This is a genomic window from Pseudoalteromonas sp. GB43, assembly GCF_054923805.1.
In genome coordinates this window covers 3,124,116-3,181,786 of the sequence record NZ_JBPCHJ010000001.1, presented here as the reverse complement: position 1 = coordinate 3,181,786, position 57,671 = coordinate 3,124,116, and the positions used below count along the sequence as shown (strand labels likewise).

Genomic DNA, 57,671 nt, shown 5'->3' with positions numbered 1-57,671 from the left:
ATAGGCTCAATATACAAATAACCTAAGGCAGAAAGGCAAAACACCATTACAACCGACACCAATAATGACATACTGGCATCAAAACGAGCTTCATCTAAATTATCACTTCCGAGTGCTTTAGCAATAACTGCGGAGGTACCTATCCCTAAGCCGATTGCTAAACTAATTACAGTAAAGGTAACTGGAAAAGTAAAACTTACTGCGGCTAATGGCTCAGTGCCTAACAAACTGATGAAGAAGGTATCGACTAAATTAAACATCATAAGAGTGATCATTCCGAAAATCATAGGAATGGTCATTTTTTTTAAGGTCGGCAGAATTGGGGAGTTTAAAAGATCAGGTTTAGTTTTGCTCTGCGGTTTCACGCTCATAAGAATTCTTGGCCTCTTTATATGAGCCTATAAGTTTAAAGCATCCTTCACTTGCAAGCTATGCTTTATTCGCAGAATCAAAATCGATGTACAAAACTATAACTTTTGACGCTTTGACATAAAAATAACCACTAACCCTTATAAAAAACAATATAAAAACAAATTTAATAGCTTTATTACAATTAAATGGCACTATTCGCTGTTTTTTTACACAATAAATAGCATCATTTCATCGTCACGAATAAATTTACTTATCAATTCAGCATCGCTTCAGATAAAAACACTAACACATTGATTTAAAATGAATTAAAAAAACTTAATTAAACACTTGAAATTGCTGGAGCGCCCTAAAATCCTAGTACTATAGCTGTTCTTAAAGTTTAATAAACAGAGTTATCCACAGAAACCGTGGATAACTCTCTAGAAGCCGCAAATATAAAGGCTTTGAAGACTAGCTTGAAACTGATAAAACGAATAATAGTGAAGTATCCCGTTTTGACCCTTTTGTAAGCTTCTAGAAAAGAATGTGTAAAAAATGCTCTCCCCTTAATGGAAAGCCAGCATGAAACATAAAACACGACAACACACTATTCAGTAACCAACTGATATGTATACCTAAAAATAAATTTAGTCATCCTCGACAAACAATGATGTCGATGTGCTTCATAAAAAAAGATGGAATATTCGCCATCTGTAGTAAAAAAATACAAGAAAAAAATAACACCTAAGGATGGCCTAATAAAAACTCTTAGGTTTGATTTTCTCAATCACAAGAAATTATTGCATAAGTGATGATTTCCTCACTTTAATAGAGAATATCTGAACAAAGAATGGTTTTTTATATTTTCAATTTGGTACTACTGCTCAAAAAGAATGCAAAAAAGTCATCTTTTCGACATAGCTAGTCTTCTAAAAAATAAAAAACGCTGCGCTTTTCAGCTACATTTTGCTCAGATCGAACATAAAAACATCGAATAAGCTTCTTTTTTGAATTTATGAAGTTTTTATGTTGACACTTTGCAATGCTGTCATTAATATTTCGCCCCGTTGAAAGGCATGACGCTTCCCCCTTAGCTCAGTTGGTTAGAGCGACGGACTGTTAATCCGCAGGTCCCCCGTTCGAGTCGGGGAGGGGGAGCCAAGTTTTTCAATCATAAACGATTCCCCCTTAGCTCAGTTGGTTAGAGCGACGGACTGTTAATCCGCAGGTCCCCCGTTCGAGTCGGGGAGGGGGAGCCAAGTTTATGAATATGATTGTTCCCCCTTAGCTCAGTTGGTTAGAGCGACGGACTGTTAATCCGCAGGTCCCCCGTTCGAGTCGGGGAGGGGGAGCCAAATCATAGCACCGCACTACTCTATTTAGTTCCCCCTTAGCTCAGTTGGTTAGAGCGACGGACTGTTAATCCGCAGGTCCCCCGTTCGAGTCGGGGAGGGGGAGCCAACTCTACGAATATATTAAATTTTATCTCTTTTTTGCCTCACCGATTGTATTAGACTTTCCAGCGCTTATACACTACTCTAGTGTAAGTTATTTATATGCTTTGATACAAAATAGAATTCACTATTATTAAACCGATCAATCAAGGAATTGATTCCTTCCTTTTAGGCTTTTAAAAGATAAGAAACATGGCTGGTTTTAAAAAACTCATATTCGTACAACTTATTTCTTGGCTACTATTCGCATTATTAGGCGGATATTTTATTGCAATTAGTTTTGACAGTGCAGTAAGTGATGCCCAGCAAAAAGCACAGCGTGTAGTTAATGCCTATATAAACTCACAAACTATTGAACAGCTGGCACCTGAGAAACTTAGGCAAGCACTTTCTGATGGCAGTACTTTTTCTAAATTTGTAATCCGCGATCAAACTGGCAAAGTTGTTACAATGATAGAGTCTAGTCAGCCCCTCCCCTTGTTTGCTGAATTAGTTAATAATTCATTTAACTCTATCCGGCCTCAATTTGCAGTGAACCAGACATCTGACATAAAAATTGAATTTACGATCAATGCTCATAACCTAGCAACTCTGCTGCAACAAGCGATGTTTATTGTCATTTTGATATCTGGATTGATTGCATTATTACCAATTATTTATATGAACAGTATGTTCCGTCGCTTAAACAGAAAAATAAGCACAACAGTTGCTGATATTGTCGATATATACATAAATCAGAATCAAGTAAGCGACGATATTGAACAAGCTATGGACACTTCAAGATTAAAGAAGCTAAGCAAAGATTTAATTCCTTCGTTCAATCGTCTGTCACACTTTTTACAAACTAAACACGATGATATTCAAAATAATGCGCTAAGTATTAAAAAAGAAGCCTATAAAGATGTAGTCACTAACCTTGGCAATCGTAATATGTTTGTAGAGTATTACGAAAAAAATATTGAGAATGCAGAAAAAAGCACCTTTGGTTCACTTGCTATGGTGCGTTGTAGTGAGCTACAAACAATAAACCAAACACGTGGTTACCAAAAAGGTGATGAATACGTAAAAGGTGTGGCCGATATTATTAAACATATTAGCGGCACCTATACAGGCAGTCAGGTTTTTCGTTTAAATAGTTCTGATTTTGCTGTGGTACTGCCTAATACCCCACTTAAAGAAGCTGAACGCTTTGGCGATAACTTACAATCGCGTTTTACTCAGTATCAGCAAAACCAAGAATTAAGCTCAGTTGCTAACACAGGTATAGTTGGCTACGAAAAAGGTAAGCCGCTTGGTGAGTTATTATCAATTGTTGATAATGCAATGAGCATGGCGCAATCAAAACAAGCAAATGCATGGCATGTACAGCGTGAAACTGATTTAGTTAATAACGCCAGCGCAGGTTTTGGTAACCAAAACTGGCGTAAAGTCATTACCGAAGTGATCGAATCGAAACGTGTGCACTTGGTTATGCAGAACATTATGCCAATAGGTAAAAGTGTTAAAGCCTATGCTGAGATCCAAGTTCGTTTCAAAACTGCAGAAAACCAAATGCTGCCAACGGCCTCTTTTCTTGCAATGGCAGAAAAGCTAGAAATGGCAATGGAAATTGACCGTTTAATTATCGATACCACTTTAGAGAAGGTTAAAACGCGTAATTTCTCTGAAAAATTCTTTGGTATTAATGTTACTGCATCAAGCGCTCACAATGATCAATTTGTGATCTGGTTAGAGCGCCGATTACTTAAAGACAGCAATATCGCCTCTAAGCTTATATTTGAAGTCAGCGAGTTTGGATTACAACAAAACATTAAAGCAAGTAAACGCTTTATCGATATGGTACACCGCGTGGGTGCACGTATTACCGTAGAGCGTTTTGGTGTGGGTTTAACGTCATTTAAATTCTTTAGAGACTTAAAACCAGACTTTATCAAAATGGACGCAAGCTACACCCGCGGCCTTGAAGAAGATAAAAACAACCAATACTTTATGCGTTTAATGGTTGATTCTTGCTCATCGTATTGGTGTGAGTGTATTTGCTGAAGGCGTCGAAAGCCAAGAAGAAAAACACATCATCGAAACACTGTGTTTAGATGGTGTGCAAGGCTATTACATCGAAAAGCCAAAAGATATCTAACCCCTCTTTAAGGCCCAAAAAACCTTACTATTTTTGGGCCTATTCCAGCTATACCCAAGCCACCTCAAGATGCAGAATTCAGCGTTTCACAGGTGCTTAATATCAAGGCGTTACTTTGCAGGAATGGCAGTCCCTTTTAAGAAGTAACAACGATGAGAGTAAGTGCCTGTGAAACGCCCAAAGGGTTGGTTTAAAAGCGATTTATACTGCGTTATTGATTTTAACAATAGAACCACTATTATTTGCAATCAATGCCTTGCCTAAATCGCTTTTAATTCCAACTGAAACTCGCATCTTGATGTGGTTTGGGTATATTAACTTTGCTTTAACACTTTAATCGTAAACAGCTTTGTTAATTTTAGCTATTCGTCCCTCATGTGTTGTATCGGCCCCCATAAAAAAGGATAATAGAGCCGTTTTTATTCTCGTGAGGCACGCATGACAGAGTATGTCTTGTTATTGATTGGCACTGTGCTAGTCAACAACTTCGTTTTAGTTCAATTCTTAGGTTTATGCCCGTTTATGGGTGTATCGGGTAAGTTAGATACCGCGATTGGTATGTCTTTAGCCACAACCTTTGTACTTACACTTGCCTCCGTGACCAGTTATCTGGTGAATCATTATATTTTGATCCCGCTGGATATCGAATTTTTGCGTACCATGAGCTTTATTTTGGTTATCGCTGTTGTCGTGCAATTTACCGAAATGGTGGTGAGAAAAACCAGCCCGACACTTTATCGCTTATTAGGGATTTTCTTACCGCTTATTACCACTAACTGTGCTGTTTTAGGTGTTGCCCTACTTAATATCAAAGAAGACCACTCATTCTTACAATCGGCCGTGTATGGCTTTGGTGCCGCAGTGGGTTTCTCTATGGTGTTAATACTGTTTGCCGCATTACGTGAGCGTTTAGCTGCGGCTGATGTCCCTGCTCCTTTTAAGGGTGCTTCAATTGCGATGATCACCGCAGGCCTTATGTCGATGGCCTTTATGGGTTTTACAGGATTAGTGAAGTTTTAATATGACCTTGTTTTATGCTTTTATAGCGTTAGGTTCATTAGCGCTAATATTTGGTTTAATTTTAGGTTTTGCCGCCGTGCGTTTTCGCGTTGAGAGTAACCCTATTGTTGACCAAATTGATACCATTTTACCGCAAACACAGTGTGGCCAATGTGGCTACCCTGGCTGTCGTCCCTATGCAGAAGCAATTGCCAATGGTGACGAAATCAATAAGTGCCCGCCAGGCGGCGAAGCCACGGTAAAAAAACTCGCTGATTTAATGGGTGTAGAAGCAAAACCGCTGGCAGGCGGTGAGCAAGCAGATCCTGTTAAAACCGTTGCCTATATTCGTGAAGATGAATGTATTGGCTGTACCAAATGTATTCAAGCCTGCCCTGTTGATGCCATCGTTGGCGCAACTCGCCAAATGCACACTGTATTAATCGATGAATGTACCGGTTGTGACTTATGTGTTGAACCATGCCCTGTAGACTGTATTGATATGCTGCCTGTAAAAGAAACCAAACAAACCTGGAAATGGCAATTAAACGCAATCCCTGTGACTCAGGTAGATTAGGAGCACAGATGGAAAAGTTAATAGATCAAATTAAACAAGGCAAAGTGTGGTCTATACCTGGGGGCATTCACCCACCGGGTCAAAAGCTGCAATCAACAACACAAGCCATTGCAAGACTGCCACTACCAGACAAGCTCGTTGTATCTCTAAAACAACATATTGGTGCTAACGGTAAACTTATTGTTGAAAAAGGCCAGCAGGTTTTAAAAGGCCAAGCATTAACTAAACCAAGCGGCAATTGGTCTGTGCCTGTGCACGCGCCAACATCAGGGTTGATCAGCGATATTTGCCCAATGCCCTCTGCTCACCCGTCGGCGTTGCCTGAACTTAGCGTTATTATTGAACCTGATGGTGAAGATAACTGGTGCGAGCTTAATCCTGTAACTGATGCCAAAACTCTTTCCCATGATGAGCTTGTTGATATTATTCATCAAAGTGGTATCGCAGGTATGGGCGGCGCAGGTTTCCCAACCTATGTAAAAGCAGATACCCGTAAAGCCATCGAGTTTTTAATTGTTAATGCCGTTGAGTGTGAACCTTATATCACCGCTGATGACATGCTAATGCGCGAACATGCCGATGGTATAATTGCCGGTATTGAATTAATGCAGCAGCTGTTAAGTCCACAGCTGACAATTATTGGTATTGAAGATAATAAGCCCGATGCTATTGCTGCCATGAAACAAGCTGCACAACATAACGACAGCATCATAGTGCAAACAGTGCCAACGGTTTATCCTTCTGGCGGTGAAAAGCAGCTAATTAAACTGCTAACAGGCAAAGAAGTCCCAAATGGCAGTATTCCTGCCGATATTGGTATGTTGGTGCAAAATGTCGGTACTTTGTTTGCGGTAAATCAAGCCGTACATGAAGGTAAGCCTCTTATAGAGCGTGTAGTAACGGTAACCGGTAACACCATTCATAAACAAGGTAATGTGTGGGCTTTACTAGGCACTGAAATTAAACATTTATTAGACTGCCAAGGCTTTTCTCCGGTTCCACAGCAACGTGTGGTTATGGGCGGTCCAATGATGGGCTTTACCCTGCCAACCGTGCGTATTGGTGTCGTTAAAACGACAAACTGTATTTTAGCGCCAGATCACCAAGAACTTGCTGAGCCGGGTGATGAAAAAGCCTGTATTCGTTGTAGTGCCTGTGCTGACGCCTGCCCTGCATCATTGTTACCTCAGCAATTGCAATGGTTTGCCAAGTCTAAAGAATACGACAAACTCAACGAGCACAATTTATTTGATTGTATTGAATGTGGCGCCTGTGCTTATGTTTGCCCAAGCGAAATACCCTTGGTGCAGTACTATCGTGTTGCTAAAGCTGAAATCAAAGAGCAGCAAGCAGAGCAAATCAAAGCAGAGCGAGCAAAAGAGCGTTTTGAAGCACGTAAAGAGCGCTTAGAGCGCGAACAAGAAGAGCGTCAAAACCGCCACAAACGCAAGCCGGCTGCTAAGTCAGATGGCGAAAAACAAAAAGTGGCTGATGCACTCGCCCGAGTTAAAGCTAAATCTGATGATAAAGACAGCAAGTCAGCTGTCGCTGCAGCTATTGCCCGTGCGAAAGCGAAAAAGCAAGGTGCAGAGATTGAGCCTGATAACTCTGAAGTGGCTAAAGAGCGTGCAGCACGTAAAGAACAAGCACGTAAATACAAAGAGCAAAAAGCACTAGAGCAAGGTGAAGAAGGCGTCGATAAAGACGATAAAAAGTCTGCTGTTGCTGCCGCTATTGCCCGCGCTAAAGCGAAAAAAGCCGCACAAGCTACAAAAGAAAACGCTTCTGCTGAAACTGACGCTGCGCCAAAAGATGACAAAAAAGCTGCTGTTGCAGCTGCTATCGCTCGTGCTAAAGCGAAAAAAGCAGCGCAAGCTGCTGAAAATCAAGCTGAAGCTGATAGCGCACCTGTTGATGACAAAAAAGCCGCTGTTGCTGCTGCAATCGCTCGTGCTAAAGCGAAAAAAGCCGCGCAAGCTGCTGAAAATCAAGCTGAAGAAGATAGCGCGCCAGTTGATGATAAAAAAGCCGCTGTTGCCGCTGCTATCGCCCGTGCTAAAGCGAAAAAAGCGGCGCAAGCTGCTGAGAATCAAACTGAGGCTGAAGAAGATAGCGCGCCAGTTGATGACAAAAAAGCCGCTGTTGCCGCTGCAATCGCCCGTGCTAAAGCCAAAAAAGCCGCTAAAGAGCAAGCGCAGAGTGACGATTCTTCAGAGCAAATAAATGATTCAAATGATGAGGCAGATGCTAAGCCGCAGTCTGATGCTCCTGAATCTAGCGAAGATAAGAAAAAAGCCGCTGTTGCAGCTGCCATAGCTCGAGCCAAAGCGAAAAAGGCCGCTAAAGAGCAAGCGCAGAGTGACGAATCATCAGAACAACTTGATGATACAAGCGATACGGATGATTCAAAACAGCAGGTTGATGAACCTGAGTCTAGCGAAGATAAGAAAAAAGCAGCGGTCGCTCGAGCCATTGCAAGAGCTAAAGCGAAAAAGTTACAACAAGAAGGAAACGATAAGTCATGAAACTAACCATGGCGAGTTCGCCGCATAATCATAGCCATAAATCATTAAGCCGATTAATGATGACAGTGATTGCTGCGTGTATTCCAGGCTTAATTGCGCAGGTTTTCTTCTTTGGTAGCGCTGTGTTAATTCAGCTAGTTCTCGCGCTGATTACTGTTAGCGCCTGTGAAGCTGCTGTATTGCTGCTTCGTAAACGCAAAGTTTGGCCAACACTCAGTGATGGTAGTGCGTGGTTAACAGGCGTATTACTGGCGTTGAGTATTCCGCCTTTAGCGCCTTGGTGGATCATCGTAATTGGCTGTCTCTTTGCAATTGTTATTGTAAAACAGCTTTATGGTGGCCTTGGCTTTAACTTATTTAACCCTGCTATGGCAGCTTATGTATTACTACTTGTATCGTTTCCGGTGCAAATGACCAGCTGGTTACCTGTGAGTGGTTTACTTGCATCTCCGATAAGCTTCTCACAGCAACTGTCTGTTATTTTCAATGGTTTTACCAGCGCTGGATTTAGTGTCGATCAATTACGTGTAGCAATTGATGGCACAACCATGGCAACACCACTTGATACCGTTAAAACAGATGTCGCCCATCACTTAACGGTGGCTGAGAGTATGAGTAAGCCTCTTTTTAATGACTGGTTTGGTCTTGGCTGGGGCTGGGTTAACCTCGGCTTTTTAGTGGGTGGTCTTTATTTATTAAAAGCTAACATCATTAATTGGCATATCCCTGTTAGCTTTTTAGCCTCATTGGCCGTGTGCAGTGGTATTGGTTACATTGCAGCCCCGGGCACAGAGCCGGGCGTGGTATTTCACTTATTCAGTGGTGCGACCATGTTAGGGGCATTCTTTATTGCTACCGATCCTGTTTCTGCATCAACAACGAATAGAGGCCGTTTAATTTACGGTGCGTTAATTGGTCTACTTGTTTACTTAATTCGTACTTTCGGTGGTTATCCTGATGCAGTGGCATTTAGTGTATTGCTGTTAAATATGGCGGTGCCTTTAATTGATTACTACACGCAACCACGTACTTACGGCCATGGGATGAAATAATGATCCTTTCCTCAATGACTAAAAACGGCGCTATTCTTACAGCATTTGCGCTCATTACCACAGGCACTGTAGCCCTGACTCATAGCCTGACTGCTGAGCGTATTGAAGAGCAAGAAAAGCAACAACTTGCAGAGCAGCTGCAACAAGTACTTGATGCCCATCATTATGACAATCAACTATACAAAGATTGTGTCGTGATCACCGATGAGCGCTTAGGGCCACGCCCAGAGCAAGTTATTTATCGTGCCTACAAAGACAATAAGCCTTACGCTTTAGTAATGCGCCATGTAACACCAAGTGGTTATAGCGGCGACATCAACTTATTAACAGCGGTTTTTGCTAATGGTGAAATAGCGGGTGTTCGTGTCACTAAGCACGAAGAAACACCGGGCCTTGGCGATAAAGTTGAGGTCAAAAAATCAGACTGGATCACCCTTTTCAAAGGCCAAAGTGTACTTTCTGACGATGACAGCCGCTGGGCTGTTAAAAAAGATGGTGGCCAATTTGATCAATTTACAGGTGCAACCATTACACCGCGTGCGGTTGTCGGCTCAGTTAAACAAGCTGTGCTGTTTGCCCAAGCTGAATTTGATAACTTGTTTGCTGCACCAAACATCTGTCAAGGAGCCAAGTAATGAGCCAAGTTAAAACTTTATTTAAAGATGGTATGTGGGCTAATAACCCTGCCCTTGTGCAGTTATTAGGCTTATGCCCGCTACTTGCTGTTACTTCTACGATTACCAATGCATTAGGCCTAGGTTTAGCAACTTTATTAGTACTGGTTGGCTCAAACGTTACTGTTTCAATTGTGCGTAACTGGGTGCCTAAAGATATTCGTATTCCTGTTTTTGTGATGATCATCGCAGGCTTTGTAACCATCGTGCAGCTAATGATGAATGCCTATACATTTGGGCTTTATCAATCATTGGGGATTTTTATTCCACTTATTGTTACCAACTGTGCCATTATCGGTCGTGCAGAAGCATTCGCCTCTAAAAATACGGTGCCACTTTCAGCCTTTGACGGCCTGATGATGGGACTTGGCTTTATGTTAGTTTTAGTGGTGCTAGGGGCAATGCGAGAGCTTATTGGTCAAGGTACGCTATTTGATGGCGCCGATTTATTATTAGGGCCATGGGCTGCTGCACTTCGAATTGAAGTATTCAGTTTTGATAACCAATTTTTATTAGCAATTTTACCACCGGGTGCCTTTTTAGGGCTTGGTTTATTGATTGCTGCAAAAAATGTCATTGATACACAAATAAAATCTAAGCAAGTTGTTACTCCAGAAGCAGAAAAAGGCCCTAGAGCCCGAGTAACAAGTTTAACTTAAAGGAGAGCACGCACCGTCACTGCGTGCTTTACGCCACCATGAATAAAGAAAAACGCTATGAGATCTTATCTCGTCTACGTGAGCAAAACCCGCACCCAGAAACAGAGCTTGAATATTCAAGCCCGTTTGAGTTATTAGTTGCGGTTACCTTATCAGCACAAGCTACAGATGTGGGTGTTAATAAAGCAACCCGTAAGCTATTCCCTGTTGCTAACACGCCTCAAGCGATTCTTGATTTAGGCCTTGAAGGCCTTCGTGATTACATCAAGACCATTGGTTTGTTTAATTCTAAAGCCAATAATGTCTATAAAATGTGTGAGATTCTGGTCAATAAACATAACTCAGAAGTACCAGAGAATCGTGAAGCGCTCGAAGCATTACCGGGGGTTGGCAGAAAGACCGCGAATGTTGTTTTAAACTGTGCCTTTGGCTGGCCGACTATCGCTGTAGACACCCATATCTTTCGCGTTTCAAACCGCACTAAGTTTGCCATGGGTAAAGATGTGGTGGCTGTAGAACAAAAACTAGAAAAAGTGGTACCTAAAGAATTTAAGGTCGATGTACACCACTGGTTAATCCTGCATGACCGCTATGTGTGTACTGCTCGTAAACCTAAATGCGGCAGCTGTATTATCGAAGATTTGTGTGAGTTTAAAGAAAAGACAGAGTAATTAAGTATTATTGCTGACCTGCATTAGCTTGTTAGATGTAGTTGAACCTTCATTTGTTGATGCAGAATTCTCACAATGAAAATATCGTTGGCTCTTTTTTTAAAAAAGATGTAGTGCTTTCTAAATATATACCGAGAATATCCTGGCTTGATATCGCTAACATCTTGAGCAAGGCTCGGCTCAGTAGACAAAGCCATTAGCGTTTCATGAATTCCAATTAAATAGTTTTCTGCTTGAGAAACACCGAATTCAATTTCGGTGTACTGAAAAATACGCTCCAAGTCATACTGAGCTTTATTAGAGAGAATATATTTAGCCATTCGCTTTAAGTTTTGTTTTTGGATTTGGATATAATATCTAAAACCGTTAACTCACTCTCACCACTTAGCTCACCCTCTACTAATGCCATTCTAATAGCATCTTTTTCACTCTGATTATGGCGGATCAAATCGCGGATATAATCACTTGCATTTGAGAATCGACCTGACTCAACTTGGGCATCAATCCATGAGCGCATTTCATCTGGAATAGAGATATTTAAAGTTGCCATAGTTAATTCCTATATATTTACAGTCTTTGATTATGGCAGATATTGGCAAACATTGGCAACAAATATGGTCGATATGCACCAATGGTTAATCCTTGATAGGCACTATATGTGTAACGTTCTTAACCTTTTCTATCACACCCTTTGCGCATTGTGCCTAACACAGGGTTTGGCACAATGTTCCTAGTCATTATCGTGGGTTTTGGCTCACCTGCTTTTTAATAAATTCTCGCGTATCTCTTAACAGCGCCACTCTTGCTGGTTCGTGAACATACATCATGTGACCGCCGTGATAATAGTGATAGTCAATTTTATCAGCGTATATACCGTGTCTATTTAAGGTGTATTCAGCATCAAAAAATGGCGTGACAATATCGTAATAACCAGAGGCGACCATCACTTTCATTTGTGGATTGCTGCGAAGCACATAAGATAAATCTGGCGCTGTATTGACGTACCTTGGCTCCCAGCCTTGTCCATCAGGAGCTGTGCGCCAGCGCCAGTTATCTGATAACTCAGGATCGCCTGGGTTTAGGTATTTTCTTTTCCACTGTACGTTTAAATCTGTGCGCATGTATTTCATCAGTGCCGCTTTATATGCTGGTCCTATCACTTTTGACGCGTCTTGCTTAGGAGCTGCTGTTAAATCGTCTCGTTCATCAAGCTTATAACGTCCATCAAGAAAGCCTACTGCGACGCCCTCATCACGCAATAACTCTTTAGCGAATCTAAAGGCGTTAATGCGTAAATCAACCTGCTCAATATATTGTTTGCTTAGCCCTGTATAACGGTGAAGGCCGTCAACAATTTGCTTTCGGTCAGCTTTACTAAGGGCATTCCCCTTAAATAAGGCTGGTAGTAATTCATCAACTGCAAATTGTCGGCTCGCATCTATAAACGCTTCAAAATTTCCTGATGTGTCTACTTTTTTATGATACCAAGCAGTTGCAGCAAGTGTGGGTATGTAAGTGATGTAAGAAATGATGTTGTCATCAACATAAGGGCTTGAACCTTGATAGTCTAAGGCCTGTGACACAAAAATAATACCATTTACATTAATCAGGTGTTTATCCATCAGTACTTTAGAAACCGCTGCTGCTCGAGTTGTACCATAGCTCTCTCCCAATAAAAATATTGGCGCATTCCAGCGGTTTTCTTTTGTTAGCCACTGGGCAATAAAATCAGCAATAGCAGATGCATCCTGATTCAAGCCCCAAAAGGCTTTGCTGTCAGTGTCACCTAAGGCGCGCGAGTAACCTGTACCAACAGGGTCCACAAACACCATATCAGTCACATCAAGTATCGTCTCAGGCGCATCTTTTAATTCGTAAGGAGCCAATCCAGGAGCCGTTGCATCGCTTGGTACCACGACTCGTTTCGGACCATAAGCGCCCATATGTAACCAATTAGACGATGAGCCCGGGCCACCATTCCAGATAAATGTGACGGGTCTGTTCTTGTTGTCATCTGCAGCTAGGTAATCAAACGAAAAGATAGCAGCTTTAGGCTCTTCGTTTTTGTTTAACAAATAAGTTTCACCGGCTACAGCTTGGTATTTCAGCTTTGTACCATTAAAGGTGCCTTTATGCTGGGTCACAAATTTAGTGGCTTCGGGTATCGACTTTTTATTGTTTGAATCTGAGACTTCATCTGCATTAACTGCGCTCGTACAAAACGCAAACAATGTAGAGATGACTACAGTTTTGAAATTGGCAACATACGCCATGTTTTATTCTCCCTAGCATGTTTATCTTTATTTTTATCTGTATCTGGCTTGAGTGCTTTTATCGCAGAGTGCTCAATTAACCTTTTACTTAAGCATTACTTTTACAGTAAGAACATGTAATTTCAACTATCTGCGATTAACACGAAAAAAGTATAATCAGTATCGGAACAAAAAATATCAGCGTAATCATTTCACAAGCTTCCATCCTTTCGTTATGCTGTTGAGTAATGTGAAATTTTTTATATGAGTTGCTATGTTACCATTACTTCGTATCTTGTTAATTGAACAAGATCCTGCCACCTTAAAAGAGCTTTCAACGAACCTAGCAAAAACAATCCCTAATTTTGAACGAAGTGATGTTGATATCGACATTATCGAGTGCATAGAGCTCAAGCAGGCGTTGAAATATGTAGAGGAAGATGGCGATATTCAAGCTGTAGTACTTAGTTGGGATGTACTGAACAATGGCGAGCGCACCTATAGCCGTTTTATCGAGCAATTAAAAGGCATACGCCTAGAACTGCCTGTTTATGTTATTGGTGACGATACGAAAGGCTTGGAGATAGTTAACGAGTCAGAAGAAATTGAATCTTTCTTTTTTAAAGATGAGGTCATTTCAGACCCCGAAGCAATCTTGGGCTATATGATCAATGACTTTGATGACCGTTCAGAAACGCCATTTTGGACCGCCTACCGTCGTTATGTGGGTGAATCGAACGATTCATGGCACACACCTGGTCACAGTGGCGGTGCTAGCTTTAGAAATTCTCCGTATATTAAAGACTTTTATCAGTTTTATGGCCGTAACGTATTTGTTGGCGACCTGTCGGTTTCTGTCGACTCGCTTGGCTCATTATCAGACAGCACCAACACCATAAATCGCTCTCAAGAATCAGCGGCGGCAACATTTGAAGTAAAACATACCTACTTTGTTACCAATGGGTCATCCACTTCAAATAAGATTATTTTGCAAACTTTACTACGTAAAGGCGATAAGGTGATCATCGACCGAAACTGCCATAAATCAGTACATTACGGCATTTTGCAATCGGCTAGTTTACCAATTTACTTATCGAGTATTTTAAATCCTAAATATGGTATCTTCGCGCCCCCTTCATTGGCTGACATTAAGCAAGCGATTGAGCAAAATAGCGATGCTAAATTACTGGTTTTAACCGGCTGTACTTACGATGGTCTGCTTAGCGATTTAAAACAAGTGGTTGAATTTGCACATCAGCACGGTATTAAAGTGTTTATCGACGAAGCGTGGTTTGCTTACTCGCTTTTCCATCCAAGTTTACGCCACTACTCAGCGATAAATGCTGGCGCAGACTATGTGACCCATTCGGCACATAAAGTGGTTTCAGCGTTCTCTCAGGCGTCTTATATTCATGTTAATGACCCTGATTTCGATGCCGATTTCTTTCGTGAGATCTACAGTATTTACGCCAGTACCTCACCAAAATATCAGCTCATTGCCTCGCTGGATGTATGCCAAAAGCAATTAGAAATGGAAGGTTATAAATTACTAAATGCCCTGCTGAATCACGTTGCTGAGTTTAAGCAGCAAATGGCTTCATTGAAACATATTAAAGTGCTCGATAAGCAAGATTTCATGGACATATTCCCACATTTTAGTGGCGATAACATGGGTCACGACCCATTGAAGATCCTTATCGATATTAGCGAGTTACCTTATTCATTAAAGGATATTCATAAATTCCTATTAGATGAAATTGGCCTTGAAATAGAAAAATACACACACAGCACCATTTTAGTTTTATTGACTCTTGGTGGTACACGCTCAAAGATCATTCGTCTTTACAATGCGCTGAAGAAACTCGATAGCGGTAAAGTAAAACTTGCCACTTCAATGAGACGCACACGCCTACCAGAGAATCTACCCGCTATTGACTTAGCCTGTATTCCTAGTGAGGCATTCTATGGCGAACGTGAATCTATACCAATTAGCAAAAGTAACAACCGAATTTGTGCCGGATTAGTGACACCTTATCCTCCTGGTATCCCACTGTTAGTGCCGGGGCAACATATCACTAATGAGCATATCGAATATCTTAAGGAATTGGCGGGACAAGGTCTGACAATTCAAGGGAGCTTTGATGGCGAAATTTATGTACTTAAAGGTAAAGTGAAAAGCTAAGCTTTCATTTATACCGCAAAAACCTCATTGTTATGCAGCAGTCTCTTTTCATTGCTGCATAACATCACTGTTTTCATATCAAACGCTTTGTCTCAATGCTACTGTGCATGCAATCGAAATAACTTATAATCCATTTTTAATAATTTTAATGCGCAGCGTTGTACCATGCTGCGTTATTGAAATTGTGCGAATTTAAAGACAAGAAAGAGGATGCTTAAAATGCGCTTATTACACACAATGCTTCGCGTTGCTGATTTAGATAAATCAATTGAATTTTATACGCAGGTATTAGGTATGAAAGAGCTGCGCCGTGCAGACAACGAAGAGTACCGCTACACCCTTGCTTTTGTCGGTTATGGTGACGAAAAAAATTCGACTGTGCTTGAGCTTACTTATAACTGGGATACAGACAGCTATGATTTAGGTAATGCATACGGTCATATTGCTATCGAGTTTGATAATATTTATAAAGCCTGCGAAGACATTAAAGCTGCTGGCGGTAATGTGAGTCGTGAGCCGGGTCCTGTAAAAGGCGGCACAACTGAAATTGCATTTGTTAAAGACCCAGATGGTTATGCAATTGAGTTAATTCAGAAAAAAGATAACAACACTTTTTGATTCATACCGGCTATTTCGGCGATTGCTGAGATAGCCATTTTGCGAGTGCTTTTTCAAGTTCAGTAAAATTAATTGGCTTTGCGATATGGTCACTGATACCAATTTTTGCGCTTGTTTCGATGTCGTCTTTCATCGCATTAGCACTGATGGCAATAATCGGCGTATCAAAATCTGGCCTTGCAAGTAAGTTTTCGCTGGCAGTTAATCCATCCATCACCGGCATTTGAATATCCATTAAAATCAATGCGTAGTTTTGTGTTAGGGTTTTCTCACAGGCAATTTTTCCATTTTCTGCCAATTCATAATTTAGACCTAATTGAGTTAAATACTTAGTGATAACAATTTGGTTAATCGGGTTATCTTCAGCAATTAATATTGGCTTGTCGACGGCTTTAAAATCGAACTGAGTGTCTTCATCTGATTGGTGTACTTTTGCACTAGCGTCCTGTGGGTTTAGTGATTTAAAATTAACATTAACCGTAAACTCGGAGCCTTTCCCAAGATCACTGTCGATAGCAATAGTGCCACCCATCAAATCAATCATTCCTTTACTGATGGCAAGCCCAAGACCGGTCCCTCCATATTCACGAGTTGTGCTAGTTTGCGCCTGAACAAAAGGATTAAACAAGGCCGTTATTTTATCTTCAGCGATACCTATGCCTGTATCTTTTACCGATAACACGACGGCTGTCTGGTGTTCATCTCGGCTTTGCAGAATAAGCGAAAGAACGATCTCTCCTTGATGGGTGAACTTAACGGCGTTAGAGAGCAAGTTAATCAGCACTTGTTTAACACGTATTTCATCACATTCAACATTCAGCGATTGTAATGGGGAGACGTCAAGCCGGCAGCCAACGCCTTTGGCATCACAACTCGGTTTGAATAGTAAGATAAGGTCATGGCAAAGCGCGACTAAATCACATTGTCGCGACTCGAGCTCTATTTTATTGGCCTCTATTTTTGAAAAGTCGAGAATATCGTTAATCACGGTTAATAACACATCACTACAGTTATTAATTTGCCTTACAAACTCTGCTTGCTCTCGTGTTAGCGTGCTTTTATTGAGTAGCTGCAAAAAGCCCACAATACCATTCATCGGAGTGCGTATCTCATGGCTCATATTGGCTAAGAATTGGCTTTTAACTTGCTCAGAGCGCTCAGCGCGAAGTTTTTCTAATTGCAATGAAGTAATTTGTATATCAATGGTATCGGCCATGCTGCTGAGCGAATCAGCAATATCTTTAAACTCTTGATAATGAAAATCGTCGGTATCTTGTTTGTAATTACCTAACGCATATTCACGACTAAGAGCAGTAATGCGATTTAGCGGGTTATGGAGCCGTGCCGTCAGCCAGCGCACTAAGGTAAATGAAAAAATAGAGAGTCCTACGATTAGCAGCCCAGCTAATATGGCCGTTTGCTTTACAGCGCTGGTGTAGGTGGTTTTTGCTTCATTAATTTGGAACTGTAAACTGGTTGGCTTACCTGCAAAAAAAACATTACTGATTGAGGCCTGCCCCATTAATTTGCCGTTATCGCCAGCATCGCCCAAGCTATATAAAATGTTATCTTGTGCTGTAATTTGTACCTGCTTACCCGCTTGATAAACCGGTTGCTCATTATGTATTGCAAGCCACTTTAACGCCTCTGATAAAGGCACAAAAGACACTAACACGCCCGTTTTAATTATTGGCTCACTGAGAGAATCTTGCTCATGTAACAACTTAGATGTAATTGCCAGTAAAGCACTTTGTTTTGCCTGCAAAGGTGCGAGTAGCTCAGTGACTTGTGGGTTATCGATAATTTGAATTGTGTTTTGCTCTGTTGATGTTTGAGCACTGTCGAGAATGCTTTTAGTGAGTTTATAGTTCAAATTTAAAGAAGTAATCGGATACCCTTCAACTATAAACCCCTGATTATCAATAACAATTGATGCGTTAATTTGTGGGTTTTGGGCAACAAACTCTTGTAACTGCACAAGCGCGAACTGTGAGTACACCACTTTATTTGGCAGCTCAGTTATCGCTTTAGTGCTACTTAGTAATTGGCTATTTTTCTCAAGCTTAAATAAGAGTTGTTCAAGACTGGCTGCATTATTTCTAGCTTGCCATTGCAAACTCGTATTTGCTTGGTCAATTGAGCTTAAATAGAAGCGCCCAATCATCAAACCTGCAAGGATCAGTAGGGGAATAATGACCAGTAGTAATACACTGATAAATAAGGCGCGGCTAAAGCGTGGACTACTCATTCATCCCCTTCATTGGCAATCGAACGCTCTGCCAACCCTTGCATAAAAAGCCCCGCTTGCTCAGCAGTTAAGGCACCACTGCCATAGCGAATAAATCCTTTATTTAATACTTCCCATACGATGATCATCGATGCGGTTGAAGGCATCGCTTTTGTAAATTGCATCGCTTCAATTAAGGTTGCTAACTCTGTGCCTTGTTGTGATTTTAAACTATTTAACACCTCAGTATTAACGGGGATATCTTGAAGCTTTTGCCAAATCATTGTTTGAAATTTTTCTGCTTGAACCAATTTAGCAAATTTGATCAAATTGTCTTTATTAACGCCATTTAAGCCATCATTTGGAAATGCCAACACAAAGGTAGAGTAATAAGGCTGCATATACTCACCATTAAGTTTCGGCAATTGCTGCACAGCTAAATTATCACCAAGCGCTTGCTCATACGTTTTTAATGCCCAAGCTCCATCGATGGTGAAGGCAGCTTGCTGCGCTTTAAATGCATTATTTGAGCAAGTGTAATCGCACTGTCTATCAACCAAATTTTGTTTATTTAAATCCCAAACAAATTTGAGAGCCGATTGCATTGCTGGTGTATTAAGCTGAACATGGTTATCTACAATTAGGTCGCCATTAAAAGCCGATAAGAACGGGATAAACCAATACATTTCCATAAAACTCCATGTAACGAGTTTCACTTTTTCAGGCAATGATGATTGAATTCGGTATATATCCTGCCAAATTTCTATTGGCTCTTTAACAAACTGCTTATTATAAAAAAGTAACAGGTGATTGCCTTGAATGATGGGTATACCTAAGAGCTTGTTGTTTAGCTTTGCAGTTTCTAAGGTTCGCTTGTCTGTGGTATCAGCTATGAGTGAGTCTGGGATAACGCTGTAGTTGGCATATTTATCAAATTATAAATGATCAGCAGGTACAATAACAACGTCTGTTGAGGTGCTGGTACTGGTATTTTGCACCAGCCTGACTTTTAGCGCCTTTTGGTCAACCAATACAGAATTAACCGTCAAGCCACTTTGCTCAGCAAGTGCACTTAACAGCTCATTAAAGTGCTCATGCTTCATGGTATGGGCTAGGTTTATCGTTGCTGCATAGCAATCAAACGTCACTAGTAGCAACGCCACCCAAAATACTCGCCACACGCTTACATCTACTCAAAAAGAATTGAAATTACTCTTTAGTTAAGCACATATGCCTTAAATTGCCTAGCCTAATCAAGGGTTTTCTTAAACCTAAATGCAGCCACAGCCAAGCCCAAAATTGTAAAGGCTAACAGCCAAAGTAAATCACTGCTCATGCTTATTAGATTGACATCTTTTAGCACGATTCCACGTATTAACCTCAGGTAATGCGTTGCGGGTAGGCACTCAGCAAGCCATTGCGCTGCCTTTGGCATGCCTTCATAAGGAAATACAAAACCTGATAATAATATCGAGGGTAACAGAATGAAAATTGTCATTTGCATTGCTTGAAGCTGATTTTTAGCGATGGTTGAAAGGACTAAGCCAAGCACTAAACTGGCACATATAAACGCAAAGGTTGCGACAACCAATGCGACTAAACCACCTCCAAAAGGAATATGAAACAAGAGCTTACCCATACCTAGTATAATAAATAACTGAATAAAACCAATGAAGATATAAGGCACCACTTTACCAATCATTAATTCAAGTGAGCTTAACGGTAAGGTGATTAAGAGCTCCATATTACCTCGCTCTTGCTCTTTAACAATGGCTGCAGAGGTAAACATAATCATCGTCATGGTTAAAATAACAGCAGCTAAACCTGGCACAATATTCACTGCAGAGCGTTGCTCTGGGTTATAAAATAAGGTCGTCTCAAAGGTCGGATACGTTCTATTCGCAGGCTTATCGAGAAGCTCTGCAAGCGGCATATTGCGCAGCGATTTTATGCTCGACGCGACCATTGTATCTGAGCCGTCAACTAACCAATGCGCAATTGACATGACTAACGACTCATTACTGCCATCAGGCAAACCAAAACCCACTGTTGGGTGCTGGGCAAGTCGGTTTGCCACATCGTGGGGTATAAACAGCACAGCCCGCACTTTCGCGCTCGCGATTGCTGTTTGTGCCTGCTCTATACTGTCGTAATAATCTGTCACTTTAACCACATTTGTCGCCGATACTGTTTGTACTAAAATGCGACTGAGCGCAGTTTGACTATGATCGACCACTGCAACAGGGATATCTTTAACGTTGGTGTTAATAGCGTAACCAAATAGAATCAGTTGGATAAGGGGGATCATCACCACCATCGCAAAGGTCATTCTATCGCGACGTAATTGTAATAATTCTTTGCTTACAATTGCTTTTATACGGCTTAATGAAGTCACAATACTCATTGTCGGCCCTGCCCTGTGCAGGTGACAAACACGTCTTCAAGGCTTGGACGCACACTATTTACTTGCCACGTATCCTGACAAAATGATTGCTGTTTTATGAACTCAACGGGATCTTGAACATCTTTTTTTACTAATACTCGCAGCTGTGCACCTAGCTGAGTGGCTGAAATAACATGTTCGATTGTTGCGAGCTGTTTTTTTAATTCTCTGGTTTGCGCCCCTGCGATTTCTACAACATGAGCGTGCATGTCTGTCATTAATTGCTTTGGAGAGCCATCCGCGCGTTTAATACCAGATTCTAAAATGGCTAAACGATGACAACGCTCGGCTTCATCCATGTAATGAGTGGTAACTAATATCGTGGTACCGGCATTACTTAAATCAAACAGTGTTTCCCAAAAGTCACGGCGATTTTGTGGATCGACTGCCGATGTTGGTTCATCAAGAAATAAAATTTTCGGTTTATTAATCACTGCAGCAGCTAATGCTAAGCGCTGCCGTTGGCCCCCACTCATACTTCCGGCCACTTGATCGACTCTTTGATCAAGGGCATAGGTATGGAGCAATTCGTCAATTCTTTGTTGCTTTTGCTGCTTTTTAAACGGGTAAAGCGCCGCCATGAACTTTAGGTTTTCAAGTACGGTCAAGTCACCATAAAGTGAAAACTTTTGCGTCATATAACCGAGTTGTGTTCTGAGCTTTTCAGCATCTTTTGGCAGACTCAAGCCAAGCACATTGATATCACCAGAGGTTGGCTTCAATAACCCTGTAAGCATACGGATTGCAGTCGTTTTACCACAGCCATTAGGGCCCAAAAAGCCATAAATTTGCCCTTGCTCAACGTCTAGATCAAGGTTATCAATCGCTTTTAAATCGCCAAATTGTTTTACCAAACCTTTGGCATGGATCACCGATTCAGTCATGGCATAATCACTTGAGCAGGTACGCCTGTCGGTAAATTATTTTCACTAGTGGGTAGTGTTACCTCAGCAAGATACATTAATCGCGCACGTTCTTCCTGATTAAGGGCATAAAAAGGCGTGAACGCAGGCTCTGAGGCAATCCAGGTCAGTTCACCCTGTATATCTTTATCTATGCCATCGACACGAACCGTAAGTGTCATGCCCTGATTGAGCTTGGCACGATATGGTTCAGGGATATATACGCGCGCATAAGGTGCGCTGTTTGCTTGAACGATAACGACTGGGCTGCCTTTGGTAACTCGCTCACCTACGTGCCAAGGTAAATTATCGACCCTGCCAGCACGCATCGCTTTAATTGTCAGGTCTGAGAGGTATTTTTGCTGTACTTTTAGTTCTGCTTCTGCCGCCTGAACTTGCGCTTTCGCACTATTAATATCTTCAACGCGAGAACCATTTGTTAATTCATTTAAGTTCTGCTTTGCTGATTCTAAATTAGCGAAAGTCTCATCGCGTGCAGCGGTTGCACTGTCTAAGGTTTCTTGGCTTGCGAGTTTATCTTTAACTAAGGTTTTTGCACGGCGAAAATTAGCTTCGCTTTGCGTATATGCAGCATTGGCTGCTGCTACTTTGGCTGATGCGGCAGCAACTTCTTCGGGGCGAGCACCATTCAAGGTTTTTTCAAGAAATGCAGTGGCTTGAGCTAATTGAGCTTGTGCTTTAGCAACAATCGCTTGTTGTAGTTCGGCATCAAACTTTGCAATCACCTGCCCTTTTTCGACCAACTGGTCTGCTGAAACGGGTAAATCGATCAGTATTTCGTTAGTCGTTGCAGGATGGATCACACGCTCACGCTCAAGCGTTCCTAGCGCTACTCCCTCATTTGAGTCTGAGCAAGCAGTAATGACTAAAGAAATTAGTATGAGTACAACACGTTTAGCTAACATTTTAATTTCCTTATGGTTAGCTGATGAGTTGCTAGATACTATAAAGTATTAAAATGATCTGTAAAAGTGATCTATAGGAATTAAAGTTTTAGAAATATATGGAGTCTATATCGTAAAGATATATGGGGAATAAGGAATCTTAAATTGAAAAATCTTAGTTATATTTGAAATGATATTTAAAAGATAGTCTTTCCAATACATTACTTACTTAAAGTAAGTGGCGTCCCCAAGAGATTCGTACTCTTGATAACGTTGTGCATAGATTGCGCGGTGTTCACCGCCCCACTACACATAACCTACTTGAATAAGTGGCGTCCCCAAGGGGATTCGAACCCCTGTTACCGCCGTGAAAGGGCGGTGTCCTAGGCCTCTAGACGATGGGGACGCAGAAATTGGTTTGCAAATCACTGATTTGCTATTTCTGCGTAAGATGAGACCGAGCCTGCGAGGCGAATGGCCTTAGCTTAAACAGAAAGTTTCTGTGTCACTAGGACAACTGAATAGTTAGACTCGATTCAGACGAGCTTTTAATAACACATCACTTAAAGTAAGTGGCTTCAGCAAGAGATTCGTACTCTTGATAACGTCGTGCATAGATTGCGCGGTGTTCACCGCCCCACTACACATAACCTACTTAGATAAGTGGCGTCCCCAAGGGGATTCGAACCCCTGTTACCGCCGTGAAAGGGCGGTGTCCTAGGCCTCTAGACGATGGGGACACAAAATGTGTCACTAGGACAACTGAATAGTTAGACTCGATTCAGACGAGTTTTTAATAACACAGCACTTTTAGAAAGTGGCGTCCCCAAGAGATTCGTACTCTTGATAACGTCGTGCATAGATTGCGCGGTGTTCACCGCCCCACTACACATAACCTACTTGAATAAGTGGCGTCCCCAAGGGGATTCGAACCCCTGTTACCGCCGTGAAAGGGCGGTGTCCTAGGCCTCTAGACGATGGGGACACAAAATGTGTCACTAGGACAACTGAATAGTTAGACTCGATTCAGACGAGCTTTTAATAACACAACACTTAAAGTAAGTGGCGTCCCCAAGAGATTCGTACTCTTGATAACGTCGTGCATAGATTGCGCGGTGTTCACCGCCCCACTACACATAACCTACTTGAATAAGTGGCGTCCCCAAGGGGATTCGAACCCCTGTTACCGCCGTGAAAGGGCGGTGTCCTAGGCCTCTAGACGATGGGGACACATGATGTGTCACTAGGACAACTGAATAGTTAAACTCGATTCAGACGAGCTATTAATAACACAGCACTTAAAGTAAGTGGCGTCCCCAAGGGGATTCGAACCCCTGTTACCGCCGTGAAAGGGCGGTGTCCTAGGCCTCTAGACGATGGGGACACAAAATGTGTCACTAGGACAACTGAATAGTTAGACTCGATTCAGACGAGCTTTTAATAACACATCACTTAAAGTAAGTGGCGTCCCCAAGGGGATTCGAACCCCTGTTACCGCCGTGAAAGGGCGGTGTCCTAGGCCTCTAGACGATGGGGACACAGTGTGTGTCACTAGGACATTAAATGATAGTTTTACTCATATCGGAGTTAAGGTTACTAAAATAACATGTAAGTACTCGAGACTAACATATTTATTTTCTTGGCAATTGCTCACTTACTTAAAGTAAGTGGCGTCCCCAAGGGGATTCGAACCCCTGTTACCGCCGTGAAAGGGCGGTGTCCTAGGCCTCTAGACGATGGGGACGCAGAAAACTGCAACCCTAGGACAAACACTATGCAAATCTGGTGGAGCTATGCGGGATCGAACCGCAGACCTCTTCGCTGCCAGCGAAGCGCTCTCCCAGCTGAGCTATAGCCCCGACTTGCATACACACCACCAATTAATGTTGGTTGTGTATCGCTGAGTGCGGGGCGCATTCTATGCAGCCCCCCAAATAAAGTCAACAGTTTTTTATCTAAGTTTATTTAAATGATTTAAATTTCAACAAGCTGACTAAATATCAATCCGTTGCGGAGGTATTTTATACAAAGTGCTATCAAATTAGTTATTTTGGGCTAATTTCATTGCTGGTTTGTTATCAAAGGCTCTTTGCTTTTTTAATTTACTCCCTTAAAAAGGTATACATTTATATGCAAAATAAAATTCATTACCTAAAGTTTTAATAAAACGACTTCACCCTACCCTGCTTTGTTTTTAATAGTGCTAAGTAGAGTGCAATTAACTGATGCAAATTTATTGATATGAAAAACCGTTTAAAAGATTTGCTGTATTCATATCATTTTAGAATGATTTACACTGACATATAGCTATAGATCAAGCTCTGAATATAAGCTTATGAATGTAAATTGCATATTTGTTCGCCAAAAAATGCTTAAATGCCATGTCATTGTTTATAAAAGCTGCATCTAACACATTTTTACTCATTCAAGTGTTGACACATTTACAACTCTATCTATAATAGCGCCCCACAACAACGCAGCAATGAGTTGTTTTAGATATGGGTCGTTAGCTCAGTTGGGAGAGCATCGCCCTTACAAGGCGAGGGTCACTGGTTCAAGTCCAGTACGACCCACCATTATTCCCTAATGGTGTTCATATCTAAATTCTTAATGGGTCGTTAGCTCAGTTGGGAGAGCATCGCCCTTACAAGGCGAGGGTCACTGGTTCAAGTCCAGTACGACCCACCATTAAGAAAATTTGCTGTATGTAATATGGGTCGTTAGCTCAGTTGGGAGAGCATCGCCCTTACAAGGCGAGGGTCACTGGTTCAAGTCCAGTACGACCCACCATTTTTTAAAGTGGTGTTCATATTACAAAAATCTAAATGGGTCGTTAGCTCAGTTGGGAGAGCATCGCCCTTACAAGGCGAGGGTCACTGGTTCAAGTCCAGTACGACCCACCATTAAATAAACTTTGATGGTGTTTTCATTTAGATTATTCTTCGCGGGTCGTTAGCTCAGTTGGGAGAGCATCGCCCTTACAAGGCGAGGGTCACTGGTTCAAGTCCAGTACGACCCACCATTTACTTTTTAAAGCAAAAAGTTAAAAATGGTAGCGAAGAAAAAGATTATATGGGTCGTTAGCTCAGTTGGGAGAGCATCGCCCTTACAAGGCGAGGGTCACTGGTTCAAGTCCAGTACGACCCACCATTTACTTTTTGAAGCAAAGAGCATCGCAACTCTTTACAACGAAAAGGCTCGGTGGTTAAGTTCAGTAAGACCAACCATTTAATCTTCAAAAAATTTATATGTGGGTCGTTAGCTCAGTTGGGAGAGCATCGCCCTTACAAGGCGAGGGTCACTGGTTCAAGTCCAGTACGACCCACCACATATAAACACTTCATTAAATACTTCATTTTTATTTCTAAATTAAAAAGCATCGCCACCCTTTACAAAACACAGGCTCGATGGTTCAAGTTCAGTACGACCCACCACATATAAAACCTCCTTATTTTATATCTAGTTTTCAAAAGCATCTCCTCTCTTTACAAAACACAGGCTTGATGATTCAAGTCCAGTACGACCCACCACATATAACAACCGCTTCTACTATCTAACTTCTACTATCTAACTTCTACTATCTAACTTCTACTATCTAACTTCTACTATCTAACTTCTACTATCTAACTTCTAATATCTAACTTCTAAAGTCTATTACTCATCACTTCTCACTTTATTGATATAGCCCAAAGCTAAACTTTAAATCGTTGCAAAAGCTGTAATTTGCCTTGTCAGCAGCTAGACTGTTTATTATAGTCACTGTTAACAATACTCGGTCGCAAGTCTAATGCCCGCAAAGATTTTTTCGAAAGCCAAAATATTAATAGTCGAAGAGCAAGCACTTGCTCAAAGCTATATGAAGCAGTCTCTAGAGGGATTGGGGTTTCGTCAGTTGCGATTTGCAGAACACGCTATTGCAGCCAAAGAACAGTGTCAAATAGAACAGTTTGATCTCATTGTTTGTTCTTTTAATCTAAGTAAACACCAGGATGGCTATCAGCTTTATGAAGAACTTAAAGTTAAACGCCTAATTAAAAACTCCACAGGTTTTATATTTATATCTGCAGAAACCAGTGGTTCTTTGGTTCATAGTGTTTTAGAGCTGCAGCCGGATGACTTTCTTGTTAAACCTTTTACTATTTACGACTTAAAAAATAGAATTGAAAAAGTTTTATTGCGAAAGCATCATCTAAAAAATATATACCAGTTGATTGATGATGAAAACGACTCAAAAGCTATAAAGAGCATTGATCAATTACTACAAAACAAATCGAATAGTTACAGTGCGATTTTATTGAGATTAAAAGGCGATGCCCTACTTCGTTTAAACAGAAATGAACAAGCCAAAGCATTTTTCAAATCTGTGCTCGATATTCAAAAATTTACATGGGCAAAAGTTGGTTTAGTGGAAGCTTTAATTGCAAATAATGAGCATACTCTCGCTCATAGAATGTTGAGGACTATGCTACAAAGGAGTGAAACACGCTTAGTAGCTCTGGATTTACTCGGAAAGTTAGAGATAAAGCTCAATAAATTTGATGATGCACAGCTTTTTTTCAGCCAAGCTGTTGAAATTGCACCTCGCAATATCGAGAGGCAAAAAACGCTTAGCCATGTTTCATTACTTAATCATGACTACGAGAAAAATTATTTAACCCAAAAAGATATAGCTAGTTATGCTAAACACTCAATTCACGACAACCCTGATGTGTACCTAAATGCGGCTCGTGCAGGGATTGATTTTGCCTTAACGACGGATCAAACCGATCAAGTTAATCGCATTTCAAGACAAACAAATCAATATTTGAGTGATTTAAAAAAACAATTTCCGAATAGTAATAATCAAACACAAATTGATGTTCTTAACGCACGTTTACATTATTTAAAAGATGAACATCAAAAAGCTAAAGCACTTATCAATCAACTTGATGAAAGTGACACTCAGATTCGTTCTGTAGATGGAGCGCTCGATAAAGCGAAAGCGTTTCATGAGCTTGGTTTTCACCATAAAGCACAGATGCTGTTTAACCAAATAATAACTCACTGTGAACGCCACCCGTCAGTAAGCGATCCGGTGTATTTACGTTATATTCAACAACAGCAAACTGAGCGACGTGATATTAAGCTTGGCCCGAAAGAGCTCAATAACCACGCTGTAACGCAGTTTAATAAAGGCCAGCTCAATACTGCGCTTGAGGCATTCACACAAGCATTTAGAATTATGCCTAAAAATGCCAGTATTGCGTTAAATCTGCTACAGTGTTTATTTGACACAAACAGTCAAGGGCAGTCTTTCAACTTAATGCTTGCAAGAAAGTGCTACACCCTCTTAGCGTCTCAGTCTTTAGAAGATGAACAAGCTATGAGGTTTGATAAAATAAAAGCACAAGCTGCCAAGTTAAATATCAAGCTTTCTGAATAACCCTCTTCGTGGAGCATCTTTTTGAAATTAATAAAGCATCTCCTTATTGCATCTTTCATAATTACAAGCCCTATTTGTTCAGCTTCTGCAATGTTGCAATATTGGCAGCAAGCCAAAATAAACTGGCAAAGTGAGTCTGGTACACATATCAACATATTAGCAGATGAGCAGCCTGCATTTTTGGCCCTAAAACCATATATCCCTCTATTTGAAGAGTTAACAGGGATATCTGTAGGTTTTCATGCCTTAGAACAATCTCAAATGCGTGTTCGTCGCCACCAAGATTTAAGTATGCATACAGGCCTCTATGATGTGCTGCCAATGGGTATAACCTTTTTAGGTGAAGCACAAAGTCGAGGTTGGATAAATCCCCTACAACCCTATATTGATAACCCAAAACTCACAGACAAAGCTTGGTATCAGTTAGAAGATATTAGCGAACGTAGCTTGGTCCTTTGTAAAATCAATGGCGCTTTATACTCGTTACCATTTGATTTTTCTGCACCGATTTATTTTTATCGTAAAGATCTGTTCGAGCACTTTAACTTAGCGGTACCCGACACGTACGAGCAACTACAAGAGACTAAAATTAAGCTTCAAAAGGCAATTGACCGCACCCCATCTTTAAATGGCATGCACGCATTTGCCTCCCGAACTCTGCCAGGTGCAGGATTAAACACTTGGACAGTGTTACCCATTATGCGTGCTTATGGTGCAGAAGTAATTGACGCGCAAGGTCAGTCTGTTTTTGATAGCCCTCAAACAGCGCAAAGTCTGCAAGCATACCGAGACCTTGTAACGGGATTCGGCAATCCTGATAACAGTCGCTTGCTGCACTTTTATGAAATTCGTCGACTATTTAAAGAAGGTCAACTTGCTTCGGCGTTTTTAGCCTCTCATTTTTATAATGAAATAGATACCGCTGAAGAATCAGATATTTGGAATAAATGGGAAGCCGCACCGTTACCAGCCGGTCCAGTCGCCCGTGAAACATCTCCTTGGTCTTGGGCATTCGCAATTAATAACCAATCAAATCAAAAAAAAGCAGCGTGGTTATTTATTCAGTGGGCAACCAGTGAGCAAACAGCGGCATTATTAAGTACAGGCGGCTCACCGCCAAGACAAAAGGTGTGGCACGAGAAACTATTTACTCTCGTAAACAAACCAGGCTTTAATAAAGCCATGTTATGGGTATTTGAGCATGCTACTCCTGACCGTTTGCAAGCTGGGATGGTTGAGTTTCCAGTTGTCGGTGAGCTTATATCGCAAACATTTAGTCAAATTTTTTATGGAGCAGACATAAAGCAATCAATAAAAGCTACTGATGCAAAAATTAATGTTAATATGCGGGCATTACAGACAAGGAGTGAAAATAAACAATGAGAGTCAGTATTGCTCATAAAATCCTACTCATTATTGGGTTTACTATTACGTTGATTTTAGGGGTAAGTACAACTTTACATGTTATTGAGTTAAAAGAGCAAACCTTGCTGAATATGAGTGAAAAAGCTAATGCCATCGTTTCACCTATGCTCTCAGAGATAAAGACCCTTACAAAAGACAATACAGTAGGTAGTTGGGTTTTAAAAATTCAAGGCATCACTCTTAAAGGTATTCTGGCAAATAATACATTTGATGATTTAAAGACAATCTACTTTATCGATCAGAATAACTTTATTGCCGCTCACCCTGATTACAGCAAAGTCGATACCTTAGAAACAAATCAAACGATAATAAAGCAGCTCAATCCAAAACAAAATTCTATCATCACTTTAGATCAACAATATGCTGTAGCAGTTCCAATCAATAACGCCCAAGATGAAAATATTGGCTATGTTATTGTTAGTTTTTCAGATATTGATTTAACATTAAAAACTAAATCAATTATCAGCAATGCTGTATCACTGTTCGCAATTTACTTACTTACTGCATTACTCATTGCTTATATCATTATACGCCGAATTATTTTACAGCCTATTGAGCAATTAGTTGAGTTTTCGCATGCAGTTACCACTGGCAATCTAAATTGCCCAATAAATATTAAAAGTCGTGATGAAATTGGCACTCTTGCCAGTGGTTTTAAAATGATGCGTGCTGCAGTAAGACAACAAATAAACAGCATGCATGAGCAACATAGTCAATTAGAAGAAACCGTTGCAAAACGAACTCAAGAATACTTGGATGCCAAAGAGCAAGCCGAGCAGTCAAACCAAGCTAAGAGCAGGTTCTTAGCGAATATGTCACATGAGCTAAGAACACCGCTTAATGCAGTATTAGGCTTCAGCCAATTACTCCAAGACAGTGAAACTGATAAAAATAAACGCCGCTATTTAGAAGCCATTTCAATCTCTGGCAGCTCTCTGCTAAACGTCCTCAATGATATTCTTGATTTATCTAAAATTGATGCAGGAAAAATGCAGCTGGACATGGAAAGGGTCGAAATTCCGACGATGTGCCATGAACTAAGTATGATGTTTTTGCAGCTCAGCGCTCAAAAGGATCTAGATTTACAGAATCACTTCACACCCTGAATTTAAAACCCCTGTTTTACTTGATAGCAATAAAGTTCGACAGGTACTGACAAACTTGATCAGTAATGCGATTAAATTTACCTCACATGGTAGCGTTAAAGTTCACTTTGACTTTGAAGAACGTGAAAATGATGGCCACTTTAATATAAAAATTCATGTCAAAGATACTGGCAAGGGGATCCCAACCGATCAACAAGCGCTGATTTTTAATGATTTTGAGCAAGTTCAAGGGCAACGCAGTTCTGAATTTGGTGGCACTGGGCTCGGTTTAGCTATATCTCATCGCTTTATAAAATTGATGGGTGGTGAACTATCTGTAATTAGTGAAAAAGATAAAGGTAGCGAGTTTATTGTATTGCTACCAAATATAGAATTTGCCGAATCAAAAACAGAGGTTAAACATCGAAATTACCCTGCTATTTCTAGTTATCATTTTAATCCAGCTCGTATATTGATAGTTGATGATATTCCATACAACCGAGAGTACTTGGAGTCATTTCTATCACGCTGGAGCTTTACAATAGATACAGCAATAAACGGTGAAGAGGCCTTGAAAAAGGTAGAAGAGAACCAACCTGATCTGATCATTATGGATCTAAAGATGCCAGTGATGGGTGGATTAGAAGCAAGTCAGCTAATTCGTAGTGATGATCGCTTTAAGCATATTCCAATCATTGCGGTTACAGCATCGGTATTAAAAGACGATAAGGCGCAATCCAGTATTTTGACAGACTACATAATTAGTAAGCCAATTCACCGTGAGCACCTTATTTTCATCATTGCCCAGTACCTAGATTAAGTATGGGTTAAACACGCATTAGTCGCGTTTTTTCATCGCTATGGCATTCATGCAATAGCGTAAACCACTTGGCGGCGGCCATCGGGGAATACATGTCCTAAATGTGCGTCGCAAACATTACAAACTGCTTCAATACGCTGCATACCATGGCTAGAGTCCGCGATATAGGCAATGCTTTCAACACTGCTTGGCTGAGTAAATGACGGCCAGCCGGTGCCACTATCGAACTTTTCATCACCGTCAAATAGTAAGTTGTCACAACATACACACGCATATTGACCAGGTTCAAATATCGTACATGAATCAGAGCTGTGAGGACGTTCGGTGCCTTTTAAGCGGGTAACATAGAATGCATCTTGTTCGAGCTCAGCTTGCCATTCAGATGGCGATTTTTCGACTCGACGTGGAGGTGTTGGGTTGCCGTTATGGGCAAACTCTAAAATATCTTGCCAAGTTAACATAGTGCTCCCTCAGGGTTGAATACAACAGTTGCACAGTACATCACAAGCCCTACTAAGGGCAAGCAGCATGCGTCTAGTGATTAATGTGTTTGCAGCCGGATATCTATTTGTGCACGTTCACGCTCAGAAAGTAGCTGTACTAAATGGCTATTAATTTGGCTGCTAGCAACACTCAATACTGCAGTTATTTGCTGGTCGTTGACATCCGTTACATGGATTATACCTTCGCCGATTTCAATCTGCTTAATTTGGCCAATTAAAACAAACTCAGCTTTGCGTTTAAAATCGAATAAACCAGCCAGACTAATCAGTGCTAGCTGATTTACATCACGCTTTAGTAAATCCGTAATGGGGTTACGCGCTACAAATAACGGAGTCACTCGATATAAGCTTGATAACGTAATAAAGCCCCATAACATCACAAACAACGAAAATGCAGCACTGTGCCAAAGTGGCGTAAATACCCATAAAGCAATTAATACCAGCGCGATAGTGAGTGAAATTTTTGCTAAAAGCTTATTAATTGCCAACATATTGCAGCCCTACTTTTTTTCAAATTGGATCTGGCCAATCATTAAAAAAGACCGACAGATATCTGCTTTTTAATAAATATAACAGTACCCATAACACCAGTACCATTTGACAGGCTAAAAAAAACGAAAACTGATAATGACTGTGCGCAGCCTGATAGGTTAACCAACTTAAATCTGTGATGGCACACAAAATTAATGGCCAGCGCATAAAGCGCCATATAGACGCGAGACGTTTTGCACTTTCAGCATTTTCTTGAGGTCGGCGTAAACAAAAGATCACCGCCGGTAATAAGGCGATTGCTGCTATAGCAATGGCTGTAAAGAAATCGCTTTTCGACTTAAAAAACAGCGACATGATATCTAAATCAGGGCGACGGCTGAGCGCCGCCATAATCCATATAAAGTAACTGCGTAACAATACTAACAAAGTTAAATGAAACGCTACTGGGGTTCGATAAGTGCCATGTTTATCCCAGTATTCTGGCCCGTAGCGATTCATATTTGGTTCTTCTTATCAGCAATGATGCCGAGTACCAAAAACGCAGCTGTAAGTGTAAGCGCCAGCCATTTAACACCGAGTAGCATTAGCAACTTACTTAAAAATGGAGTTACAAACACCACAAGTAAGCCCATACCAAACCCTGTGACCAGCACAAAGCAAAGCACGCGTATAATAAAGTGACGACGCGCGACAAAGCGCTTGGTCACTTTAATAATGTCGTTTGCATACAAGGATAAAAAGCACACCACCAGCAGTAATGAAATATTGTAAAGGTGTGGTTGCAGCCAGCTGCCGATTGTTAAAGCAACTGACGACAGTGCCTGCAATAGACTATCCATTGTGCTCACTTAAAAGCGCAATAAGATCAGCCTCAGTTAACACATCAATGCCTAGGTCTTGTGCTTTGGTTAATTTTGAGCCCGCTTTTTCACCTGCAATCAGCGCATCTGTTTTCGCCGATACACTACCCGATACTTTTGCACCTAACGCTTGTAAACGCGCTTTTGCATCATTACGGTTAAGCTCGCTTAATGTGCCAGTCAGCACGTAAGTTAAGCCCGCTAATGGCTGCGCATCGGCACTTGGCGCGGTTAATTCTGGCCAGTGAATACCTTGCTCAACTAACGCATTTACAACTGCCATATTGTGCTCTTCGCTAAAGAAGCCACGTACATGCTTGGCAACAATCTCACCCACGTCGCTTACTTCAGTTAACGCATCAACGCTTGCTTGAGTGATTTTTTCTAGTGTTAAAAAGTGGTTTGCTAAGTTTTGCGCGGTTGCTTCACCCACTTCGCGAATACCTAACGAGTATAGGAATTTAGCTAAGGTTGTTTGCTTAGCATCTTGCAGCGCATTAACTAAGTTCTTAGCAGACTTTGGACCCATTCGCTCTAGTGATTCAAAATGCCCTTGTTTAAGGATAAATAAATCAGCAGGTGTTTTGATCAGTTCACGGTCAACGAGTTGATCAACAATTTTGTCGCCTAAACCATCAACATCAAGGGCTTTACGTGACGCAAAATGTTTAATTGCTTGCTTGCGCTGCGCTTGGCACACTAAACCACCGGTACAGCGGGCAACCGCTTCACCTTCAATGCGCTCCACATGTGAGTCACAAATTGGGCAGGTAGCAGGGAATTCAATGTCTTTCGCATCGTCAGGGCGACGCTCAAGGACAACTTGGGTAATTTGCGGAATAACATCACCCGCACGGCGAATAATCACGGTATCGCCAATTTTAACGCCTAAACGGGCAATTTCATCACCATTATGCAGCGTTGCGTTAGATACCGTTACGCCCCCCACAAATACCGGCTCTAATCGTGCTACAGGGGTAATTGCGCCAGTGCGCCCTACCTGAAACTCAACATCAAGTAATTGGGTGATTTCTTCTTGCGCAGGGAATTTAAAAGCAATTGCCCAGCGCGGCGCACGTGCCACAAAGCCTAAACGCTCTTGGTGTTTTTTGTCGTTAACTTTTATTACCACACCGTCAATTTCGTAGGCAAGGCTACTTCGACGCGTCAATATATCTTGGTAATAATCAAGTGCAGCTTGCTGGACCTTCAACCAGTTTTGTTTCTGGGCAAAGTGGTAAACCCCAATCGGTCAGTTTAGCCAGTTGTTGATAGTGATCTTCTGGTAACTGCCCATCGGCAACAAGCCCAGTGCTGTAGGCATAAAACATCAGTGGACGTTTTGCTGTTACTTTAGAATCAAGCTGTCGTAAGCTACCAGCCGCAGCATTACGCGGGTTAACAAAGACTTTGTCGCCACGTTTTTCGGCTTCACTGTTTAGTTTGACAAAACCAGCGCTGTCCATAAATACTTCACCGCGCACTTCAAGCTCTGCTGGAAAGTCATCGCCACGTAACTTAAGCGGCACATTACGAATTGTTTTCACGTTTTGGGTGATGTTTTCACCTACCATGCCATCGCCACGGGTAGCTGCTTGAACTAAAACCCCATCACGGTAAATAATTGATACCGCTAAACCATCAAGCTTTGGCTCACAACAAAAAGTCAGCTCCTTGTTGTCCATTAAACGCTCTTTGATACGGCGGTTAAAGGCGGCAAACTCTTCTTCTGAAAACGCATTATCAAGTGACAGCATGGGCACTTGGTGAGTAACTTGCTCAAACTTATCAAGTGCAGCACCACCGACTTTTTGGCTTGGTGAGTCTGGGCTTTGAAACTCAGGATTAGCTTGCTCAAGGGCGCTTAATTCGCGCATTAAACGGTCATATTCAGCATCAGGAATGCTCGGTGCATCCAGCACATAATAATTATGGTTATGCTCTTCTAACTGGGCACGAAGTTGGCTAATTTGCTCAAAGATAGGGCTGGACATGAAAACCTCAAAAATCTACATAAAAAAGCCACTTCGACGACTTAACGCCAAGTGGCCTAATACTTATACTCGGTGTGTGCGATTATGCTGAAAAACTACGAACTTTCTCAACATACTCACGAACGCTTTCAACCGTCATTTCTTCACGGTTGCTATCTAAAATCGTTGCACCAAATTCATCGGCTAGCTTTTTAGCTGCACTGTGCAACATGTTGAATGCACTTAGACCGTCGCCATCACATGGTAAGGTCATAAATAAGCTAACACCTGCCGTACTAAACTGTTCCATATTATCAATATCGAACGTGCCTGGGTTGTACATATTCACTAAACGGAATAACACCGTATGTGCCAGCTGGGTCTAAATGACGGTTAAAGAAACCTTCTTCAGAATACTTAAAGCCTAACATATTAACAGCTGGCAATAATTGGCTGCCATCCATTGTTAAACCTTCTGGCATTTGTAAATGCACAATAATGAAATCGGTTGGAGCTTGTGCATCAGCAGGTTCTTCTTCAGCTTCTTGTTGCTTAGCTTCAGGCTCTTCAACAACCTGTTCTGAAACAGCTGGTTCGTCGTGACTTTCTGCTGAAAAGCTTAAATCACCAAACTCTGGCTCATCACGTTCTTGCGGTTTTGCAGTTGCAGGCTCTTGAACCTCGCTGGTTGTTTCGTTCGGTTCAACCCGTTCAACTGAAGGCGTATCTGGGCTGTCCTTTTTACGCACCGACCATAAGCCGTGAATTAATAAACCACCAATGACAAATACACTGATTACGATTAAAGCCCATCTTAATTCTTCGGCCATCCCCTCACCTTTATTATTTGATATGCCTAAATTTTATGCATGTGCCATTTGCACAGCTTGTTCTATATCTACAGCGACCATACGTGATACACCTGGTTCCGCCATAGTTACACCGGTCAATCTGCCTGCCATTTCCATAGCAATCTTGTTATGACTGATATAAATAAATTGTACTGATTGTGACATCTCTTCTACCAAACGGCAAAAACGACCCACGTTCGCATCATCCAATGGCGCATCCACTTCATCTAGCATACAGAATGGAGCTGGATTGAGCCTGAATATTGAAAACACCAATGATAATGCGGTCAGCGCTTTTTCTCCACCACTAAGCAGGTGAATTGTCGAATTTTTCTTGCCTGGTGGCCTTGCCATGATGCTCACCCCACTTTCAAGTAAATCATCACTGGTCAATTCAAGGTAAGCACTACCGCCACCAAACACTTTTGGGAATAACTCCCCAAAGTCTGTATTTACTTGTTCAAAGGTCGCCTTGAAACGATTTTTTGTTTCTCGGTCGATTTTTTGAATCGCCCCTTCAAGGGTATTTAATGCTTGTGTTAAGTCATCAAGCTGCTGATTTAAATAATCGCTGCGCTGTTTAGCCTGCTCAAACTCATCTATTGCCGCTAAGTTCACCGCGCCAAGTTCATTTAATGCTTGCGTGGTTTTTGTAAGCCTCGTTTGCATGCTATTTAAATTGGCATTGTCAGGCAGTTCTTCAAGTACTGTTTTTAAATTTTGTTCCAGTTCTTCAAGTGGCTCTAACGCAGCTTGCGCCTTCACAATTAAACTTTGCTCATCCAGCGCCAGTGCTTGCAACTGCTCTTGTAACGTCACCAACTCAGATTGCGATGATTTCAGTGCTGTTTGCTTATCAGCAAGCTCCTTTTTAGCTTGACTCAAGGCCGCTTGCAAGTTTTTCAGCTCAACGTCACTTTGTTGATGCTTTTCAAGCAATAGCATAATCTGCTCTGCTACTTCTTCAAGCGGGATCACTAGCTCTTCTAGTTGCTCGTTGAGCTCTAATACAGCTTCACTGGCAGCACTTTGGGCGGCATTTGCATGCTGAAGTTTGGTTTCGCTAAGTTGACACTCACTGCGAGCTTTTTGTTCAGTCAAATTAGCTTGATGGGCTTGCGTTTTATATTGCTCAAGCATAGAAGCCACTTGGCGATAGCGGTTATTTGCCTCACCTTGTTGGTGTTTTGCTTGCTCTAACTCAGTTTCAAGTTCTAATTGCTGCTCTAACAATTGCTCAAGTAAACACTGCTGCGTTTGTTGCTGTTCGTCAGCATTTTGCTTTTGTTCAGCCAGTAAGGTTTGACGCTGTTGTAACTTAACAAGCTGGTTTTGCCACTGGGTTTGCTGCTCTAATAGCATATCGCGTCGAGTGCTGGCAGATGCAATCTGCTGAGCCGCTTGGTGAATTCGCTCTCTGTATTGCTCTTTATCGGCGATAAGCGTTTTCTTGTGAGCTAGATGCTCATTTAGCAATTGCTGCTTAGTTTCTAATTGCTCGTTGAGTTCTTCATCTAACTGCTGTGCATCACTAAGCTGAGCATGCTTTAAAAGCAAAGAATTGTCGGCGTCTTTATTAGCATCGGTATGAAAGTTACGACCATGCATACAGCCTTCTTCATCAATCACAGCCAGCCAATATGGATCCGCCAAAATAGCGTCATCAAAACAAGGTTGAAATGCAAAGCGGGCTAATAAGTCAGGGTAAGCACCCGATTCGATATAATTAGCTAATGACTCTTTTGGTAACTCATCATCAGATGCAAACCAAACACTGTTAGGCTCTTTATGTTGACTGACCTTTAGATGCTCAAGGCCAAGTAGGGCTTGTTCAATTAGTGGCTCAAAGCCAGAAGCCACCTTTAACTGCGCCAATAGAGAGACACTTTCGCTATCGGTTTGCTCTGATAACACAGAATTAAGCGCAGCTATGCTGGCTCTATTTTCATTGCTGTGCTGCTGAACCCGCTTTAAATCCTGCTCTAAGTGCTGTTGTTCTTTATCCGCTTGTTCTAGGTTTTGAGTGAGTTTATTTAGCGCACTTTGTTGCTGCGCAAGCTCCTTCGTCAGTGTTTGAATATGCTGTTGTTGCTCTGTAATTTGCGCTGCAACTGGGGTCGCTTCGAGTTCACTAATTTCAGCGGCAAGTTGTGTCTGCTGAGACTCAAGTTGCGCAACAGTCTGGGCAAAGTGAGCCTGTTGATTCTTTGCAACATTAATATCACTGCTATGAGCTTGGCTTTTCTGTAAGGTACTTTGATATTGCTCATTGGCGCTTTGCGTTTGTTGCTGCTGTAGAGCAACTTGCTCTTCAACCTCTGCAACTTGCTCAGCGCACAGTAAACTTTGCTCAATCGCTTCTTGTAGCTGCTCTTGTAAAATGGCGGCTGAAGCGTGTTGCTCTTCTTGCAACTCTTTATTTTGTAACTGCAGTTGTTGCTGTTTGATAAGGTTTTGGCTAAGTGTTTGCTGTTGCTGCTTTAAACTTATCTGTTGCTGTTCTTTGCGGGTTAACTCTGTATGAGTTTGATGCTGAGCCTGCTGGGCGTCTTGCAGTTTTTGCTGCTCAAGTTGCACCTGATTTTCAAGACTTGCTAAAACATCATCGTGGCCAGAGTGCGCTTCTCTAAAGAACTGAATTTGCTCTTTAAGTTTATTGATTTGCTCAGCTTTATCGATTTGTTGTTGGTGTAACTTCTGCCACTTTAAAACCGCAATTTGCCCTTTTAAAGTGCGCTCAGTGGCTTTTAGCTCTCGGTATTTTTTTGCATCGACTGATTGCACTGCAAGCTTATCGAGCTGTGTTTGCAACTCTTGCCTTACATCAAGCAAACGTTCAAGGTTTTCGCGGGTACTTTTAATGCGGGTTTGCGTTTCACGACGACGCTCTTTATATTTTGAAACCCCCGCTGCTTCTTCTAAAAAAACACGTAAATCAGCCGGTTTGCTCTCTATTAAACGCGATATCATGCCCTGCTCAATAATCGCATAACTGCGCGGGCCAAGACCTGTGCCTAAAAAGATGTCGGTAATATCACGCTTACGGCATTTGCTGCCATTTAGAAAATAAATTGACTGGCCATCTCGAGTCACTAAGCGTTTGATCGCCACTTGGTTTCGATCAGCAAAGGTATTCGGTAAATGACCACTGGTGTTATCAAACACCAACTCAACAGAGGCTTGTGAAATTGGCTTTCGATTAGTTGAGCCGTTAAAAATAACATCGGTCATGGCATCGCCACGTAAGTTTTTAGCTGAGCTTTCACCTAGCACCCAACGCACTGCATCAATGACATTTGATTTGCCACAGCCGTTCGGGCCGACAACACACGTCATCTGATCAGGGAATGGGATCTTAGTGGGTTCAACAAACGATTTGAAACCCGCTAATTTTATGGTGCTTAAGCGCATCTAATTGTTTTACCGATTTTTATTGTTATTCTTCAATTTAACCCATTTTAGGGTAAAAGGTTAAGCGTGGCGCTTAAAATTATCTAAAATAATACCCGTTGCCATTGCTACATTAAGCGATTCTGCTTGGCCATAAGCCGGAATAGTGATTTTATCAGTAACTAAGCTTTCGCAATCAGCACGAATACCATGGGATTCACTGCCCATTAGTAATACGGCATCTTGCTTAAGAGCAGTTTTGTGAATGTTCTCACCTTCTAAAAATGCGCCATACACAGGAAGGTTTAAACTAGGTAAGTAACTGGTTAAATCAGTTTGTGAGACACACACGCGAGCAAATGAACCCATGGTTGCGCTAATAGTTTTCGGATTATAAGCATCCGCACTGTCTGTGCTGGTAACAATATGCTTAATACCATACCAATCAGCAACACGAATAATCGTGCCCAAATTCCCCGGATCCGACACGCCATCAAGGGCTAAAATAAGCCCTGATGTTGGTAATGCTTGCTGACTTGGCATATCAACAACAGCAATGGCGGCGTTGTTACTAACAAGTGTACTGGCTTTAGTTAGGCTGTCTTCGTCTGCTTCAATGACTTGATGGGCTGCAAGCGCTGTTTGATGCGCAGAAATAAATGCTGGGGTCGCAAAAATATGAGCAATACTTAAACCACTGTTTAGTAATTCAAGTACATTTTTTTCGCCTTGAACAAGGTACTGGTTATATTGCTTACGGTATTTCTTTTGACCTAATGCACGAATTAGTTTCAGTTGGTTTTTTGAAATCATAACAGCCTCATAAAATGATGCTTAAGTATATCACCAAGGTCACAGATTCTGTACTCGAAAAACCAAGGGGAAAGTGCCAATTGCTTATTCAATCAGCACTTTTAAGAGACACTAGCTAATTAATAGACATTAACTAATTTTCGTCAGCCACTCATTTAACCATGGCTCAGTAACAGGCCAAGGCTCAAAATCTTCACAGGCATCAATTTCTAAACGATGACCAACAGGTTTTGCCTGTAAATCGCGAAACAGCTCATCAAAACTGCGACCTGCACCACAAAACGTATCGCCATAGCTGCGGTCGCCCATAGCAATAATGCCGTATTGCTTGCCTGTTAACAGTGGGAATTGATCATTTAATTGGCTATATAAAGCGATTAAATTGTCAGGAATATCGCCCTGACCCGTCGTTGAAGTGATCACTAAAATATGTGACGCAGCCAGCATGTCATCAACCGTGCCATTTTCAACTAATTGCGCTTGGTGCTCAGACTTTTCAATGACTTCAATAACTTGTTCGCTTAAACGCTCAGCACCGCCGTAAACACTGCCGACAAAAATACTAATGGTTGCCATAATAATCCTTTTCTTCTGTTGGTCAGCCAAGTTGCTGGCAAATCGTTAACATTGCATCGCCTAATGGCGCTCTAATTGTTATTGGTTGCTTGCTATAAGGGTGCACAAACTTTAATTCAGAGGCAAATAACATTAAACGACGAAGCTGAAAATGCTCTCTAAAAAATTGATTATGCTGATTATCACCATGATTTACATCACCAATAATTGGCAATGATAAATGTTTTAAATGACGACGAATTTGATGTTTGCGGCCAGTTTTTGGAAAACATTCCACCAGCGAGTAACGAACTGTTGGGTATTTACCAATTGGAATAGGCAAGCTTGCTTGGTGCAGGCAATGAAATTGCGTTTGTGCTTCTTGCGGTGCTTTATTTTGATCAGCAAACTTATCGGCAATTTTATCAAGCTCTTCTTTTAAAGGTTTATCTAAGAAGATTGATTCGTTTAAAAAGCCTCTTACTAAAGCTAAATAACGCTTTTCAATTTGCCCATCAATAAATAACTGATTCATATCACGGGCTGCTTCTGAACTTAACGCAAACAGTAATACGCCTGACGTTGGTCTATCTAAACGATGTACAGGAAACACGTGTTGACCAATTTGGTCACGCAGCATTTGCATCGCAAATTGGGTTTCGTGTTTGTCTAAAAACGAACGGTGAACCAATAAACCGGATGGTTTATCAATCGCAATGTAATTTTCATCGCGGTACAGAATCGTTAACTCATCAAATTGTGGCTTAACACTCTCTTGCATCTTAGTCATCACTCAAAAGTTGATCGAGTTTTTGTAAAACGTTAATCACATCATTACCGCCGTTGTGTTGTGCCAACATCATTTCAGCCATAGGTGCAATTGCAAAATTACGGGGTAAAGGCTGGGCATGTGCAATGAGGGTATGCATTTTTTCAAGAAAAACAAATTGCAGCCATTGCTCAAAAGCCATGGTGTCATGACAAAACGGTACACCAGAATTGAGTGCACTTGGGTCAATCGGTGTTGTTTGCCAAAGTGAATGGCGTTGTAATGTGGATTCTAATTCGCGCAGCAGCGCCAAAGTCTGTTGATGCATTGTAAAACTCTTAATACCTTTGTGCTTAGTATACCCTGTTCCAAGGCGCCATGGTATGGCGTATAATTCGCGGCTGATATAGATTAATTACGGTAATTGAGATTTTATGACTGAGCAGATCGCCACTTTAGGGCAACTTCTGGATGCAGCAGGTACCACTTGGCGTGCCTTCGATATTGGCAGACACATCACGAAATTAGACAAAAAACAATTTCTTGCCATTGAAGAAACAAAAATCCCTTACCCATACCCGCTTGCTGGTCATGCTTGGCTTGCTATTCAATTTTGGGATGTAAAAGCGTCTAAAGAACCTTATGTATGGTTTTTAAAATTCCCACTAGATGAGCAAAGCCGTCTTGTAAGCGCAAGCCGTGATCACTTCGCAAATATGGTAATTGAAGCGCTTGGTACAGAAATTACCGGTGAAAATGCCGAAGGCAAATTAGACAACAACCCGTATGTATTTACGCCAAACGCCAACAAGTTAGCGGCATTTAATGCACAGGTTAAATGTTTGCTTAAACAAAGTGCTTCACAGTATTACGAATATGCGCAGCTGTATTTTTCAGGCAAACTGGGATTTGATAATTGGCAAAGTGTTGCAGTACAAGGTATTGCAGACTTTGCGATGCGTTTAGATAACGACAACAATTTAGCAAATCTACAAGCCGCTTGGGGGCAATTACCAGTCGAAGTATTACAGCCGCTTAGTGCAATGCTTGAACATGTTGCAATCGAACCTGTGTTTGCAGAACAATTGTTAGCCTATGGTTTAAACGCCATAGAGCATAAAGACGACATCGCCCTTGTAGCAGCCCTCAGAAGCTTATCAAAAACACCAGCACAAGGTTTAACTGCGCAACTTGTAGATGCTGTATTACGCTCTGATATGAACACCCAGTCAGATGTACTATTAACGATTGCAGGGCGTTGTTTTAGCACGCTTGAAGACCCAGAACGCTTACATGTGTTTATGGATTGCTGTGCACACCACACTGAAATTGAACAACTGTTTGTGAGTATTTTCACCGATTTAGTTGCAATTCCTAGTATTCGCCCTCACCTACTAGGTTTATTAAGAAAAGAAAATCGTAGCGAAACTCTCGCTCGCGCAATTGGAAGGTTATTCTCGTAAATGGCAGGCTTGTGGACACTCATCATCATTGGCAGCATCATCTATTTTTTTTGGTTAAACAGAAAAGTAGCCGAAGCAGCTAATCTTCATGCACAAAGACAAATTGAGCAATTAAATGTGCAATTGATGAGTGTTGCTTGCAATAAACGCCGACTTGGTATTTTAAAAAGCGGAAAACCAGGTATCAAAAGCGAATTTATTTTTGAGTTTTCAAGTGATGGACAAAACGTGTATCAAGGCGTTTTGATCATGGAAAATGAATTACTTAAAAGTGTCGTAATACCGCCACATAAGATTTAAGTTGCGAGTTGCGAGTTGCGAGTTGCGAGTTGCGAGTTGCGAGTTGCGAGTTGCGAGTTGCGAGTTGCGAGTTGCGAGTTATACAAGAATAATTGCAAGTGCGAGAAGTGCAACCTCCAGAAAGAACTAAGGCGTAGCTATTAGCCACGCCCCAATCTTGCTACTTCCATGATTAAGTATCCTTACTTATGCCGAAGCTGCCTTTTTATCTTTCCCCTGAACGGGTATACATCCGATACACCCACCATGCTACCTCATGTAACATTTAACACATCCTAGTGCCGTCCTCTTGCCGTCAATGGCTATCCACTTCGTTTTCCAAACGCTCCTTTAGCTTCCTGCTAAAATCATCCTTTGGTCAGTCCTTTTCAATCGCTCCGCGATTGTACTGCATCCTGGCAGTGTCCTCGTTCTTCCTTGCTTCCCTAGCTCTTGTCCTTTTGCTTCCTGCTAAGCATCTTGCTTTGTTGCCATAATCCTAATCCTTGGCATCAGTTCATTCATTGAACCTGCGTCTTCTTGACATGATTAAGTTTAGAGAAATGCGGGTATCTTGGTAGGCATAAAAAGTAATTTTTTCTAAGTCACAAAAATGACAAAAATAATAAATCCTTTAAAATCATTACAATAAGCAATTATGGGTACAAATTTAAAGGCATTAAACTGATAAAACGCACAGCAATGTGAGACTTATCGCACATTGCTATTTCCAAAACGTCCTTTGCTTAATTTGCAGCTTTGAACATCAAGTCACCTTCAACTTGGTTAAAGCTCAAGGCTTTGAACACCTCAAACCCTTCAGAGCTAAAGAATTCACGCTGTTCAGAGCGGGTAACAAATACAGCTAAACCACTTGCTTGATTGCTTGACTCAACTAAATCATCAAGCCCTCGTAGCAGATATCTGCCTAAACCTTGCCCCTGAAAATGTGGGTCAACGGCTATAAAGGCTAAAAACAGATAATGACCTTGCTTGAAAGCGCTTCGCGAATAGTACGCTCTTTTTCTATAAGCTGATTGGTTTGCAAGTAACCTGCACTGAGCATCAGTTTTAAGCGCCAATGCCAGTATCGCTCAGCTTGTAGTTCACTTGCCGAATCAAATACACAGGCAATGGCTTTTAATCTACTTTGTGAGTAAAGACCTATTAGAGGCTGTTTTTCTTGCCAGAAACTTGCTAGCTCTTCACGTACTAAAGCACGTAATTTAGTTTCATATTTACTTGGGTTATCTTGTTGAAAACCTAATACATTCTGAAGAACGGGATCATCATGATAGGCTTGATAAATAAGGCTTGCGGCAGTGCTGATATCTTCAGCACTCAGGTATTGCACACTTAAGGTTTCGGGTTCAGCAACTGTCAAAATACTCATCCTTTTATTTGTTTTATTATTTTCGTACTAGACTATAAGGTATATACCCAACGGTGATTAAAGACAAATTCAGCGTAAGTTAAACTGCGGTTCATCATCATTAAGTTCAAGCAGTAATAATTATCGCCATACACAAGGAGCAGAACTATGGATACGACAAAACATGATATTTCGACCCTATTTGCACAACTTGGTTTACCGAGCAAAGAAAGTGAAATAGATGCTTTTATAGCATCTCATCAACTGTCTGATACAACCCTATTGCAGGAAGCGCCTTTTTGGGATGAAGCTCAGCAACACTTTTTAGCAGAATCACTTGCAGAAGATGGTGCTTGGAGCGAGGTGATTGATGAATTAGACGCAAGGTTACGCCAGTAACGCCTGCGAGCTAATTAACAAGCTTAAATAACATTCTTTTAGCTCGTTAATTAGGAAAGTAATTTCACTCCACATCTATTATTGCTACCATACGCGCGCACTGCAGCCCATATACTGCGGTGCTTTTTAGTCTTTATAAAAGAGTTTATACAAAAATGAATGCCGTTGTATTTGATGCAATTAAAACCCTTCTTGATGAAGGTAAAACCCCAACAGTTGCCTTAACTAAAAGTAAGTTAACCCAACCTATGCCGATGCCTGTGATCATCGCTGCGGTTAGCCAATATAAAAACAACCCGGATTCAATTAATAATTTCATCAATAACCCGTCAAATGAACAACTGAGTACACCAAAAGAAAGCCAATTGGATCGTATTGAAGCTAAATTAGATAGGTTATTAGCACTGCTTGAGAAAAAATAATGTTTGTTGTCGATCTGACTTTTGATTGCTACCAAGATACTACCCTAGAGCTTGCTGAGCAGGCGATAAACCGCCTAGTGAATGCGCTTCGTTTTAACGGCCAAATAATTGGTGATGAATTTCCAACGGTTTTAAAAGATGGATTTTTCATTACTCGTGTAATGTGCCCAACCGAAGATGCGATGCATCCGCTCAACCATAGCCCGTTTGTAAAACATAGCATTGAGCAATTAAACACTGCAGGCTTACTGGCACCAAAAGTTAAAGTGGTCGGCCAAGACATTCACTCAAATGGCGCAGACATGTGTCATGATCCGTCGTGCTATATTTTGTATACCACGTACGTGCACACCTGTAGCCCGCTTTATTGTGGTGATGACTTTTTGCCTGTGCCGTTATTTCGCATTCCAGCCATTGCCAATGGCGATTACAAAACACTCATTAAATGGCAAGAAGACTGGCAAGCGTGCGATCAAATTCAGATCAATGGTGCAACCCGTTGTGAATTTCCTGCGCTTGAAGAGCTAACTAGCATCAAGAGTGACTTATACCGCCGTGGTCGTGATATCACGAAACGTATTAGTTTTCTAACCAAGAAGCCGGTTTATTACTATTTATACCGTGTAGGCGGCGTTGATAAAGAGTCAGAGCTTAAACGTCGTTGCCCAAGCTGCGATGGCGAGTGGAAATTACCAGAACCATGGTTTGGCTTATTTGATTTTCGTTGCGAGCCCTGTGGCATTGTTTCGAATATTTCGTGGGACTTTCAATAATTTAATAAAGGCAATAATACACGAAAGGGGCAACCGCCCCTTTTTACTTTTTAAGCTTACACCGTTACTTTGTCTAAAAACTCACTGATGCTTTTCGCTAGCACATGATGTGGTTTTTTACCCACATACTCTAAGCAAACCTCACCGCTTTCGACTAATACAGTGATCAGCAGATCATCTTGCTCTGTAAGACCAATAAATACGGTTTCTGGCTGCTTTAGCTTGCGCTTCATTAATACGTGACCGGTAATATTTTGCTGTAAGCGGCTAAAATCATCTTCATTCCATGCTTGTAGCAGTTCAATGTGATGATCATCAATACTCAATAACAAATTACCCGCATAGACATGACCAAACAATGGGCTTAAATCTTCAGGAAACGATAACTCTAGTGCCTTGGCTAAGTCTTCTAAACTGCCAGCAAGTTGTTGTGGAACTGCACACCACTGAATGAGCCCCTGCTCATCTACTTCGCCCTGCTCACATGGACTTGGTCATGCTGTATCATGTTCAATAACAGGAAGCTTTCCTGTACGTTCGAGGCATTTTTCACTAAATGCTTGATGTAACTTATCTAGTTTTATAGAAACAGACATACTGCGAAACTCATTGGCTTTAGGTATAATGCCGCCATTGTAACTACAAAAGTGTAAAGATGACAGATTACAGCAACTCACCCGAACTGAAAAACAGTGTTCTTGGTAAAAGCACAGAGTATGTAGATACCTACACACCCAGTTTACTGTTTCCTATTGCCCGTAAATTAAACCGTGATGCATTAGGTGTTAGCGAAGATAACTTACCGTTTAAAGGTCAAGATATTTGGACTGGCTATGAATTATCGTGGCTAAATAGCAAGGGTAAGCCAATGGTCGCTGTGGCAACGTTTGTATTTCCTTGTCAAAGCAGTCACATCATTGAGTCAAAGTCATTCAAATTGTACCTAAACAGCTTTAATCAAACACGTTTTGAGACGCCGGATGACGTACATCAAGCACTGAGCAAAGACTTATCCGATGCGGTAAATGCACCGGTGATCGTTACTTTATACCAAGCTGATGATTTCAATTGTTTGCCATTTTCAGCGTTACCGGGCGAATGTATTGATGATCTGGATATCGAAATCACTAGCTATGATATTGATGCCAGCTCACTTCGCCATAATGGTGATGAGATTGTCTCAGAAACCCTACATAGTCACTTACTAAAATCGAACTGTTTGATCACCTCACAGCCTGATTGGGCGAGTGTGATTATTCGTTATAAACGCCAAGCGATTTGCCATGAAGCCTTATTAAAATATTTAATTTCGTTTAGAACTCACAACGAATTTCATGAACAATGTGTGGAGCGTATTTACTGCGATTTAATGCAGCAGTTAAACCTCGAAGAGCTTGAAGTGTATGCCCGTTATACACGCCGTGGCGGTTTAGATATCAACCCTTATCGCTCAACGAATCAAGATGAAACACCTTTCAAGGTAAAAATTAATCGCCAATAACTTTGGTGGCAATAAAAAACCGAGTTGTGAAACTCGGTTTTTTATTGCCTGAAGATTCGTTACAGGTAATTACTCGTCTTTAAAAATACCCACATACGTTGGTGATGTATTCGATTTACTCGCACGATACATACCAGCGGTGTTAAACGGCAAACTGATGTTACCTTTAGCATCAATGATGATCACACCACCAGTTCCCCCTACAGGCATTAATACATCGTGGATCACTTCGTTACCTGCTTCCACAATGGTTTTACCTTGGTATTTTACGCGAGCACAAATATCAGCTGCCACATTGTAGCGAATAAAATACTCACCATGACCTGTCGCAGATACTGCACATGATTCATTTTCAGCAAAGGTTCCTGCACCAATCACAGGTGAATCACCCACACGACCAAAACGTTTTGCTGTCATACCACCTGTAGAGGTACCTGCGGCGATATTACCGTTTTTATCAAGTGCAACCGCTCCAACAGTGCCCATTTTGTAATTAACTGGCAGGGCTTTGTGTGCAGCTTGGTAGTCTTTGCTGGTGACTTTTTGTTTATCGAGCTTTTCTTTTGCTTTTAATAACGCTTTGTAGCGATTTTCAGTATCGAAAAGGTTGTTTTCAACCAGCGGCATACCTTGAGTTTTTGCAAACTCTTCGGCACCTTGACCGCTGAGCATAACATGCACTGATTTTTCCATCACTAAGCGCGCCAAGTTAATTGGGTTTTCAATGTGCTTAACCCCAGCAACAGCTCCTGCTTGGCGTGTACGACCATCCATAATCGATGCGTCAAGCTCATGTGCACCGTCATAAGTATATACAGCACCGCGACCAGCGTTGAAATACGGCGAGTTCTCAAGCACATTAATTGCCGCAGTAATGGCATCTAGGCTCTCACCGCCTTTTTCGAGCACAGCATAGCCTGTTTCAACGGCTTCTTTTAGTTTTGCACGGTAAGCTTTTTCTTGCTCTGGCGTGAAGCGGCTTTTTTCAATTGTTCCAGCACCACCATGAATAGCAATAGCGAAAGGTTGATCACTACTATGGCTGAAAGTACTAAATGATAATGCGCTAAGCGCAATGGCTGAGGTGAGTAATGTTTTTAACATAGGGGCACTTATATTTATTTTAGTTTGTAAGCCCAATGTGAATAATTCGTCGCTGGTTTTCAAGCTTTAACAGACGAAAGAAACAAAAAAAGCGCCTAATGGCGCTTTTTTTCAGCAGTTTAAAATTAAGCTTGAGCTGCTTTTAAACGTGCTAAACGTGCTACTTGGTGAGTAGACGTTAAGAAAGAGTAGATTGGTGCTAAATAGCCACGCTTACGAAGGTCTAAGAACTCTTCATCACCTAGTGAGTTAAGTTTTTTCTCGTCAACAAGGTAGATACCGTTGATGTCTTTTTTCTCACCTTTGATTTCTACAGTTAGCGTTTGAGCTACTAGTAGTTCTTTGTCTGCAAGGTACTTAGTGAATGCTTCAGTTACCTGAGAGAACTCGATGAAAGAAACAAGTGCTTCTTTACGACGCTTAAGGTATTCAGTTTCTTCACCGTTTTCGAAAAGTGCATTACCTGTTTCTTCGCTTACAAGTGGGCTTGCTTCGTCGATTACGATACCAAATTGGTCAGCTTCTGGATGCTTAACAAGACCAAGTGGGTAACGAGTCATAGACATAGGCGCAAATGCTGCTGTCCATTTGCCGTCTTGAATGAAAAGGTTTTCGCCAGGCTCTAGACCAAATAAAGCAACTGCTTGAAATTTACCTGATTCGTTGTTTTTAACAAATGCCATTGGGAATTCATTTGCGATACGTGCAAATTCGTGTGCAACCACAGGTACTAAATGCTGAGTTTTCATGAACTCAATGTTGATGCCATTTTGAATTTTAGTGTTGGCATGTTTTTCGTTATGTAAAGGCTGTACTTGTTGCTCCGCCATGATACTGCTCCGTTAATTTTATAATATGTTTTTGCTGTTAGTGCCCAAAGCCTATAGGTTTTGGCAACAAAAAGGAAGTGAAAATTTTGTGGCAGTTTGTACATTATAAATTAACAAATTTACCCATGTTGCTAATTAACCTTAAGTGATGAAAAAACAAGCTGCAATCAAGTAAATATTATCACGCATAAGCCACTATTTTTGTTAGTATATTCAACAAACACGGAATGACTGAGGCAAATAATGGAAGGCTATCGATTAAATAAAGACTATAAAGTAAGCCAAGTATTTATTGGTGAAATTAATGAAACCGTTATTATTGTTGATGACTTTTTGCACAACCTTGAGCCAGTTTATCAATTTGCCACAGAGACAGCCTACTTCCAGCCTTTTGGCAGCGATGGCACACTCTACCCAGGCACACGAGATGAAATGCCTGCGCCCTACTACCGAGCTTTTGAGCAGCTAGTTAAAGAACTTTTAGAGCAAGGGATCATTACTAGCGGCGAAAATAATTTATATCTTCACCGCTGTAAACTTTCATTAGTGACTCAAAATGCGGATGAATTAAATACCTTGCAGCGTATGCCACATATTGATTCAACGGATGATAAAACATTTGCAGCAGTGCATTATTTGTCAGACAAAGAATGGGGTGGCACAGGCATATATAAATACCTACCTGAGAACATTATTAAAGTGACGGCTGATAACCAAAATAGCGTACATAACATGATTGCTGATACAGAAAAACACAGCGCAACTCATCCAGGCTATTTAAATGAAACAACAGCGCTTTTTGAAAAAGTGGTGGATATTGAAGCGAAGATCAATAGGCTCGTAATTTATAAGAGCAACCTATTGCATAGCGCAGCTCTTTTAAATCACAAAAAGTACTGTAATGATTTAAATAACAGTCGTTTATCTATCTCCTCATTTTTTAGAATCGACTGAGTTGGCTAATACGTATTAGCCAGCTCAGTTAATAAAATTAGTACTTCTGTAAGCCAAATTTCTTTATTTTATCTAACAGTTCTCTGTGCTTAGGTAGCTCGCTTAATAGCTGATTGACGCGCTGCTGTTTAAATTCAGCAACTTGTTGATTGTCGCTCTGCTTAGATTGCTGTTTGGCAGGTACATAATGCATACCAAACAGTACGTATAAGTAGTTTTCTAAGTCGAACAAATCGAACTTACTAGCAAAGTCTTCGCGTACCGGTGTAAAGCGCTGCCAGCGTGCTAGGTTATTTTTTAGTTTTTCTGATAACTGGTCGGTTTTTTTGTTATCACGCCAAAAAGCCGAATCAGTTCTATCCGAAATACAGTAATGCATTTTTATAAAATCAAACGTTTGTTGCCATACATAATTCACCTGCTGATTATAATCATCAGCAACTAAGTTAATGTCTTCTCGGGTACGCGGAAAACGTTTAGCTAATAACCCCGCAGAAAAGTCTGCAATTAAGATGGCAGTTGCTTCAAGAGGCTCAACAAAGCCTTGCGACAACCCGATAGCCACACAGTTTTTGTGCCACATTTTTTCTCTGTGCCCTACTTTCATCGGGATCTTTCGTAGCGTTAAGTGCTCAAATTTATTACCTAAATAATGATGCAATTTAGCGTGCGCTAGCTCATCGCTCATATACTTAGATGAGTAAACAAACCCCACCCCTCTTCGCTCTGTTAGCGCAATATCCCAGATCCAACCGGCTTGGTGTGCCGTGGCAATAGTGTAAGGCGGTATTTCATCATCGCTTTGTGTCGGTACTTGCAATGTGATTGCAGTATCAGTTAATAAACTATCTGACTTATCAACAAAGCCCACCCCTAGTTTTTGCCCAATAAAGGCAGCCGAAAAACCGGAGCAATCAATTATAAAGTCAAATTCTAAGGCGTTAGTTTCTGAGTCAATTAGGTGTGTAATAAAACCTTGCTCATCACAGCTGACATCTTTAATTTCTGCAAACAGGTGTTTTACAGCAAAATGTTGCGTGGCATGGCTTCCTAAGAAAGCAGCAAACTTTTTAGCATCAAAATGATAGGCATAGCCATTGATACCTGCATATTGCGGTGTCGCAATTGTTTTTGGAGCTAAATTATTTTCACAACATGCATGCTGCTTAGAAACAAAGTCTGCGTAATCATTACCGTTACCCTCAGCAAGCCACTGCTGCGTTAACTCCTCACCGAATATATGTGGGTGATCAAATAAATGATGGTAAAAGTTAGCACCATGTTTGTGTTTATCTAGCCAATTTACAAACTTGATTGACTGCTTAAAAGTAACATCACATTCATTGATAAAATCACTTTCACTGATACCAAACTTTTGCAAAGAGTTGCGCATCGAAGGAACAGTACCTTCACCGACACCTATGCTGGCAATATTAGGAGACTCGATTAACGTGATCTCAATGCCACTTTGCAAAAGCGCATGACCCAAATGGTTAGCGGCTAACCAACCTGCTGTTCCACCACCAACAATTGCGATTTTTTTTATCATTTTTACTCGCCCACTTTTTACTCACAAAAAAGCCCAGTGCGAGCTGGGCTTTCTTAATTTCGTTATCTAAATCAAATTAGAAACGTAGTGATACACCTAGCTTGTAGCGTGCTTCACCTTCAAAGCTCCATGCTGGGTAGCCGTTACGAAGCTCAGGTTTAACATCTGCATCACCTGAGGCAGTACCAATTTGAATACTGTCTTCTTCAGTAATGTTAACCGCTTCAAATGTTAAGTCTAGATAGTCTGTTACTGAATACTTAGCCGTTAGGTCAAGTGTACCGTAGTCTTGATGCTCACGGTTACCATAGAAACCTGGTGCTTCACGAACCATGTACTCTGAACGCCAGTTATATGCTAAACGTACGCTGTAGAAATCAGCCTCATAGTAACCAACTAAGTTAACCGTATGCTCTGAAGAGTCAGAGAATAATTCAATACGGTCAGGGAAGTTTTCTGCAGGAGCTTCTGAATCGACGTAAGTATAATTAGCTTGGTAGCCGAAACCATTGTCAAAACCATCTTGAATTTGTAGCTCGATACCTTTAATCTCACCACCTGAGCCCGTCCCCTTAGAAGCTACTGTCCAGTCATCCTTTCCAGTGTTAGGGTCTGTTATACCAATACTTTGATTAGTCACTTCATCTACCTTAGTAAATGATGAGATATCTTTGATGAAGTAAGTAGCACTAACCATGCCGTCACCATCAAAGTAGTATTCAATACCAAAATCAGCTTGTGTTGCTTTGAATGGCTCCAGACCGATATTACCAGTAGTGATAACTTCATTACCATCTACATCATCTTCATAACCCGCTAATGATGAAGATGCAAACATGTCAGTGTAGTTAGCACGTGACATTACTTGCGCTGCTGAGAAACGTAGAATCATATCTTCAGTTAAATCAAATGCCACGTTAACACTTGGTAATACTTCGCTGTAATCAGCTTTATCAGTGCTTAGGCTGTTTGCGTAGTTACCATTCGCATCTAGTGCGAAGTAATCAGATGATGCATCTGTAGAGGTATAACGTAAAACGCAAAGTTACCACGTATGCCTTCAGCAGAAAAATCAGCCATTGCGTAAAGTGAAAAATTCTCTTCATTTACTGTACCATAGCCAGCCTTATAAGCGATTGATGTATTATCAAAACTAGTAATCGCTGCGTAACCATCAGAGAGCATTTGATCAAGGTTAGGTTTAGGTATAGTGAAACCCGCCCCTGAGGATACTGTGCCTGAATAATAATGAGATGCATCGTATGCCGCGATTGAATCAACTAAATTCGCAGTATAAGTCTCTTGTTTAACGTCGTGGTCTGCCCAACGGAAACCTGTTTTGATTGCAGTGATTGCACCAAAATCAACAGGGAATGTTAAATCAAACTGTGCGTATGTTTCTTCATCAGAGTTAGGTTGCTTTTTGAGTGCCCAACCAGCTGAAGATAGTTGCCCTTGGAAGTCATCAGCAGTGAACGACTTATTCGCAATATCAATATCAATTACGTCACCTGTCGCATCATATGTGCCCGCATAGTCTGCAGGAGTACCTAACCAAAAACCATAGTTCGCAGTGAGGTCCGTACCACCTTCTGATTGTGTGTTACCAACTCGGCCTTTAAGCTCAAAATTATCACCAGCGTATTTGAATTCAAAATCAACCGTATCCGAAGTCATTGAACCTGCACGAGCCCACGTTTGTGCCCAGCCTGGGTTTGCACCTTCACCTGAACGACGGTAGAAAGTACACGTACCATCTACATTAACTTGTTCACAAGCTGCATCTTTATCGTCAGGGAATATTAAAAATAGAGAAGTATTTGCGTTATCAGCTGAAAGATCTAGGCTCATAACATTAAGACCTAGCTCTATACTATCAGTTGGGCGATATTGGAAAACGGCATTGATAGCAGTACGTTCACGTTGTTGTTGGAATGTAGAAGGAACAATGTCACCCCAACCTACTAAAGATTCAATACCATTGCGCTGATAATTTGTTTCAGAAAATGCTGCTGAGACTAGTGCACCAAAGGTTTCTTCATCATTTTTCCAGCTATAAAGACCAGAGATTTCAGGATCTGTTTCTTCAGAGATCGTGCCGTAGTCAGCTTTCACACTTCCAAAAAGGGTATTCGCGTCAAGATCTAAAGGCTTACGAGTGTTTACGATTACCGTACCACCGATACCACCTTCGACAAGGTTTGCCTGAGATGATTTATAAACCTCAATACCACCAACCATTTCTGGTGGAAGTAATGTGTAGTTAAAGCTGCGGTCGATTGACTGTTGGTCATACCAACCTGTTGAAGCGACTGAGTGCCCATTCAGTAAAGTACGCGTTAACTGTGCAGATGCACCTCGAATAGACACTTGTTGACCCTGACCAAATGCGCGGTTAACAGCAATACCTGAAATACGGCCAAGTGCTTCACCTACATCGCTATCAGGAAACTTACCGACATCTTCTGCAGAAACAGCATCGACAACGCTGTCAGCAAAGCGCTTAGTATTCATTGAAGCTTCAAGTGAACGGCGAATACCGCGAACTTCAATTACTTCAACATCTTCTTGAACTTTAGTTTCATCTGCTGCGTATGCAGCGCCAGTGAACCCAGCACTCATTACGAGGCCGATATTAACTGCTAATAAGCTTTTCTTAAAATTTTTAGCTAACACAGGATTCCCCTTGAATCATTTTGTTGGTTTTTTTTATCACTTCTGCCCAGTGATGATGACAACGCTGTCATCCAGTAACAAACCATACACTCTAAATTACATTTGTGCTACATCTTTTTGGTTAATTTGTGCAAAAAATTTACAACGAAATAATCAAGTTATTGATATAACTAATATTTAATATTGAGTTTTTAAGAATTGTTACAAATAAACGGCGCAAATATAGCATGAGTGATATTGCAGATGAAAAGACCAAAAGGATGGGTTTTTGAAATTAGCTAAAAATTACATGTATTTTTGTAAGCTTTAGTTTCCATTGGGCATTTATTAATCATAACTAAAAGTTATATAAAACCTGTTATCTAACAATAAATTAGCTTAAAAAACTAACGTGTTTCTAAAAGCACGCTGTCATGTACAAATTATTTTTAACTTTTTCTGGGCAGAATGAGTTAAAGGGAATATTGAGAATAACAATCAATAACAATGACAGCGCTGTCATTTTGATTATATAGAGCCCCTTTGTACTTGTCTAACACTTTATCGGCTATTTAAAGAAAGTGTATTTATTCAATACTGTTTGTTATACCAATTCGCTTAATTAAGTGATCTATTTTGAGGCAATAAAACCTCGTTGATAACAAGGCAAAAATTTCGTTATTTAGTTGTTCTAAACCAGAAATTTTTAACGCCGTTAGCGACAGGTTTAATCCCTCAAAATGATTAAGTATTATTGCGGATTGGTATTCAAGGTGAGTATTTAAAAACAAAAAAGCGAGCATAATAGCTCGCTTTTGACATTGAGTTTAATCGGGCGATTAAGGTGCCCAATAAACTTCAATATTGATATGTGGGTGATTCAATACTGCACGTAAAGGCATGTCAGCAACTGCACCGCCCTCTTTCGCTTGCTTGTAAACAGCGAGTTTTTCTTCACCACTAATTAAAAGCTTCACAACTTTAGAATCTGCAATCGCAGATAAAGTTAACGTCATACGCTCAGTGATTTTACCTGTTACATCGCTTTCAATGGCATTAATTGCACATACTAAATCATCTGTTGCTAGACCGTGTTCAAGACCTTCGGCATGAGGGAAAAGAGAAGCCGTATGACCATCAGGTCCATGCCTAAAATCGTCACATCAAAAGGACGCTTTAATGCTTTGTATGCAGCTTCACATTCAGCTACACCGTTTTGCGCCGTTAATGCGTCATTTTTCATTGTCACGAAATTAGCAGCTGCGCCATGGTTTTGTAATAGCGTGCTTTTGATAAATGCTTCATTACTTTTTTCATGATCAGCATCAACCCAACGCTCATCAACCATAGCAACATCAATGCTTGCCCAATCAAGTTCAAGGTTTGATAAGTGCTTATAAGCAGGTGCTGGCGATGAGCCACCCGATACCATCAATACCGCACGACCATCTTCTTTAATTCCAGCAACAAGGCTTTGTTCAAGGCTTGAAGAAAGTTCAGCTGTTAATTCGTCTTTGTTTGCAAAGAATTTTTCAACTATTGTTGCCATCTTAATTACGCCTTATCGCCTGTGTTAAACCAAACGTGGTTGTTTTCTTCTAAAAGCTCATCTGCATCTTCAGGATCCACGTACCAGCACGGTATAATGATGGTGCACCTTTTTCTTGCCAACGCTCGATGATTGGGTCAATCCATTTCCATGCTTGACGTACTTCATCACGGTGAATAAACAGCGACGGGTTGTTTGCTGCGGCATCTAACATTAAGCGCTTATAAGCATCTGAATGAAAACCATTACTGTACGCTTGCGATAACTCAATGTTCATGGTTACTGGTTCTAATTGCATCTCAAGGTTATCAAGGCGCTTAGACATCAGTGTTAATTGAATTGTTTCTTCTGGTTGCAGACGAATAACAAGACGATTTGGCTCAATGTTACCTACGTTGTCGGTATAAACGTTGTGAGATACTTTTTTGTATTCAACAACGATTTCAGCACAACGCTTTTTCATACGTTTACCAGTACGAAGATAGAAAGGCACGCCAGCCCAGCGCCAGTTATCGATGTGCGCACGAATAGCAACAAAAGTTTCTGTTTTACTCGCACCTTCGTTTAATTCTTCTAAGTAACCTGGGACGATTTTACCGTCTAAGTTACCTGGTACGTACTGACCACGTACAATGTTTGCATCAACATCTTCAGCCACTAACGGACGTAACGACTCAAGTACTTTTAGTTTTTCAGTACGGATGCTGTTTGCGTTTAGTTTATTTGGTGATTCCATTGCCACTAAGCAAAGTAATTGTAGCAAGTGGTTTTGTACCATATCGCGTAATGCACCCGCTTTATCGTAGAAACCAGCGCGGCTTTCTAAGCCTACTGTTTCTGATAAGCTAATTTGGATGTTATCGATTGATTTTGCATCCCACAGGTTTTCAAACAATGAGTTTGAAAAACGTAGTGCCATTAAGTTTTGTACTGTTTCTTTACCTAAGTAATGGTCAATACGGAATACTTGCTCTTCTTTGAAGTATTCAGCAATTTTTGCATTGATTGCTTCAGCAGATTCACCACAGTAACCAATCGGCTTTTCAACAACAACACGAGATGTTTCTGTGATTAGACCTTTCTTTGATAAGATTTCACAGCAGCTACCATACACTGCAGGTGGTAAAGAAAGGTAAAAAACACGAGACTTGTCAGCGTCGTGTTCATCAAGAATATCTCTTAATTTGTCCCAGTCATCATCTGCTTCAGTCACATTTGATACAACTGGCACAAGG

41 protein-coding genes, 19 tRNA genes and 9 pseudogenes (2 of these 69 cut by a window edge) are annotated in these 57,671 nt (G+C 41.1%); 32 read left to right on the top strand and 37 right to left on the bottom strand.

The genetic code is table 11. The annotated features are described in order from the left end of the window. Positions 1 to 371, bottom strand: partial view of an MATE family efflux transporter gene (locus tag ACRWSG_RS15210; RefSeq protein WP_462166641.1) — the 5' portion only. It extends 1,009 nt beyond the left edge of the window; the window shows 371 of its 1,380 coding nt (coding positions 1-371); its start codon is at positions 369 to 371; its stop codon lies beyond the left edge, outside the window. 1,064 nt (positions 372 to 1,435) lie between these two features. Between ACRWSG_RS15210 and ACRWSG_RS15205 the strand changes: the two genes are divergently transcribed. The 12 genes and pseudogenes from ACRWSG_RS15205 (at position 1,436) to nth (ending at position 11,099) form a co-directional block, all read left to right on the top strand. Continuing rightward, a tRNA-Asn gene (locus ACRWSG_RS15205) sits at positions 1,436 to 1,512 on the top strand. Positions 1,513 to 1,533: 21 nt separating this feature from the next. Then, a tRNA-Asn gene (locus tag ACRWSG_RS15200) sits at positions 1,534 to 1,610 on the top strand. Positions 1,611 to 1,629: 19 nt separating this feature from the next. Beyond that, positions 1,630 to 1,706: transfer RNA gene (locus tag ACRWSG_RS15195), tRNA-Asn, on the top strand. A 29-nt stretch (positions 1,707 to 1,735) separates the two neighbouring features. Continuing rightward, positions 1,736 to 1,812: transfer RNA gene (locus ACRWSG_RS15190), tRNA-Asn, on the top strand. Between the two features lie 185 nt (positions 1,813 to 1,997). Continuing rightward, positions 1,998 to 3,942, top strand: a pseudogene (locus ACRWSG_RS15185) (EAL domain-containing protein). 438 nt (positions 3,943 to 4,380) lie between these two features. Beyond that, on the top strand, positions 4,381 to 4,962 hold the full coding sequence (gene rsxA / locus ACRWSG_RS15180; protein ID WP_054553689.1) for an electron transport complex subunit RsxA: 582 nt from the start codon (positions 4,381 to 4,383) through the stop codon (positions 4,960 to 4,962). Between the two features lies 1 nt (position 4,963). Then, positions 4,964 to 5,518: an electron transport complex subunit RsxB gene (gene rsxB, locus ACRWSG_RS15175; RefSeq protein WP_462166640.1), complete on the top strand. Its 555-nt coding sequence runs from the start codon at positions 4,964 to 4,966 to the stop codon at positions 5,516 to 5,518. Between the two features lie 8 nt (positions 5,519 to 5,526). Beyond that, complete coding sequence (gene rsxC, locus ACRWSG_RS15170) at positions 5,527 to 8,043, top strand: electron transport complex subunit RsxC (RefSeq protein ID WP_462166639.1); 2,517 nt, start codon at positions 5,527 to 5,529, stop codon at positions 8,041 to 8,043. Further along, entirely contained in the window at positions 8,040 to 9,095 is a 1,056-nt protein-coding gene (gene rsxD, locus ACRWSG_RS15165) for an electron transport complex subunit RsxD (RefSeq protein WP_462166638.1), read from the top strand. Before rsxC ends, rsxD begins: the two co-directional genes overlap by 4 nt. Further along, the gene (gene rsxG, locus ACRWSG_RS15160) at positions 9,095 to 9,730 is read left to right on the top strand and encodes an electron transport complex subunit RsxG (RefSeq protein ID WP_166339690.1); all 636 of its coding nucleotides are present in this window, start codon (positions 9,095 to 9,097) and stop codon (positions 9,728 to 9,730) included. Before rsxD ends, rsxG begins: the two co-directional genes overlap by 1 nt. Further along, positions 9,730 to 10,428, top strand: a complete 699-nt coding sequence (locus tag ACRWSG_RS15155; protein ID WP_054553694.1) for an electron transport complex subunit E — start codon at positions 9,730 to 9,732, stop codon at positions 10,426 to 10,428. Before rsxG ends, ACRWSG_RS15155 begins: the two co-directional genes overlap by 1 nt. Before the next feature lie 38 nt (positions 10,429 to 10,466). Next, entirely contained in the window at positions 10,467 to 11,099 is a 633-nt protein-coding gene (gene nth, locus ACRWSG_RS15150; RefSeq protein WP_462166636.1) for an endonuclease III, read from the top strand. A gap of 23 nt (positions 11,100 to 11,122) precedes the next feature. Here the strand turns inward: nth and ACRWSG_RS15145 are convergent, their stop codons facing one another. From ACRWSG_RS15145 to ACRWSG_RS15135, 3 genes are all read right to left on the bottom strand, one after another. Beyond that, positions 11,123 to 11,419, bottom strand: coding sequence for a type II toxin-antitoxin system RelE/ParE family toxin (locus ACRWSG_RS15145; protein ID WP_138602595.1), 297 nt, complete (start codon positions 11,417 to 11,419; stop codon positions 11,123 to 11,125). Positions 11,420 to 11,424: 5 nt separating this feature from the next. Then, the gene (locus ACRWSG_RS15140; RefSeq protein WP_054553697.1) at positions 11,425 to 11,649 is read right to left on the bottom strand and encodes a type II toxin-antitoxin system ParD family antitoxin; all 225 of its coding nucleotides are present in this window, start codon (positions 11,647 to 11,649) and stop codon (positions 11,425 to 11,427) included. 187 nt (positions 11,650 to 11,836) lie between these two features. Next, a complete protein-coding gene (locus ACRWSG_RS15135; RefSeq protein WP_462166635.1) occupies positions 11,837 to 13,372 on the bottom strand; it encodes a S10 family peptidase in 1,536 nt (511 codons plus the stop codon). A gap of 253 nt (positions 13,373 to 13,625) precedes the next feature. On the opposite strand from ACRWSG_RS15135, the gene ACRWSG_RS15130 reads away from it, so the two are divergent. Together ACRWSG_RS15130 and gloA are read left to right on the top strand one after the other, a co-directional pair. Then, positions 13,626 to 15,533 carry an aminotransferase class V-fold PLP-dependent enzyme gene (locus tag ACRWSG_RS15130; RefSeq protein WP_462166634.1) on the top strand — a complete coding sequence of 636 codons (1,908 nt, stop codon included), beginning with the start codon at positions 13,626 to 13,628 and terminating at the stop codon, positions 15,531 to 15,533. Positions 15,534 to 15,752: 219 nt separating this feature from the next. Then, a complete protein-coding gene (gene gloA, locus ACRWSG_RS15125) occupies positions 15,753 to 16,151 on the top strand; it encodes a lactoylglutathione lyase (protein WP_462166632.1) in 399 nt (132 codons plus the stop codon). Positions 16,152 to 16,161: 10 nt separating this feature from the next. Here gloA and ACRWSG_RS15120 read toward each other — a convergent pair whose 3' ends face one another. The 14 genes from ACRWSG_RS15120 to ACRWSG_RS15055 form a co-directional block, all read right to left on the bottom strand. After that, positions 16,162 to 18,399 (bottom strand): HAMP domain-containing hybrid sensor histidine kinase/response regulator, encoded by a 2,238-nt coding sequence (locus tag ACRWSG_RS15120; RefSeq protein ID WP_462166631.1) that lies wholly within the window; start codon positions 18,397 to 18,399, stop codon positions 16,162 to 16,164. Continuing rightward, positions 18,396 to 19,271 carry a sugar ABC transporter substrate-binding protein gene (locus ACRWSG_RS15115; protein WP_462166958.1) on the bottom strand — a complete coding sequence of 292 codons (876 nt, stop codon included), beginning with the start codon at positions 19,269 to 19,271 and terminating at the stop codon, positions 18,396 to 18,398. Before ACRWSG_RS15115 ends, ACRWSG_RS15120 begins: the two co-directional genes overlap by 4 nt. 42 nt (positions 19,272 to 19,313) lie before the next feature. Then, positions 19,314 to 19,526 (bottom strand): hypothetical protein, encoded by a 213-nt coding sequence (locus ACRWSG_RS15110; protein WP_462166630.1) that lies wholly within the window; start codon positions 19,524 to 19,526, stop codon positions 19,314 to 19,316. Positions 19,527 to 19,627: 101 nt separating this feature from the next. After that, the gene (locus tag ACRWSG_RS15105) at positions 19,628 to 20,776 is read right to left on the bottom strand and encodes an ABC transporter permease (RefSeq protein WP_462166957.1); all 1,149 of its coding nucleotides are present in this window, start codon (positions 20,774 to 20,776) and stop codon (positions 19,628 to 19,630) included. A gap of 2 nt (positions 20,777 to 20,778) precedes the next feature. Beyond that, a complete protein-coding gene (locus tag ACRWSG_RS15100) occupies positions 20,779 to 21,705 on the bottom strand; it encodes an ABC transporter ATP-binding protein (RefSeq protein WP_462166629.1) in 927 nt (308 codons plus the stop codon). Beyond that, a complete protein-coding gene (locus tag ACRWSG_RS15095; RefSeq protein ID WP_462166627.1) occupies positions 21,702 to 22,649 on the bottom strand; it encodes an HlyD family secretion protein in 948 nt (315 codons plus the stop codon). The genes ACRWSG_RS15100 and ACRWSG_RS15095 overlap by 4 nt, the downstream gene beginning before the upstream one ends. Before the next feature lie 309 nt (positions 22,650 to 22,958). Continuing rightward, positions 22,959 to 23,034, bottom strand: a tRNA-Glu gene (locus ACRWSG_RS15090). A 258-nt stretch (positions 23,035 to 23,292) separates the two neighbouring features. Next, a tRNA-Glu gene (locus ACRWSG_RS15085) sits at positions 23,293 to 23,368 on the bottom strand. 169 nt (positions 23,369 to 23,537) lie between these two features. Beyond that, positions 23,538 to 23,613 (bottom strand) — tRNA-Glu (locus ACRWSG_RS15080). 169 nt (positions 23,614 to 23,782) lie between these two features. Next, a tRNA-Glu gene (locus ACRWSG_RS15075) sits at positions 23,783 to 23,858 on the bottom strand. A 78-nt stretch (positions 23,859 to 23,936) separates the two neighbouring features. Next, a tRNA-Glu gene (locus ACRWSG_RS15070) sits at positions 23,937 to 24,012 on the bottom strand. A gap of 78 nt (positions 24,013 to 24,090) precedes the next feature. Next, a tRNA-Glu gene (locus tag ACRWSG_RS15065) sits at positions 24,091 to 24,166 on the bottom strand. A 130-nt stretch (positions 24,167 to 24,296) separates the two neighbouring features. Then, a tRNA-Glu gene (locus ACRWSG_RS15060) sits at positions 24,297 to 24,372 on the bottom strand. 39 nt (positions 24,373 to 24,411) lie between these two features. Beyond that, positions 24,412 to 24,487, bottom strand: a tRNA-Ala gene (locus ACRWSG_RS15055). A gap of 641 nt (positions 24,488 to 25,128) precedes the next feature. On the opposite strand from ACRWSG_RS15055, the gene ACRWSG_RS15050 reads away from it, so the two are divergent. From ACRWSG_RS15050 to ACRWSG_RS15000, 11 genes are all read left to right on the top strand, one after another. Then, positions 25,129 to 25,204 (top strand) — tRNA-Val (locus ACRWSG_RS15050). A gap of 36 nt (positions 25,205 to 25,240) precedes the next feature. Continuing rightward, positions 25,241 to 25,316 (top strand) — tRNA-Val (locus tag ACRWSG_RS15045). A gap of 26 nt (positions 25,317 to 25,342) precedes the next feature. After that, positions 25,343 to 25,418 (top strand) — tRNA-Val (locus ACRWSG_RS15040). A gap of 37 nt (positions 25,419 to 25,455) precedes the next feature. Further along, positions 25,456 to 25,531: transfer RNA gene (locus ACRWSG_RS15035), tRNA-Val, on the top strand. A gap of 43 nt (positions 25,532 to 25,574) precedes the next feature. Beyond that, positions 25,575 to 25,650, top strand: a tRNA-Val gene (locus ACRWSG_RS15030). Positions 25,651 to 25,702: 52 nt separating this feature from the next. Beyond that, positions 25,703 to 25,778, top strand: a tRNA-Val gene (locus ACRWSG_RS15025). A gap of 102 nt (positions 25,779 to 25,880) precedes the next feature. Next, positions 25,881 to 25,956, top strand: a tRNA-Val gene (locus ACRWSG_RS15020). Between the two features lie 459 nt (positions 25,957 to 26,415). After that, positions 26,416 to 28,050, top strand: a complete 1,635-nt coding sequence (locus ACRWSG_RS15015; protein WP_166341475.1) for a response regulator — start codon at positions 26,416 to 26,418, stop codon at positions 28,048 to 28,050. A gap of 90 nt (positions 28,051 to 28,140) precedes the next feature. Beyond that, complete coding sequence (locus ACRWSG_RS15010) at positions 28,141 to 29,433, top strand: extracellular solute-binding protein (protein ID WP_462166625.1); 1,293 nt, start codon at positions 28,141 to 28,143, stop codon at positions 29,431 to 29,433. After that, positions 29,430 to 30,581 carry a histidine kinase dimerization/phospho-acceptor domain-containing protein gene (locus tag ACRWSG_RS15005; protein WP_462166623.1) on the top strand — a complete coding sequence of 384 codons (1,152 nt, stop codon included), beginning with the start codon at positions 29,430 to 29,432 and terminating at the stop codon, positions 30,579 to 30,581. Before ACRWSG_RS15010 ends, ACRWSG_RS15005 begins: the two co-directional genes overlap by 4 nt. Next, positions 30,556 to 31,380 (top strand): ATP-binding protein, encoded by an 825-nt coding sequence (locus ACRWSG_RS15000; protein ID WP_462166955.1) that lies wholly within the window; start codon positions 30,556 to 30,558, stop codon positions 31,378 to 31,380. Before ACRWSG_RS15005 ends, ACRWSG_RS15000 begins: the two co-directional genes overlap by 26 nt. A gap of 18 nt (positions 31,381 to 31,398) precedes the next feature. Here the strand turns inward: ACRWSG_RS15000 and msrB are convergent. From msrB to ACRWSG_RS14945, 11 genes and pseudogenes are all read right to left on the bottom strand, one after another. Then, a pseudogene (msrB, locus tag ACRWSG_RS14995) lies at positions 31,399 to 31,841 on the bottom strand (peptide-methionine (R)-S-oxide reductase MsrB). A gap of 80 nt (positions 31,842 to 31,921) precedes the next feature. Next, positions 31,922 to 32,374 (bottom strand): hypothetical protein, encoded by a 453-nt coding sequence (locus ACRWSG_RS14990; RefSeq protein ID WP_054553710.1) that lies wholly within the window; start codon positions 32,372 to 32,374, stop codon positions 31,922 to 31,924. A gap of 19 nt (positions 32,375 to 32,393) precedes the next feature. Beyond that, complete coding sequence (locus ACRWSG_RS14985) at positions 32,394 to 32,873, bottom strand: DUF2919 domain-containing protein (RefSeq protein WP_462166621.1); 480 nt, start codon at positions 32,871 to 32,873, stop codon at positions 32,394 to 32,396. After that, positions 32,870 to 33,214 carry a DUF3392 family protein gene (locus tag ACRWSG_RS14980; RefSeq protein ID WP_054553712.1) on the bottom strand — a complete coding sequence of 115 codons (345 nt, stop codon included), beginning with the start codon at positions 33,212 to 33,214 and terminating at the stop codon, positions 32,870 to 32,872. The genes ACRWSG_RS14985 and ACRWSG_RS14980 overlap by 4 nt, the downstream gene beginning before the upstream one ends. Continuing rightward, positions 33,207 to 35,229 (bottom strand): annotated as a pseudogene (gene ligA, locus ACRWSG_RS14975) (NAD-dependent DNA ligase LigA). The gene ACRWSG_RS14980 and the pseudogene ligA overlap by 8 nt, the downstream one beginning before the upstream one ends. A gap of 82 nt (positions 35,230 to 35,311) precedes the next feature. Beyond that, a pseudogene (zipA, locus tag ACRWSG_RS14970) lies at positions 35,312 to 36,038 on the bottom strand (cell division protein ZipA). A 33-nt stretch (positions 36,039 to 36,071) separates the two neighbouring features. Beyond that, positions 36,072 to 39,470: a chromosome segregation SMC family protein gene (locus ACRWSG_RS14965; RefSeq protein ID WP_462166620.1), complete on the bottom strand. Its 3,399-nt coding sequence runs from the start codon at positions 39,468 to 39,470 to the stop codon at positions 36,072 to 36,074. Between the two features lie 60 nt (positions 39,471 to 39,530). Next, complete coding sequence (locus ACRWSG_RS14960) at positions 39,531 to 40,262, bottom strand: RNA methyltransferase (RefSeq protein WP_194442717.1); 732 nt, start codon at positions 40,260 to 40,262, stop codon at positions 39,531 to 39,533. Between the two features lie 129 nt (positions 40,263 to 40,391). Then, positions 40,392 to 40,838, bottom strand: coding sequence for a flavodoxin (locus ACRWSG_RS14955; protein WP_105175164.1), 447 nt, complete (start codon positions 40,836 to 40,838; stop codon positions 40,392 to 40,394). 22 nt (positions 40,839 to 40,860) lie between these two features. After that, the gene (truC, locus tag ACRWSG_RS14950) at positions 40,861 to 41,598 is read right to left on the bottom strand and encodes a tRNA pseudouridine(65) synthase TruC (protein WP_462166619.1); all 738 of its coding nucleotides are present in this window, start codon (positions 41,596 to 41,598) and stop codon (positions 40,861 to 40,863) included. A 1-nt stretch (position 41,599) separates the two neighbouring features. After that, positions 41,600 to 41,914: a YqcC family protein gene (locus ACRWSG_RS14945; protein ID WP_187490492.1), complete on the bottom strand. Its 315-nt coding sequence runs from the start codon at positions 41,912 to 41,914 to the stop codon at positions 41,600 to 41,602. Between the two features lie 106 nt (positions 41,915 to 42,020). On the opposite strand from ACRWSG_RS14945, the gene ACRWSG_RS14940 reads away from it, so the two are divergent. After that, a complete protein-coding gene (locus tag ACRWSG_RS14940) occupies positions 42,021 to 43,049 on the top strand; it encodes a DUF3549 family protein (RefSeq protein WP_194442714.1) in 1,029 nt (342 codons plus the stop codon). After that, a complete protein-coding gene (locus ACRWSG_RS14935) occupies positions 43,050 to 43,349 on the top strand; it encodes a DUF3301 domain-containing protein (RefSeq protein WP_054553721.1) in 300 nt (99 codons plus the stop codon). A 725-nt stretch (positions 43,350 to 44,074) separates the two neighbouring features. Here the strand turns inward: ACRWSG_RS14935 and ACRWSG_RS14930 are convergent. After that, positions 44,075 to 44,721: pseudogene (locus ACRWSG_RS14930) on the bottom strand (GNAT family N-acetyltransferase). A gap of 147 nt (positions 44,722 to 44,868) precedes the next feature. Here ACRWSG_RS14930 and ACRWSG_RS14925 point away from each other — a divergent pair. From ACRWSG_RS14925 to ACRWSG_RS14915, 3 genes are all read left to right on the top strand, one after another. Then, positions 44,869 to 45,099 (top strand): DUF2789 domain-containing protein, encoded by a 231-nt coding sequence (locus ACRWSG_RS14925; protein WP_036969581.1) that lies wholly within the window; start codon positions 44,869 to 44,871, stop codon positions 45,097 to 45,099. A gap of 155 nt (positions 45,100 to 45,254) precedes the next feature. Then, entirely contained in the window at positions 45,255 to 45,521 is a 267-nt protein-coding gene (locus ACRWSG_RS14920; protein WP_054553723.1) for a hypothetical protein, read from the top strand. After that, a complete protein-coding gene (locus ACRWSG_RS14915; protein WP_054553724.1) occupies positions 45,521 to 46,294 on the top strand; it encodes a Zn-ribbon-containing protein in 774 nt (257 codons plus the stop codon). Before ACRWSG_RS14920 ends, ACRWSG_RS14915 begins: the two co-directional genes overlap by 1 nt. A 56-nt stretch (positions 46,295 to 46,350) precedes the next feature. On the opposite strand, the pseudogene syd reads toward ACRWSG_RS14915, so the two are convergent. After that, positions 46,351 to 46,890: pseudogene (syd, locus tag ACRWSG_RS14910) on the bottom strand (SecY-interacting protein). A gap of 59 nt (positions 46,891 to 46,949) precedes the next feature. On the opposite strand from syd, the gene queF reads away from it, so the two are divergent. After that, entirely contained in the window at positions 46,950 to 47,795 is an 846-nt protein-coding gene (queF, locus tag ACRWSG_RS14905) for an NADPH-dependent 7-cyano-7-deazaguanine reductase QueF (protein ID WP_462166617.1), read from the top strand. Positions 47,796 to 47,864: 69 nt separating this feature from the next. Here queF and ACRWSG_RS14900 read toward each other — a convergent pair whose 3' ends face one another. Beyond that, positions 47,865 to 48,899, bottom strand: coding sequence for an isoaspartyl peptidase/L-asparaginase family protein (locus tag ACRWSG_RS14900; protein ID WP_054553772.1), 1,035 nt, complete (start codon positions 48,897 to 48,899; stop codon positions 47,865 to 47,867). A gap of 125 nt (positions 48,900 to 49,024) precedes the next feature. Further along, entirely contained in the window at positions 49,025 to 49,729 is a 705-nt protein-coding gene (locus ACRWSG_RS14895) for a SapC family protein (protein WP_138599996.1), read from the bottom strand. Between the two features lie 243 nt (positions 49,730 to 49,972). Between ACRWSG_RS14895 and ACRWSG_RS14890 the strand changes: the two genes are divergently transcribed. Further along, on the top strand, positions 49,973 to 50,683 hold the full coding sequence (locus ACRWSG_RS14890) for a DUF6445 family protein (RefSeq protein ID WP_462166615.1): 711 nt from the start codon (positions 49,973 to 49,975) through the stop codon (positions 50,681 to 50,683). A gap of 37 nt (positions 50,684 to 50,720) precedes the next feature. Here the strand turns inward: ACRWSG_RS14890 and ACRWSG_RS14885 are convergent, their stop codons facing one another. The 4 genes and pseudogenes from ACRWSG_RS14885 to zwf all read right to left on the bottom strand — a co-directional run. Then, the gene (locus tag ACRWSG_RS14885; RefSeq protein ID WP_462166614.1) at positions 50,721 to 52,232 is read right to left on the bottom strand and encodes a tryptophan halogenase family protein; all 1,512 of its coding nucleotides are present in this window, start codon (positions 52,230 to 52,232) and stop codon (positions 50,721 to 50,723) included. Positions 52,233 to 52,308: 76 nt separating this feature from the next. Next, positions 52,309 to 54,908: pseudogene (locus tag ACRWSG_RS14880) on the bottom strand (TonB-dependent receptor). An 818-nt stretch (positions 54,909 to 55,726) separates the two neighbouring features. Further along, positions 55,727 to 56,436: pseudogene (gene pgl / locus ACRWSG_RS14875) on the bottom strand (6-phosphogluconolactonase). 5 nt (positions 56,437 to 56,441) lie between these two features. Then, positions 56,442 to 57,671 (bottom strand): annotated as a pseudogene (zwf, locus tag ACRWSG_RS14870) (glucose-6-phosphate dehydrogenase) (it continues 242 nt past the right edge of the window).

Coding starts and splice junctions, on each gene's coding strand:
- ACRWSG_RS14985 (WP_462166621.1), bottom strand. CDS start 32,873: ATGAATCGCTACGGGCCAGAATACTGGGATAAACATGGCACTTATCGA.
- rsxA (WP_054553689.1), top strand. CDS start 4,381: ATGACAGAGTATGTCTTGTTATTGATTGGCACTGTGCTAGTCAACAAC.
- ACRWSG_RS14890 (WP_462166615.1), top strand. CDS start 49,973: ATGGAAGGCTATCGATTAAATAAAGACTATAAAGTAAGCCAAGTATTT.
- ACRWSG_RS15155 (WP_054553694.1), top strand. CDS start 9,730: ATGAGCCAAGTTAAAACTTTATTTAAAGATGGTATGTGGGCTAATAAC.
- rsxD (WP_462166638.1), top strand. CDS start 8,040: ATGAAACTAACCATGGCGAGTTCGCCGCATAATCATAGCCATAAATCA.
- ACRWSG_RS14925 (WP_036969581.1), top strand. CDS start 44,869: ATGGATACGACAAAACATGATATTTCGACCCTATTTGCACAACTTGGT.
- ACRWSG_RS15130 (WP_462166634.1), top strand. CDS start 13,626: ATGTTACCATTACTTCGTATCTTGTTAATTGAACAAGATCCTGCCACC.
- ACRWSG_RS14980 (WP_054553712.1), bottom strand. CDS start 33,214: ATGGATAGTCTATTGCAGGCACTGTCGTCAGTTGCTTTAACAATCGGC.
- ACRWSG_RS15015 (WP_166341475.1), top strand. CDS start 26,416: ATGCCCGCAAAGATTTTTTCGAAAGCCAAAATATTAATAGTCGAAGAG.
- ACRWSG_RS14885 (WP_462166614.1), bottom strand. CDS start 52,232: ATGATAAAAAAAATCGCAATTGTTGGTGGTGGAACAGCAGGTTGGTTA.
- truC (WP_462166619.1), bottom strand. CDS start 41,598: ATGCAAGAGAGTGTTAAGCCACAATTTGATGAGTTAACGATTCTGTAC.
- ACRWSG_RS15135 (WP_462166635.1), bottom strand. CDS start 13,372: ATGGCGTATGTTGCCAATTTCAAAACTGTAGTCATCTCTACATTGTTT.
- ACRWSG_RS14965 (WP_462166620.1), bottom strand. CDS start 39,470: ATGCGCTTAAGCACCATAAAATTAGCGGGTTTCAAATCGTTTGTTGAA.
- ACRWSG_RS14895 (WP_138599996.1), bottom strand. CDS start 49,729: ATGGCGGAGCAACAAGTACAGCCTTTACATAACGAAAAACATGCCAAC.
- rsxC (WP_462166639.1), top strand. CDS start 5,527: ATGGAAAAGTTAATAGATCAAATTAAACAAGGCAAAGTGTGGTCTATA.
- queF (WP_462166617.1), top strand. CDS start 46,950: ATGACAGATTACAGCAACTCACCCGAACTGAAAAACAGTGTTCTTGGT.
- rsxB (WP_462166640.1), top strand. CDS start 4,964: ATGACCTTGTTTTATGCTTTTATAGCGTTAGGTTCATTAGCGCTAATA.
- ACRWSG_RS14935 (WP_054553721.1), top strand. CDS start 43,050: ATGGCAGGCTTGTGGACACTCATCATCATTGGCAGCATCATCTATTTT.
- ACRWSG_RS15100 (WP_462166629.1), bottom strand. CDS start 21,705: ATGACTGAATCGGTGATCCATGCCAAAGGTTTGGTAAAACAATTTGGC.
- nth (WP_462166636.1), top strand. CDS start 10,467: ATGAATAAAGAAAAACGCTATGAGATCTTATCTCGTCTACGTGAGCAA.
- ACRWSG_RS14900 (WP_054553772.1), bottom strand. CDS start 48,899: ATGTTAAAAACATTACTCACCTCAGCCATTGCGCTTAGCGCATTATCA.
- ACRWSG_RS15010 (WP_462166625.1), top strand. CDS start 28,141: ATGTTGCAATATTGGCAGCAAGCCAAAATAAACTGGCAAAGTGAGTCT.
- ACRWSG_RS14955 (WP_105175164.1), bottom strand. CDS start 40,838: ATGGCAACCATTAGTATTTTTGTCGGCAGTGTTTACGGCGGTGCTGAG.
- ACRWSG_RS15145 (WP_138602595.1), bottom strand. CDS start 11,419: ATGGCTAAATATATTCTCTCTAATAAAGCTCAGTATGACTTGGAGCGT.
- ACRWSG_RS14960 (WP_194442717.1), bottom strand. CDS start 40,262: ATGATTTCAAAAAACCAACTGAAACTAATTCGTGCATTAGGTCAAAAG.
- rsxG (WP_166339690.1), top strand. CDS start 9,095: ATGATCCTTTCCTCAATGACTAAAAACGGCGCTATTCTTACAGCATTT.
- gloA (WP_462166632.1), top strand. CDS start 15,753: ATGCGCTTATTACACACAATGCTTCGCGTTGCTGATTTAGATAAATCA.
- ACRWSG_RS15005 (WP_462166623.1), top strand. CDS start 29,430: ATGAGAGTCAGTATTGCTCATAAAATCCTACTCATTATTGGGTTTACT.
- ACRWSG_RS15140 (WP_054553697.1), bottom strand. CDS start 11,649: ATGGCAACTTTAAATATCTCTATTCCAGATGAAATGCGCTCATGGATT.
- ACRWSG_RS14920 (WP_054553723.1), top strand. CDS start 45,255: ATGAATGCCGTTGTATTTGATGCAATTAAAACCCTTCTTGATGAAGGT.
- ACRWSG_RS15095 (WP_462166627.1), bottom strand. CDS start 22,649: ATGTTAGCTAAACGTGTTGTACTCATACTAATTTCTTTAGTCATTACT.
- ACRWSG_RS15120 (WP_462166631.1), bottom strand. CDS start 18,399: ATGAGTAGTCCACGCTTTAGCCGCGCCTTATTTATCAGTGTATTACTA.
- ACRWSG_RS14990 (WP_054553710.1), bottom strand. CDS start 32,374: ATGTTGGCAATTAATAAGCTTTTAGCAAAAATTTCACTCACTATCGCG.
- ACRWSG_RS14945 (WP_187490492.1), bottom strand. CDS start 41,914: ATGCATCAACAGACTTTGGCGCTGCTGCGCGAATTAGAATCCACATTA.
- ACRWSG_RS14940 (WP_194442714.1), top strand. CDS start 42,021: ATGACTGAGCAGATCGCCACTTTAGGGCAACTTCTGGATGCAGCAGGT.
- ACRWSG_RS14915 (WP_054553724.1), top strand. CDS start 45,521: ATGTTTGTTGTCGATCTGACTTTTGATTGCTACCAAGATACTACCCTA.